Origin of the sequence: Herbaspirillum sp. DW155 (assembly GCF_037076565.1) — a bacterium.
In the GTDB taxonomy this organism is placed as follows: domain Bacteria; phylum Pseudomonadota; class Gammaproteobacteria; order Burkholderiales; family Burkholderiaceae_D; genus Herbaspirillum.
This window is the reverse complement of sequence record NZ_AP029028.1, coordinates 3,095,350-3,152,498: the sequence shown is the minus strand read 5'-3', so window position 1 is coordinate 3,152,498 and position 57,149 is coordinate 3,095,350. Positions and strand designations below refer to the sequence as shown.

The following is a 57,149-nucleotide window of genomic DNA, read 5'->3' as shown; positions in this document are numbered from 1 at the left end:
TCATGGCGATGATGGCCATCAAGGGCATCTATGCCGAATATGGCGTGCAGCGCTTGAATCACGGCATCGGTTTCGATACGGCCGCCATCGAGCTGATCCTGCCGACCTACGCCGAATCGCTGGGCCTGCGCGGCAAGATCTGCAAGCACTGGGCGCTCAATCCGCATCCGGCCTTGATTCCCGCCATCGAGGCCGGGTTTGTGGAGTCCGTGCACTCCTTCGGCTCCGAGCTGGGCATGGAAGATTACATCCGCGCGCGTCCCGATGTCTTCTTCGTCGGTCCCGATGGTTCCATGCGCAGCAACCGCGCCTTCTCGCAGACGGCCGGGCACTATGGCTGCGATATGTTCATCGGCTCGACTCTGCAGATCGACTTGCAGGGCAATTCCTCCACGGCCACCCTGGGCCGCATCGCCGGATTTGGCGGTGCCCCCAACATGGGCGCGGATGCACGCGGCCGCCGCCATGCCAGCGAGGCCTGGCTCAAGGCGGGCCAGCAGGCGCGCGCCGGCCGCAATACCATTCCGCGTGGACAGAAGCTGGTGGTGCAGACGGTGGAAACCTTCCGCGAGCACATGCAACCGGCCTTCGTCGAAAAGCTGGACGCATGGCAGCTGGGCGAGCAGGCCAAGATGCCGATTCCTCCGGTGATGATCTACGGCGATGACGTCACCCACATCCTCACCGAAGAAGGCATCGCCAACCTGCTGCTGTGCCGTACCGAGGAAGAGCGCGAGCAGGCCATCCGCGGCGTGGCCGGTTACACCGCCGTGGGCATGGGCCGCGACAAGCGCATGGTGGAAAACCTGCGCGACCGCGGCATCATCCGCCGCGCCGAAGACCTCGGCATCGACAAGCGCATGGCCACCCGCGACCTGCTGGCGGCCAAGAACATGAAAGACCTGGTGCGGGCTTCCGGTGGGCTGTACAACCCGCCCAAGCGCTTCCGCAACTGGTAAGTCATCTGCAACGAAAGCGACACTATGGAAACTTTGACTTTTCGCTTCGAGCACGGCCAGCGCCGTCTCAAGGCTGCGCCTGAACTGGTCGGTGTGGTCAGCTCGGGCAATCTGGAAGTGCTGATCGAGAACGCGCCCCTCAACGGCGCCTGCGCCATCGAAGTCAAGACCGCCGCGCGCGGCTTCGGCACCATCTGGGAAGCGGTGATGACCGACTTCCAGCAGCGCTGGCAACTTGCCGATACCCGCATCTCCATCAACGACATGGGGGCCACGCCGGCCGTGGTCAGCCTGCGCCTGGACCAGGCCGTGGAAGCCATGGTGGAGGAGGGCGCATGAGTGCGAGCTATCTGGAAGCCACGGCGCGCGAGCGCATCCTGGCGGTTCTTGACGCCGGCAGCTTCAAGGAACTGCTGCCACCGGCCCAGCGCGTGGTGAGCCCGCACCTGGGCCAGTTGGACGCTCCGGTCTCCTTCGACGATGGCGTCATCATCGGTGAAGGCCTGCTGGGCGGGCGTGCCGTGATGGCCGCTGCGCAAGAGGGCGGTTTCATGGGCGGGGCCGTGGGCGAGGTGCACGGCGCCAAGCTGGTCGGCCTGCTCAAGCGCGCCATTGCACGGCAAGCGGCTGGCGTGATCCTGCTGCTGGAAACGGGCGGCGTGCGGCTGCATGAAGCCAACGCGGGTCTCATCGCCGTCTCCGAGGTGATGCGTGCGGTGCTGGAGGCGCGCGCCGCCGGTATCCCTGTGATCGTGCTGGTGGGCGGCGCCAATGGCTGCTTCGGCGGCATGGGCATCGTGGCGCGCTGCGCCAATACGGTCATCATGTCCGAGGAAGGGCGGCTGGCCATGTCCGGCCCCGAGGTGATCGAGACCGCCAACGGCGTGGAAGAATTCGATTCGCGCGACCGCGCCCTGGTGTGGCGCACCACGGGCGGCAAGCACCGCTACCTGATCGGCGATTGCCAGCAACTGGTCAGCGACGATACCGAGGCTTTCCGCGCCGCCGCCATCGCCGCGCTGGCCCAGGCCGGCGACGTGCCCTTGACCCTGGCCGCGCTGGAAGCCGAACAGGAAATGCTGCGCCGTCGCATCGCCACCTTCGGCCATGCCGAGGATCCGATGGATATCTGGGCCGAGCTGGGCGTCGCCCGGCCGGAAGCGGTGCCGATGCTGGAAGCCGGCGCCTTCACTGCCATGGCCGAGCGCCTGCGCATTGCGTCCAAGGCTTGAGAGGAATCCATGAGTCAAACTGTCACCCCCATCCAGGTCGACTGGCGCGCGCTCGCGCAAGACCTGTTCCCGCAAGGCCATGCCATCACCGAGCAGGAGCATTTCCTCTCCGGCACGGCCCAGGTCGACGGCAATACCGTCACCGTGGTCGGCACCACCGGTCACACGCCCATCGGCATCGAGATTGCCCTGGCACAGGCCAGCGTGATCCTGCAGACGGTACGTGAACATCCGGGCCGGCCCATCGTGATCCTGGTCGATACCCAGGGCCAGCGCCTGCGTCATCGCGATGAAATGCTGGGCATCAACAGCTACATGGCGCATCTGGGCAAGTGCGTGGAACTGGCGCGCCGCCAGGGCCATCGCGTGGTCGGCCTGGTCTATGACCAGGCGCTGTCGGGCGGCTTCATCACCAGTGGTCTGATCGCTGACGCCTGCTATGCCTTGCCTGCGGCCACCATCCGTGTGATGGGCCTGCCGGCGATGGCACGCATTACCAAAGTGCCGGAAGAACGGCTGACCGAGCTGGCCAAGAGCAACCCGGTCTTTGCGCCGGGACCGGAAAATTATCACCGCATGGGCGGCGTCGCCGAGATCTGGAATGGCGACCTGGCCCGGTCCCTGGCCGAGGCGCTGGCGCAGGACCGCAGCGCCGACACGCGCGCAGCCACCGGTCTGGCGCGTGGCGGCCGCAAATGGGCGCAACGTGTCATCGACGCAGTGGCCAACGATACGCCCTTGCAGGGATGAGCATGAAGTCCGCGCCGTCCCTTGCTGCTTCCCGCCATCATTTGCTCTGGCTGAAGGAGGGCGGCTGGGAACGCCTGCTGGCCGGCAGCGCCGATGATCGCCAGCAGGCCACGCTGCGGCAGTGGCAGCGCATGCGCTGGCCGCTGATCGTGCGCCGGCGCGACGTGGATGCCAGCGATGAGGACATCTGCGTCGGCATCGCCTTGCCGCCCGATGCGCAGGGCAACAAGCCTCGCATCGCCCTGCGGGTGCAGGCCCAGGAGGTGGCGGCCAGCCGTGCGCCGTTCCTGTTGCGCGATATTGCGGCGGCGCATCTGCCGGGTCTGCCCTCGGCATGGCAGACCGGGCTGGACGAATTGCAGCAGCACATGGACCGTGCCGGCATTGCGCTGGCCGTGTTCGGCTCGCTGGCCTGGCAGGCCGTGACGGCGCAAGCCTATCTGCGCAGCAGTTCCGACATCGACCTGCTCTTTGCGCCGCGCAGCCAGGCCGAACTGGAGGCCGGTGTACGGCTGCTGGCCTGGCAGGCCATGTTCCTGCCGCTGGATGGAGAAATCCTGTTCCCTGGCGGGGCTGCGGTGTCCTGGAAAGAGTGGCGGCAGGTGGCCGTGCTGGGCACGCATCCCGAGGGCCAGGTCCTGGTCAAGCGGCCCACCAGCGTGGCGCTGGAGCGGATCGGCGCCTTACGCGCCAGCCTGCCGCAGGAGCACGCATGCGCCGCCTGATGCAGCACCCGGATACGCTGACCCGGCCCATCCATCCCGCCCGACCCACCCAGCCCACCCGCAAGCGCCGGGCCGCCCGCGAAAACCTGGCGTTCTGCCGCCAACTGGCGCGCCTGGCGGTGCGCAGCCTCTATCAGGAGCTGGTGCTCTATCCCAAACCGGGCCTGGTGTCGCGCGTGGACAATGGCAGTCATCTGGACATGACGGCCCAGACCTTCCTGCGCAGCCTGTTCGCGTTACGTCATTATTTTTTCCGGGTCGCGGCAGCCGGACTGGACGCGGCTCCTTTCAACACCCTGAAGAAACTGGCCATCCAGGCCGAAGAGCGCATGTTGCGCGCCACCGGTGGCGTCAACACCCATCGTGGCGCCATCTTCGCGCTGGGCATGCTGTGCGCGGCCATGGCCCATGCGCGTGGCCGCCACCTGCCCTTGCAGCCAGCCACGATTCGCGCCACCTTGCTGATCCAGTGGGGTGATGCGCTGGCGCGCCATAGTGCCGCCGCAGCGGGCGGCGACGAGCACAGTCACGGCCAGCGCGTGGCGGCCGAGCATGCCGTGGGCGGGGCGCGGGAAGAGGGGGCCTTGGGCTTCCCGTCGGTATTCGATGTGGCCCTGCCGCAATTGCAGGCTACCCTCGCTGCCGGGCGCGATGATGATCACGCCCGGATTGACGCGCTCTTTGCGCTGATGGCGCAACTCAGCGATACCAACGTTTATCATCGCGGCGGCGCCGAGGGCGCGGCGCTGGTGCGCGAACGCAGCGCGGCCTTCCTGGCCGCGGGCGGCACCGCGCGCGCAGACTGGGAAGCCGACGCGCTGGCCTGCCATCGCGAGTTCGTGGCCCGACGCCTGTCTCCGGGCGGTGCGGCCGATCTGCTGGCAGCGGCTTGCCTGGTGCATCAGGCTGGCTTGCTGGAGGACGACAGGGGATGAGCATGCGACTGGCCATTCTTTGTCCGGGGCAGGGCGCGCAGCACGCGGGCATGTTCGACCTGCTGCGCGATGAACCGCAGGCAAGTGCCTTCCTGGCGCAATCTGATCTGCCGGCGCACTTGCAAGCTCCTCTGGAAACGGTACTGGCCGATTCCGCCCGGCTCTACGCCAACCACAACGCCCAGCCCCTGATCGTGGCCGCCCAGCTCGCCGCCTGGGAGGCGTTGCGCGAGCCCTTGACTGCCATCGCAGGTGCCCCCGTGCTGGTGGCGGGTTACAGCGTGGGCGAATTGTCCGCGTATGCGGTGGCCGGGGTCATCGAGGCGCGTGATACCGTGGCGCTGGCCGCGCAGCGCGCCGCAGCGATGACGCAGGCCGCCAGCGCGCAGCCCGCGCAAGGATTGATGGCCATCGGCGGCGTACCGGCAGATCGTGCCCGGGATTGCCTGGCCCGCCACGGCGGCCATGTGGCCATCATCACGGGCGAGGATACGCTCATCGCCGGCGGAGGCGAGGCCGCCCTGCAAGCGGCAGCGGCTGAACTGGCGATATCGGGAGCCCGTACCTCTGCCTTGCCTGTTGGGCTGGCCTCGCATACCCCCCTGATGCAAGCGGCCACGGCGCCGTTTGCTGCACAACTGGCGGCGCGTCCGCTGGAGTCGCCCGGCCTGACGCTGCTGGCCGGCGTCACCGGCCAGGCCATTACCGATGCGGTGCAGGCCAAGGCGCTGCTGGTGCGTCAGCTGGTCGAACCCATCCAGTGGGCCGCCTGCATGGACAACTGCGCCGAACGGGGCGTCACGGTGGCGCTGGAACTGGGCCCCGGCGCAGCGCTCTCGCGCATGCTGCGCGAGCGCCATCCGCAGATCGCCTGTCGTTCCCTGGCTGATTTCCGCAGCCTTCGCGGCGCCCTGGCCTGGCTGCAGCGGCAAGCGGACTGAGCGCTGCGCTGCACACATCATCGGGTGGCATCGCACCGATGGCGGTGCTATCTTGAAGCCATGCCTCCTCCCTCACCGCGCTGCTGTCGGATCAGGCTGACAGCGCAACCCGCTTTGTGCATCTCCCACGCTCCCCACGGCGAACCAATGGCGGGTCGTCCAGTCGCATCTTGAAGCAATGCCCATGTTCAACCCGACCAGGAGGCCCAAGATGAAAGTCGATGTGTACAAGCGCCCGGACGGCGACGGTCTGTTTTCCTACCTCGTCCTGCCCCATGAAAAGCCGCTGCCCGAAGAAGTGACCAATACCGATTGGCAGCTGCATGAACAGAACGTGGATTTCGAGCGCGACGGCAAGCGGCATTTCACGCTGGAGGCGGAAGACGCCTTCCTGCAGATCGGCGAAAAAGGCTATGCCATCACCCATCTGCAGGATCGCAGCAGCGACGGCGCCGCCTGAGGCAGCCGGCCCACAGCAGCACCAGAGGAGACCATCATGCCCACCGAACAAATAGGCGATTACGAAGTGGAATACGCCGGGGTACGTGTCATCGGCGGCGAGGAGTGGGTGGCTCAGGTGGCCATCTTCGGTCATTCGACCAATCCCATGCACCGCAACCCGGTATTCCCGGTGCAGCGTGTGCTGCCCGACCAGACCTTCGCCGATGAAAAGGCGGCCGAGCAGGGCGCGCGCCAGGCTGCGCATGAGCTGCTGGAGAAACAGCAGGCGCGGCATTGAGCGGCTGCACCGCTCCTGAGCCCTGGCTCGGGGCCACCTGAAGGCCCGGCGCGCTTGACGGCGCGCCGGGCTTTTTGATGGCACGGTCTGGCATGGAATTCGCATGCAGCATGGCTGACCGAGCTACGAACGGTTTTGCAGTTTCGCCATAGAATGGCGATCATTGCTTTTTCGTTCATCTCTTCCTTACCCACGTCTTGCCAGGTCCCCTCATGAAACCGCCCCTGCTCGTCCTGATTCATCTTTCCGAAGAAAGCACGGCCACCATCGCCGCCCATTACGACATCCTCTACGCGCCGGATCGCCAGCGCCGTGACGCGATGATCGCCGGCCCCGCTAAAAAGGTGGCCGTGGTGCTGACCAACGGCTCCACCGGTCTGACCGCCGACGAGATGCGCGCCCTGCCGCATCTGCAGCTGGTCTGCGCGCTGGGCGCCGGCTTTGAGAACATCGATGCTGCCCACGCCAAGGCCAACGGCATCGAAATCGCCACCGGCGCCGGCACCAACGAGGATTGCGTGGCCGACCATGCCCTGGGCCTGCTGCTGGCCATCCTGCGCAACATCCCGGTGCTGGACCGCTACACCCGCGAGGGCGGCTGGCGCGAGACCATCCCGCTGCAGCCGCAACTGGCCGGCAAGCGCGTGGGCATCGTCGGCATGGGCAATATCGGCAGGAAAATCGCCCGCCGCGCTGCTGCCTTCGATGCCGAGATCGCCTACTGCAACCGCAAGAAGCGCGATGACGTCGATTTCCACTATTTCCCGGACGTGGCCCAACTGGCCGGCTGGGCCGACTGCCTGATCGTGGCCGCCCCTGGTGGCGCCCAGACCCGGCACCTCATCAATGCGCGGGTGCTGGAAGAACTCGGCCCCCGGGGCTATCTGGTCAACATCGGTCGTGGCAGCACCGTCGATACCGCCGCCCTGGCCGACGCCCTGTCGTCGGGCCGTCTGGCCGGCGCCGCGCTGGACGTCTACGAGGGCGAACCCAAGCCGCCGGCCGCCCTGATCGGCCTGCCCAATGTGGTGTTGACGCCGCATATCGCCGGCTGGTCGCCGGAAGCCATCAGCGCCTCGGTGCAGCAGTTCCTGCGCAATTGCGAGGAGCATTTCGCCGCCGCCGAGCCGGTGCTACGCGCCTGAGCAGGCGCACGCCTGCCGCTGATGCGAGTTTTTTTGCCATAGCCGGGCTGGCTGGCCGATAATGTCGGCCGCGGCCGGGTCGCTTTCCTCCACGAGAGCCTCCCGGCCGGCCGCCTGCGCGCTCGGGGAAGCGGGCAGGATGCCGGCGCCGCGTCTCATGCATTCCAAGATCAACCCATCGCCATCACACTACAGAGAGAGCCAAGCACCATGGATCTGCCATCTCATCAACTCACCATGACGGTCCTGATGACCCCGGACATGGCCAACTTCGCCGGCAACGTGCACGGGGGCACCATCCTGAAGCTGCTGGACCAGGTGGCCTATGCCTGCGGCAGCCGCTATGCCGGCCAGTACGTGGTCACGCTGTCGGTGGACCAGGTGATGTTCCGCCAGCCCATCCACGTGGGCGAACTGGTGACCTTCCTGGCCAGCGTCAATCACACCGGCAAGTCCTCCATGGAAATCGGCATCAAGGTGGTCGCCGAGAACATCCGCACCCAGGAAACCCGCCACGTCAACAGCTGCTTCTTCACCATGGTGGCAGTCGATGACCAGCGCAAGCCGATCCCGGTGCCGCCGCTGCGCCCGTTCTCGCAGGAAGAAAAGCGCCGCTTCGATGCGGCCGTGATCCGCAAGTCGCTGCGCCAGGAACTGGCGCGCCGCTATGAGGAATTCAAGCCGGGGTCCGACAAGGCGCATTGATCCTGTCGTTGTACCGGAAAGCAAAAGGGATGAGCCGGCTCATCCCTTTTTACGTTCCTGCCCCGCCGGAGCCTGCTCCAGAGGCAGGCCAGCGCACCCGCTACGCCCGGCCCGGCGCGTTCAGGCGCTCAACGGGCCCAATGCACCCACCGCAATGGTCAGCAAGCCCAGGCACAGGTTGATGCCGACCAGCATGCGCACCTGCCGCAGCGCCCGCGAGGCGCGGTCCCAGTCCTGTTGGGCGGTGGCCGATTTGAGTCGGCGGAAGGGCGCGAAGAAGATGTGCGCAAAGATCAGCATCATCACCATGCCGATACCGCTCATGGCGTGGACGTAAGGGGGCAGTCTGGCGGCCCCGGCAGCCATGACCATCATCATGTGCAGGCCGCTTCCCAGCACCAGCGCAATGGCCACCCAGACCCAGATGAAGAAATTGGCCAGCACTGCCGCCATCAGGCTCAGTCGCTGCTCGGGGTGCAGCACGGTCAGCGCGGGACGCAGCGCCATGTGGGCGAAGAACATGCCGCCGACCCAAAGGGTCAGCCCCAGCAGATGGAAGAATTTGGCAAACAGCATGGCGCTCCCGGCAGAAAGGTTCATCAAACTTCCGGGATTGTCGCATGAGTGGGAACACCGCGTATCGCCCCCCGTTCGAAAGGTCCGGCTTGTGGTAATGTCCCGCCCACACCTCATCAGCCATGTTCTGCCGGCGCCTGGACGCGCCGCCATCCCAGGGACGGTATCACCATGTCGAGCACCCTCAGCGCCATCCACTTCTATCCCGTCAAGTCCTGCGGCGGACTCGCGCTCACGCGTGCCCAGATCGGTCCGCTGGGCCTGGCGCTGGACCGCCACTGGATGCTGGTGGACCGCCAAGGCCAGTTCCTGACCCAGCGCAGCTACCCGCAGATGGCCTGCATCACGCCGGCCTTCGAAGACGACGCGCTGGTGTTGCGCGCACCCGGCATGCGTCCCTTGCGACTGGCGGCAGCAGGTGAGGATGTCGCCACGCTCACCGTACAGGTCTGGAGCAGCCGGCTGGAAGCGCTGGACCAGGGCGAGCAGGCGCGGGCCTGGTGTTCGGACTATCTGGGGGAGGATACGCGGCTGGTGCGCTTCAATCCGGCCGTCGAACGCGCCTGCAGTACCCGCTGGACCGGTGAGCATCGCGCCGCTACGCAGTTTTCGGATGGCTATCCGCTGCTGGTGATCGGGCAGGCCTCGCTGGATGACCTCAATGCCCGGCTCACCGCCAAGGGCGCGCCGGCCTTGCCGATGGATCGCTTCCGCCCGAACCTGGTCATCAGCGGTTTGGAGCCCTATGAAGAAGATTTCATCGATACCCTGCGCCTGGGCAGTGGCGACCGCTGCGTGCAACTGAAGCTGGTGAAGCCTTGTGCAAGATGTCCCGTCCCCGGCATCGACCAGCGCAGCGGCTTGCGTGATCCGCAATGGCCCGATGAACCGCTGGCCACCCTGGCGACCTATCGTGCCAATGCACGCGTGGATGGCGGCCTCACCTTCGGCCAGAACGCCATCGTCATCGGCGGGGAGGGCGGCGTGATCGAGGTCGGCCAGCCCTGCGAATGGGAATTCAATTTCTGAACGCCTGCTGCGGGCGCCGTCCCGCCAGGCACTGAAGCCGTACCAAAAACAATGCCGCCCGGCGCGAACCGGGCGGCATGGTCTGCAAGTGCGTCAGCCATGCCGTGCATGGCCTGCTTCAGGCGTGCTTACTTCTTGGGACGGCCGACCTTCAGCGGGGTCAGGCTGCCCAGGATGTCCTTCAGTTCGGTGATCGTCAGGTTCTTGATCAGCGACACGCCGATGCGCAGCAGGTCGCTCTTCTTGATTTCCACGCCAGCCTTCAGGCAGGTCTTCTTGACCTGGGCCAGCACGGCGTATTCGTTCTCGGGCATGGTGAAGCTGTCGCGCACTTGCTTGACCTTCTTGGTCTTGGGCGCTTTTTCGGTCTTCTCGGCCTTGACCGGCTTGTCTGCCTTCTCTACCTTCTTTTCGGCCTTGGCTGCCGCCGGTGCGGCAGCGGGCTTGGCGGCTGCACGGGTGGCGGGCTTGACGGCAGGTTTCTTCACCGCGGCGGTCTTGGGGGCTGCCGCCTTGGCGACAGGTTTCTTCGTTTCGGTTGATGCTGCTGCGGCTTGAACTCTGGTGGCCATGAACGCTCCTGTTAAAATTGATATAAACAATATATATTTTTTGCGCCTTTGCCGCAACATTCCTGCCGTCTGGCAACGATTTCATCGTCGCTTTTCTGGTGTGCAAACGTTTTCAGACGTGTGCGGTGGCCACAGCATACGCTTGTTGGCCTGGATGTGCGGCGACTTGCCTTGTCCCGGGCGAAATGAACTTCTCCAGATTCATGGCCGCGATGCTAGCAAGTCCAGGTTAAAACTCTGTGACAAAGGTCAAAACAATTTATACGAAGCGCCGCCGCGCAAAAAAAAAGCAGCCCGGCCTTGCGGACGGACTGCAATCAACAACGTCTCCAACGGGGACTTACATGCTACGGGCGACAGCTGGCAGATCTTCGGTGGCGGCCGCGACATGGGCGGGCTTGAGCGGAGTCACGACGGCCGGTCCCTTGGGCTGGGCGGCCTGGGCCAGGTCGTGCTGGCTGGCGAATTCCTGCAGATACTGGGCAAAGCCGCTGCCCACTTCCTTGTGCTTGAAGCCCATGGCCACGGCAGCCTTCAGGTAGCCGAGCTTGGAGCCGCAATCAAAACGTTGGCCCTGGTAGCGATAAGCCAGGATCTGTTCATGCTCCAGCAGCGCCGAGATGGCGTCGGTCAGCTGAATCTCGCCACCGGCACCGGTACCGATATTTTCCAGGCGCTCGAAGATGGCAGGGGTCAGCACATAGCGACCGACAACGGCCAGCGTCGAGGGCGCCTCGTCGGGGGAGGGCTTTTCCACGATGCCGCTCAACAGTTCGGTGCGATCACCATAGGCGCTGCCGCTGACGATGCCGTACTGGCGGGTGTCCGGACGCGGCACGTCCTGCACGGCCAGCAGGCTCTTGCCTTCGCGTTCGTAGAGTTCGGTCATCTGCGCCATCACGTTCTTCCGGCCGGGCTCGGCATCCATGAAGTCGTCGGCCAGCAGCACCGCGAACGGTTCGTCGCCCACCAGCGGCTTGGCCAGCAGCACGGCGTGGCCCAGGCCCAGCGGCTCGGCCTGGCGCACGTAGACGCAGTTGATGTGCTTGGGAATGACATTGCGGATGGTTTCCAGCAGCTTCACCTTGCCGGCGGCTTCCAGTTCGCTTTCCAGCTCATAGGCCTTGTCGAAGTGGTCTTCGATGGCGCGCTTGTTGCGGCCGGTGATGAAGATCATCTCGGTGATGCCGGCTTCCACTGCTTCTTCCACGGCGTACTGGATCAGCGGCTTGTCGACGATGGGCAGCATCTCCTTGGGTTGCGCCTTGGTGGCAGGGAGGAAGCGGCTGCCGAGGCCAGCGACGGGGAAGACGGCTTTGGTAATTTTTTTCATGGTGAGTCCAGGTTGTGGTTGAGTGATGGGCGTGGCGCCCTCATGCACACAGTGCAGGCTTGCTGGCGGATGCGCCTCGTTATGCCTGTCGGTTGTTCTTGATCATCTTCAGTTGCAGCAATGCGCGGCAGCCGTGGAACAGTGACGCCACACCGGGAAACGCATGGCTCAGCGCAGTGGCTACCGTCTCCAGCAGACTTGCGCGCGGCTTGCGGCGCTGCTCCTGCAGCGGGGCTGCGGTCTCCTCAGCGGCCAGTTCGATGTGTTGCGGCAGGCTGCCTTCATTGAGCTGATCCAGCACCGAAGCCAGTTGCGGTGCCTTCATCGAAATCTGTTGCAGCAACTGTGCCGATTCCCGGGCGTAGCGGGCATAGTGCTCGGCAAACTCGGCAGCCTGTGCGGCTTTCGGTGCCGCGCCGAATGCGTTCATGGCAAAGGCGTTGGCAAAGACGGGCGAGGGGCGGGCGCTGGGTTCGGTGGCGGACATGATGGCGGCTCTCTTGCAAAGTCGGGCTGGCAGATACGGGTTCTTGTCGGCGCTGCGGCAAGCTGTGCCATGCGGTTCAATGCTGCACTGCGCCTATGGGAAGCAAGAGTAAAAAAACTCGCGCTTGCTCTCTATAGGAATGCCGCCTTTTGCGGTGTAGGAAAAGCGGAAGACGCGGCAGTGCCTGCATTTGCGCGGCCGGCAATGCCGCGAAGGGTCCGGCGGCCGCATATGGCGGGCTTGTCCTACAGGGGAATGGGCCGCTGTCCGATAGTTCTCCGGGGCGCGCCTTTCTATCATCACCTCATCTGTTTCGCCGAGCGCTTGCAGAGAAGAGGAGACCGGATGACGGTTTCCGACATCAACCCAAGAACGACCGAACGAGTGAAAGGGAACATCATGGAACACGGACTCATCGCATGGCTGATCATTGGTGCCGTTGCCGGCTGGCTGGCCGGCGTGCTGGTCAAGGGTGGTGGCTTCGGGCTGCTGGCTGACATCCTCATCGGCATCGTGGGCGCAGTCATCGGCGGCTGGCTGGCGGGCCTGCTGGGTATTGCCGTCGGCGGCGGTATTCTGGCCTCCATCGTCACGGCCACGCTGGGAGCGATCGTGCTGCTGGTGATCGTGCGCGCCTTCCGGCGCGCCTGACGTTGCGGGCAGGTGGCCGCTGCGGCCGCCGTGCTTGTCGTCACAGGATGCGTCCGGGCCCAGGCCCGGGCGCGTTTTGTTTTTGAGCACATCGCTTCATGCCGGCACGCCGCTTATTCGCGCACAAGCCCGTGAACAGTGCTCTGCGGCAAGACTTCTGCAAGAATCTTCATATCGATGCTGCAGCGCGCCATCCTGGCGTTACAATACCTGCGATGTTGAAAAAAGATTAAGTTGCGAAGGGGCGCAACGTGCCTGCCGGATGGGCAAGGACACTGCAGACGCTGTGCAAGCGGGCCGCCGCCTTCGTTTCCTCAGGTATCCATTCATCCAGAAAAAAACATCATGAGTCACGTCAATCCCCTCGCCGGCAAGCGTGCCGCGCCTTCGGCCCTGGTGAACCTGCCGGTGCTGCTGTCCAATTATTACAGCCTGCGTCCCGATGTGGCCGAGGCCAGCCACCGGGTGGCGTTTGGCACCTCCGGTCATCGTGGCAATGCCAATGCCCACAGCTTCAATGAATGGCACGTGCTGGCCATTACCCAGGCCATCTGCGACTACCGCAAGGAGCAGGGCTTCAAGGGCCCGCTGTTCCTGGGCATCGATACCCATGCCCTGTCGGAGCCGGCCTGGCATAGCGCGCTGGAAGTGCTGGCTGCCAACGAGGTGGTGACCATGCTGGCCGAGGGCAGTCCTTATGCGCCCACGCCGGCGGTCTCGCACGCCATCCTCACGCACAACCGCGTGCACCGGGACAAGCTGGCCGATGGCATCGTGGTCACGCCTTCGCACAATCCGCCCGACAATGGCGGCTTCAAATACAACATGCCCAATGGCGGCCCGTCGGACTCCAACGTCACCAGCTGGATCGAGCAGCGCGCCAACGGCTATCTGGAGCACAAGCTGGAAGGCGTGCGCCGGATCAGCTTCGAGAAGGCGCTCAAGGCCGAGACTACGCGCCGCTACGACTATCTGGACAACTATGTGGGCGACCTGCCCAACATCATCGACCTGGCCGCCATCGGTGCGGCCAACGTCAAGATCGGCGTGGACCCGCTGGGCGGCGCCGGGCTGCATTACTGGTCGGCCATCGCCGATCGCTACAAGCTCAATCTGGAAGTGGTCAACACCGACGTCGATGCCAGCTTCCGCTTCGTGCCGCTGGACTGGGATGCGCAGATCCGCATGGATCCGTCCTCGCCCTATGCCATGAGCGAGCTGATCGCCCTGAAGGACCGCTTCGACGTGGCCGTGGCCTGCGATACCGACCATGACCGCCACGGCATCGTCGCCAGGAGCACCGGCCTGCTGCCGGCCAATGACTATCTCTCGGTGGCGGTGTACTACCTCTTCGGCCATCGTCCGGCCTGGCGCGCCGATGCCGCCGTGGGCAAGACCCTGGTGTCGAGCCAGATGATCAATCGCGTGGCCGCGCATCTGGGCCGCAAGCTGCTGGAGATGCCGGTGGGCTTCAAGTGGTTCGTCGATGGCCTGTATGACGGTAGCCTGGCCTTCGGTTGCGAGGAAAGCGCCGGCGCCTCCTTCGTGCGCTTCGACGGCCAGCCGTGGAGCACCGACAAGGACGGCATCACCGCCGCCTTGCTGGCCGCCGAGATGACCGCCCGTACCGGCAACGACCCTGGACAGATCTACCAGGACCTGACCCGTCAGCTGGGCGCGCCGGTCAACGGCCGCAAGGAAGCCGCCGCCACGCCGGAGCAGAAGGCGCGCCTGTCCAGGCTGTCGCCGCAGGATGTCAGTTCCACCGAACTGGCCGGCGAGACCATCCGCGAAGTGATGACCACGGCGCCGGCCAACGGCAAGGCTTTTGGCGGGCTCAAGATCGTCACCGACAATGGCTGGTTCGCGGCCCGTCCGTCCGGTACCGAGAGCATCTACAAGATCTATGCCGAGAGCTTCCGCGACCAGGCCCACCTGGAGCGCATCTTTGCCGAGGCGCAAGAGATCGTCACCCGCGCGCTCAAGGCCGGCTGAGTCGCCCCGACGCTGCGCACAGGACGCCGCCGCCCCTCGGGCCGGCGGCGTTTTTCTTCCCTCCTTCCTACAGGCGAATGGGCCGATGTCTGGCTGAGGGCAGGGCAGGGGCTTCGTAAGATGGCGTGTGCCTTCCAACCACCCCAAGGAGGACCGCCATGGACCAGCCTCATCCGGATCCCGTCTTGCCGCGCCATACGGCATCCCCCCAGGCGCCGGCTGCCGCCTTGTTGCGTCCGCCCGGCCTGCCACCCGCGCCGCCGCGCGCGGCCGTACCGGACCACATCGAGACCGACCCGGCCCACGGGGTCGAGCCCGACGGCACCGAAGACCCGCTGGCCAACGCCGATGACGGCATCCTGCCGCATCCCGCGGGCAGCCCGTCCCTTCCACCCGCCCAGGAGAACACCATGCACAAGCCCCAGGACACCCCGCCCGTGGAAGTCCCGCCGCTGGACCCGACCCCGCCGCTGGACCCCATCCCGCATCAGAACCCCGTGGGCGGCCAGCGCTGAGTACGCGCTGCTACCCGTGGCCGGCATGACCGCACCCAAGGAGGCCTGTTTGAACCAGACCCTGCATACCCCCCAGGAAACCCCGCCCGTCAATGAACCCAACCTGCCCCCGCCACCGCTGCCGGACGATGAGCCGGTGCCGGTGGAAGATCCGCCGCTGAGTCCCCGGCCTGGCGACACGCCCTTGCGCATGTAGCGAGGTTCGCGGGATTCGCACTGTCCGGCCTGGCTGCGCGCCAGGCCGGCTGTTTTTTTGCCTTTCCGTTCATGTGCTGTGGACGCCGCCTGACATGCCACCCTTGCACACGGGCCTGGCGCTGCGCGCATGACCTATTTCTTCACATGGGCTGGAACCCGCCTGTCCTCGCCCTTCTCCCGGCACCATTCTCCCGCGCTGATTGAGACTTTTCTCATTCAAGCGGGTTTGCATCTGTGGAAACATGTCTTTTTTCGGCGACAGCAGATGAATCGAGCAGGGCTGCCGCCACGATCGTGTTTTCCGTGAGGAGTGGCGCCGTGTTCCCTTATCCCCCGCAGCCCCTTGGCTTTCCTGCCGGTCGCCGCTACACGGTCATGGCCGCGCTGCCGCTGTATGTGCTGGTGCGCCAGTACCCCGCTGGCGCCGGTCAGGTCCTGTGCGAACCGGTCATGTTCGGCCAGGCCAGCGGCAGCCAGGCGATGGTGACCTATCTGTCGCCCTTCGAGGCCAGTCTGGATGCGCTCTGGCTGGGCTTGACGCCGCAGGACTACCAGGTTCTGCCGGCAGCGGCGTTTTCTCCGGACGAGTTGATCGCGCGTCACCACGGCTACCTGCCGTACTGCCTGCACATGGCCTGGGGCGCGCATGACGGCTGCCTGGCGGTGCGCGCGCAGGGTGGGCCGGTACGGCTGTCCTCGACCAAGGTGGCCAGGGTGTCGGAGCGCATCGACACCATCACCCTGGACATCGGGCTGGCCGATCTGGAGTGTGCGGCCCGCTTGTGGGAGTGCGCCGGGCTGTTTGCCCGCTGCGAGACCGAGGCCCGTCTGCTCAGACTGAGCCCGTCCGAGCGCCACCGGCATGCCGCCCGCGCCATCGACCGGGTACCGGCCACAGCCGCGTCCGGTCAGGAAATCAACCAGCTCGCCCTGTATGACGCCGACGCGGCGCAGTGGCATTTCATCTCCCTCGATCTCTTTTTCAGCGTGGCTGCCCGGAGGCGCTGAAGAGGCGACAGCTTCCGGACTGCCGGTGACGCCCGTGCAGCCACGAATTCAAAAAGCCAGCAAGAAGCGACTTCCTGTCGTCATTGAGAGTTTTCTCATATTCATTGCATTGCTCTTCTGCAACTATGGGGCGAGGTCTGATCCTCGCCGCCCCCACCCCTGTTGCCTGAAGGAGCTGCCCTTGAACCGCGTCCTTGCCCCTGCGTGCCGTTCCCGGTCAGGCAGGCTGCGCTGTCTGTCATTGATCCTGCTCTTGCTCTGCTGGGTCGCACTGCCGGGGCCACCAGCGCCGCCCGAAGAAGTGCTGGACAGCTGCCTGACCGTGGACCAGATGCCCTTGAGCGCGGTCAGCATCGATCCTGTGGCGGGCCGGATGGAGGTCATGGAAGGCGGCCCGGCATCGTCCTACAGCCTCTACCTGCCCGATGGCGACAACCGCATGCTGCGCATCGGCTATGCCAGCGGCAAGCCGCCCGGGCGCGACTACCTCTTCGTCAATTCGCACCGGGGCTACCTCGACCGCGCCGTCGGCCTGAGCGCGGACGCCGCGCCCCGGCTGGAACGTCCGCAAAAGGCTTTGTTTGCCATGCTGGGCTATCTGGGCGAACGTTACCTGTGCCTGATGGAAATGCACGGGCAGGGCAGCGGCACGCGCCAGCGTTCGGCCTATGTGGCCCGCATTCCCAGCCGCATGGGCGTGGAAATGAGCCTGTATTACAAACTGGCCGAAGCGCCCGTGTCGTCTTCATCCGCATCCTCTCTTGCCTCGCCTGCGCGGTCTGACACGCCCCGCTGAAGCCGCCGCCAGCAGACGGCCGGGCTGGCCGCGCTGACGATCGCGGTTGCCCAAGGCGGTCCCCGCCTTTATACTTCGCCCCTTAGCATTGCTTCTGGTATCCCGCGCGCAGCCGCGTCCGGGATTGAAACGGGAAGCCGGTGCGGCCGGTGCCACAGCATCGCGCCAAGGCCGGCGCTGCCCCCGCAACGGTAAGCGAGGAAGGACACGCACTACGCCACTGTGCCGCGCGCATGGGAAGGCGCCTGTCCCGAAGCCCAGGCTTCCCCTCGCCAGCCCGGAGACCGGCCAGTGGCAACTTCTTCAATGCATCGCGGAGGGCGATCATGCGGAAAGCTTCCATCATTTCCCGCTGGTGTGAACCGGCGCCGTCCGATGACGGCGGGATCGTGCATGGGCGCTCGTCGCGTGGCTTCCTTCGTTTCATTCACCTGTCCAAGGAAAGCGCATGTCCACTCGCTCCGGTCTGAACGCCCGCCCAGTCGCCGACTCCATCCCCTCCGCCCACGCCGGCAGCCAGGTCTGGCGCGACCGCATCGCGCCTGCGCTGCTGGCCTTTGCGCTGGGGGTTGCGCTGATCTACGGCGCCGGTTTCGCTTCCCGGGTCGAGCTGCACAATGCCGCCCACGACGGCCGCCACTCGGCCGGTTTCCCCTGCCACTGAGGAGCGGACGATGAACTGGACGGTCCTGCGGCGCATGGCGTCGGCGGTGGTCATCGCAGGCGCCTTGTCGGGCGTGCTGCTGTCGGCGGTACAGCAATTTCAGGTCGAGAAGATCATCCTCAAGGCCGAGGAATATGAAAAGGCCGGCGAATCCGCTACCCACGCAGCCGATGCCCACGAGCATGCGCACGAGCATGAGCACACCCATGACGCCGATGCCTGGGAACCCGCCGACGGCGCCGAGCGCACCGGCTATACCGTGCTGGCCAACGTCAGCATGGCGGTCGGTTTTGCGCTGATGCTGGTGGCCGCCTTTACCCTCAGCGGCCGCAAGATCAGCTGGCGCAGCGGCCTGCTGTGGGGCCTGGCCGGTTACGGCGTGTTCTTCGTCGCGCCGTCGCTGGGCTTGCCGCCGGAAGTCCCCGGCACCCTGGCCGCGCCGCTGCATGCGCGCCAGCTCTGGTGGGTGATGACCGCAGCCATGACCGCCGCCAGCCTGGGCCTGTTCGTCTTTACCCGTGGCTGGCCGTGGAAGCTGGTCGGTGTGATGCTGCTGGTGGCGCCGCACTTCATCGGCGCACCCCAGCCCGAGGTTCACGGCAGCGTCGCGCCGGAAGAACTGGCGCAGGCCTTCATCCGTGCCACCGCCGCCGCCAATGCCATCTTCTGGCTGGCGCTGGGCGGGCTGACCGGTTTCTTCTATCGCCGCTTCGGCTGATTTGTCCTGAGGTGTCGGGCCCTGTCTGGCGTTGCGGCGCCAGGGAAAGTAAAGCTATCCAAGCCATGAGAACCCATCATCGTCACGTGCTCATGTGCGTGGGTCCGCGTTGTACCGAAAACGGCGTGCTGGCCGAAGCCATGTTCGGCGTACTGGGCGAGCAGATCGACGCCCGCCCCGAACTGCGCGTCAAGCGCACCCGTACCCACTGCATGGTGGCCTGCAAGGCGCAGGCCCCGGTGGTGGTGGTCTATCCCGAGGGCGTCTGGTATCGCTGCGAGGATGCCAGTGCCATCGAGCGCGTGGTGGTGGAACACCTGGAGGGCGGACGCGAAGTGAGCGACCTCATCTTCCATCGCCTGGGCAGCGGCGACGTGCTGCCGGAACCGGAGGCCAGCGATGTCTGAACCCTTGGCCCGCATCGTCCTGCTCACCCATGCCCCGACCGACCTGGCCCTGCTGGCCGCAGCGCGCAACCAGTTGCCGGCGGACTTTCCGCCGCTGGCCGGCTATGACCTGCAAGCCCTGCAATCCGCTACCGACGAGCAAGGCCAGCCGTTGCGAACGCTGGCGACCCTGCTGCGCGCCGAGCTGACCCATGCCCGCGTGATCGTGCTGCGCGTGCTGGGACGGCTGGGTGCGGTGGCCGGTTTTCCGGAACTGTTGCGGGCGGCGCGCGCCGAGGGTCGGCAGCTGATCGTGCTCTCCGGCACCGGCGAGCCCGATGCCGAACTGGCCGCCGCCTCCACCGCCGCACCGGACCTGCAGCAGCAGGCGCTGGCCTACTTCAACGGTGGCGGCAGCGTCAATCTGGCGCAACTGCTGCGCTGCCTGTCGGATCGCCTGCTCTTCTCCGGCTATGGTTACGAACCCGCACAAGCCTTGCCGGAACATGGCCTCTATCATCCCGACCTGGAACAGGATGCCAGCCTCGACGACTGGCTGGCCCTGCGCGCCAGCACACACGCAGGCAAGCCGGCCGTGGGCATCATCTTCTACCGCGCGCACTGGCTCTCGGGCAATACCGCCTTCATCGATGCACTGGTCGCCGCACTGGAGGCGCGCGGCATGGACGTGCTGCCGGTCTTCACGTCCTCGCTGCGGGTCTCGTCCGGCAGCGGCGCCGCGCTGCCGCCCGCGCTGGCTTATTTTGCCGGGGGACGGGTCGATCTCATCATCAATACCACCAGCTTTGCCATGGGCGAGATCACCGCCGGCGGCGTCACCCCGGCCGGATGGTCGGTGTCGGTGCTGGAGCAACTGGACCGCCCCGTGCTGCAGGCCATCACCAGCGGCATGACGCAAGACCAGTGGCAGCATTCCACACGCGGCATGAACCCGTTGGATGCCGCCATGAACGTGGTCCTGCCCGAATTCGACGGCCGCGTCATCGGCGTGCCGCTGTCCTTCAAGCACACTACCGAGAGTGGGGTGGTGCAGTACCAGGCCCTGCCGGACCGCGTGCGCCGCATCGCCGGACTGGCACAGCGCCTGGTGCGCCTGCGCACCACCCCCAATGCGCAAAAACGCATCGCCTTCATCTTCACCAATTCCAACAGCAAGGCCGCGCAGATCGGCAATGCCGTGGGGCTGGATGCGCCGGAGTCGCTCATGGCCGTGCTGCGCGCGCTGGCCGCTGACGGCTATGCCATCGGCGACCTGCCCGAGACCGGCACGGCCCTGATCCACGAGCTGGTGGACCGCTGCTCCTACGACGACATCCTCCTCACCGAAGACCAGCTGCGCCGCGCGGCTGCGCGCATCCCCGCAGCGCGTTATGCGCAGTGGTTCGCTGCCTTGCCCGCCGCCTTGCAGACCAGGATGCAGCGCCAGTGGGGCGCAGCGCCCGGCGAGGCCTACGTGCACGACCAGCATCTGGTCATTGCCGGCCTCGACCTGGGCAACGCCTTCGTGGCCCTGCAACCGCCGCGCGGCTACGGCATGGACCCCGATGCCATCTACCACCAGCCCGACCTGCCGCCCACGCATCACTACTACGCGCTGTACCGCTGGCTGGATGAAGAATGGGGCGCGGATGCCATCGTCCACGTCGGCAAGCACGGCACGCTGGAGTGGTTGCCGGGCAAAGGCGTGGGATTGTCTGAAGAATGTTTCCCGGATGCCTTGCTGGGCGATGTGCCGCTGTTCTATCCCTTCATCATCAACGATCCGGGCGAAGGCTCGCAGGCCAAGCGCCGCGCCCATGCCGTGGTGGTGGACCACCTGACCCCGCCGATGACCACCGCCGACAGCTACGGCGCGCTGGCCCAGCTGACGCAACTGGTGGACGAGTATTACCAGGTCGAGGTGCTGGACCCGTCCAAGCTGCCGCTGTTGCAGCAGCAGATCTGGGAGCTGGTGCGGCAGACCAATCTGGATACCGACCTGCAATACAAGCTGCTGCATCATGACCACGATCATGACCATGAGCACGGCCACGACCACGGTCATCACCATCATCACGGACATCATCATCATCACGATGACCATGACCACGTGCACGACGACGGCGCACTGCCGCATGCCTTGAGTGAACTGGACGGCGCCGGTGTGGCCCACCTGATCGAGGATCTCGATGGCTACCTCTGCGAACTCGGCGCGGCCCAGATCCGCGACGGCCTGCACATCCTCGGCCGCATGCCCGATGCGCAGCAACTGCCGGACATGCTGGTGGCGCTCACGCGCCTGCCCAACCAGGACCTGCCCGGCCTGCAGGAAGAACTGGCGCGCCTCTTCGGCCTCTCGCTGGACATGCTGCTGGAACACAAGGGCCGGCGCCTGAACATCGACGATGCGCTGTCCCGCACGGCCGGGCGCGCCATCGTCACCCGTGCCGATGCGCTCGACGCCATCGATGCGCTGTGCCTGTCGCTGATGCAGTCCTTGCAGCAGCATGGCTTTGCCGTGCAGGCCATCGACAGCGTGATCCGCTCGCTGCTGGCGCCCTTGTTCACCGCGCCGGTCGAAGAGAAACCGCGCCTGCAACCGACCCTGCAAAAGAGCAGCGGCAGTGTATTGGGCGGCATGCGCGCCATGGCCCGTCCCGCGCCGCTGGCCAGGCGTGCGGTGACAGCCCTCGCCATCAAGACAACCGATACCAAGGCCCTGCACCGCATCCTCGCCTTCGCCTGCGAGCAACTGGTGCCACGCCTGCAACGCACACATGAGGAAATCGGCAACCTCCTCAACGGCCTGCGCGGTGGCTACATTCCGGCCGGCCCCAGCGGATCGCCCACGCGCGGCATGGCGCACATCCTGCCGACCGGCCGCAATTTCTATTCGGTCGATCCGCGCAGCGTGCCCTCGCAATCGGCCTGGCGCGTGGGCCAGCAACTGGCGCGCGAGGTGCTGCAGCGCCATCACCGCGAGAGCGGCGACTATCCCGAGAGCGTGGCCATCAGCATCTGGGGCACCAGCGCCATGCGCACCCATGGCGACGACGTGGCGCAGATCCTCTCGCTGATGGGCGCGCGCCCGGTCTGGCGCGAGGGCAACCGGCAGGTGGCCGGGGTCGAGCTGATCCCGCTGGATCAATTGCAGCGTCCGCGCATCGACGTGACCACGCGCATCAGCGGCTTCTTCCGCGATGCCTTCCCGCAGCTCATCGAACTGATCGACGATGCCGTGCAACTGGCCATCGCCGCCGATGAACCGGAAGAGATGAACTTCGTGCGCAAGCATTACCTGCGCGACCTGCAGCAGGCCATGCAAAGCGGACTGGGCCAGGCCGAGGCGGCCGCGCAGGCTTCCTATCGCGTCTTCGGCGCCAAGCCGGGCAGCTACGGCGCCGGCATCCTGCCCCTGATCCAGGAAAAGAACTGGCAGGACCAGGCCGACTTCGCCGAGGCCTACATCAACTGGGGCGGCTATGCCTACGGCCGCAAGGTGCAGGGCGCCGACCAGCGCGCGGCCTTCCGCCAGCGCCTCTCCGGCGTGCAGGTGGCCTTGCACAACCAGGACAACCGCGAACACGACATCTTCGACAGCGACGACTACCTGCAATATCACGGCGGCATGATCGCCACCATCCGCGCCTTGTCCGGCCAGCAGCCGCGCCATTACTTCGGCGACAGCCACGACCCGCAGCGCGCCGCCGTGCGTGACCTCAAGGAAGAAACCCTGCGCGTCTTCCGCGCCCGCGTGGTCAATCCCAAATGGCTGGCCAGCATCCGCCGCCACGGCTACAAGGGGGGACTGGAACTGACGGCCACCGTCGATTACCTGTTCGGTTACGATGCCACCGCGCAAGTGATGGAAGACTGGATGTACCAGCAACTGGCCGAGACCTATGGCTTCGATCCGGCCATGCGCGCGTTTCTGGAACAGGCCAATCCCTGGGCCCAGAACGCCATCGCCGAGCGCCTGCTGGAAGCGGCCAGCCGGGGCATGTGGCAAACACCACCGGTACAGACCATCGAACAGTTGCGCACACTTTACCTGCACAGTGAATCCCTGCTGGAAGCGCGCGGCGAAACCGTGCGCGGCAGCGAACACACCAAGGACATGCAATGACGGCCGCACATGCCTATCCCTTCCCGGCCATCGTCGGCCAGCCCCTGCTGAAACAGGCGCTGCTGCTGTGCGCGGTCGATCCCGGCATCGGCGGCGTACTGGTGCGTGGCGACAAAGGCACGGCCAAGAGTACGGCCGCACGCGGCCTCACCCAGGTGCTGCCGTCGATCGCGTTGAACCAGGGCTGCGCCTTCCATTGCGCGCCGGGACAGCCGGCCGCTGCCTGTACAGTCTGCAATGCTGAGCAGACTGTACCGGTACAGTACCAGGCCACCGTACCCTTCGTTAACCTGCCGCTGGGGGCCACCGAAGACCGCGTGCTCGGTTCGCTCGACCTGCAACAGGCCCTGCAAGGCGGCCAGCGTGCGTTCCAGCCGGGCCTGCTGGCGGCGGCCCATCGCGGCATCCTCTACATCGATGAAGTCAATCTGCTGGCCGATCATCTGGTGGACGTGCTGCTGGATGTGGCCGCGATGGGGGTGAATTCGGTGCAGCGCGAGGGTCTGTCCCTCAGCCATCCCGCGCGCTTCACGCTGATCGGCACCATGAATCTGGAAGAGGGCGACCTGCGCCCGCAGCTGCTGGACCGCTTTGGCCTCATGGTGGAAGTGACCGCCCCCACCGACAAGACCGTGCGCGCCGAAGTGGTGCGCCGGCGCATCGCCTTCGAGGCCGATCCCGTCGCCTTCGCTGGTCAGTGGCAAGCGCAGCAGGACGCCTTGCGCGCCCAGGTGGCCGAGGCCCGGCGCCTGTTGCCCGAGGTCGTGCTGGACGATGCCATGCTGGAACTGATCAGCCATCTCTGTTGCGAGTTCGAGGTGGCCAGCCTGCGTGCGGACATCGTGATGCACAAGACCGCACGTGTCATCGCGGCCTTGCAGGCGCGTGTGCGCGTGAGGCCCGATGATGTCCGCGAGGCCGCCTTGCTGGTGCTGCCGCATCGCCGCCGCCGCAAGCCCTTCGAGCAGGCCGGCATGGACGAGGACAAGCTCGATGAGCTGGTCGATCAGGCGCGTCAGCCTGAACCGCCACAACAGCAGGGTTCCGGCGACGCGGCGCCGGATCATGAATCGGCCGGGCCGCCATCCTCTGAAGACCCTTCGCCAGAACAGCAAGGTGAGGGCGGTCAGCAGACCTTCGCCATCGCTGCGAGCGGAACGGCCCGCAAGATCAGCGTCGCCACTGCGCCTCAGGCATCGGCCAACGTGGCCAGCGGCCGCCGCAGTGCCGTGGCCGATGCCAGGAGGGGCAGTGCCGTGCGCGCTGTGGCCGATGCAAATCCCGACCGACTGGCGATTAGTGCCACCCTGCGCAGTGCCGCCGTGCGCGGCGCGCTGGCTGGCGAGACTGACGGGCCACTGACGGTCACGCGCGATGACCTGCACCGCCAGGTCCGCAGCGGACGCGGCGCCAACCTGATCGTCTTCATCGTCGATGCGTCCGGCTCCATGGCCGCGCAACGTCGCATGGAAGCGGTCAAGGGCGCGGTGCTTGCGCTGCTGACCGATGCCTACCAGCGCCGCGATCAGCTGGCCGTGATCGCCTTCCGTGGCGAGCAGGCGCAAGTGCTGCTGGCCCCGACCCGCAGCGCCGACCTGGCCGAGCAAGGCCTGCGCGAACTGCCCACCGGTGGCCGCACACCGCTGCCGCATGCGCTGCAACTGGCGGCGCAGATGCTGCAACAACAGTCGCAAGAGGCGCCGCCGCTGCTGGTGATCCTCTCCGATGGCAAGGCCAATGTCAGCCTGCCCGGCAGCAGCGGCGACCCCTGGACCGAAACCCTGCAGGCCGCACAGACCCTGGCTGCGCAGGGCGTGCCTGCGCTGGTACTGGATACCGAATCCGGCTACCTGCGCCTGGGCCGCGCGGCGCAACTGGCCGAGGCGCTGGGTGCGCCTTGCCTGACTCTCGAACAACTCACCGGCGACGCTCTGGCGTTGACCGTGCGTGCGCAACTGGGCGCGCGCTGAAAGGAAAGCAAATGATCATCTGTATCGGTGCCGGCCCCGGCGACCACTCCTACCTGACCGTGCGCGGCGCGGAGCTGATCCGCAATGCTGACGTGGTGGCCGGCTTCAATGCCGTGGTCGATGTGGTCAAGGACCTCATCCCATCCAGCGCGCAGGTGGTGCTGATGGGCTACCGCGACCAGGTGGCCAGACTGGACGAAGTGGCCGCATTGCATCATGCCGGCAAGCGCTGCGTGGTGGTCTTCATGGGCGATATCCACTTCAGCGGCTTCCAGTACCTGGAGCGGGTGGAGCGCGCCTGCGGCCATCGCGTGGAAACCTTGCCGGGCATTTCCTCGGCGCAGATTCTCGCCTCGAAGGCGCGGGTGTGCTTTGATGAAACCACCTTCATCACCTTCCACCGGCGCGGCGATCTGGAGCCATTCAAGCGCCATCTGGTGAACGTCTTGAACGATGGACGCAATGCCATCGTCATCCCTTGTCCGTGGGATGCGGCGCGCTCCTTCATGCCGCGCCACATCGCCACCTATCTGCTGCAGCAAGGCGTCAATCCGGATCATCCCACCGAAGTCTGGGAAAACCTCACCCGTGGCGACGCCGAATGGCATGGCAATCTGGCCGATTGTGCCGACAAGGAGTTCAGCGATATGAGCATCATGCTCATCCGCACGCTCACCCCCATGGCGAGCCAGATCGAACCACCGCCGCAGGTGGCCGGCGGAGCCACGGCATGAATGACCTGCGCAAGTCAGCCGTGGTGATCGCCGGCCACGGCAGCCGCGATCCCGATGCCCTGCGCGAATTCGAGGCGCTGGTCGCGCTGGTGCGTGAGCGCGCTGACGGCCGCGTCGTGCGCCACGGTTATCTGGAATTTGCCGCGCCCACCATCTCCGAAGCCGCTGCTGCCTGTGTGGCCGAGGGCGCCACCGAAGTGGCCGTGGTGCCCGGCGTGCTGCTGGGTGCGCGCCATGCCAAGAACGACATGCCGGCCGAACTGCTGGCACTGGCCCGCGATTATCCGCAGGTCGATTTCCATTTCGGCGCGCCGATGGATCTGCATCCGCTGTTGCTGCAACTGGTGCAGCAGCGCGTGGTGGAGGCCGAGGCCAGTTCGCATGAACTTATCCATCGCCAGGATGCCTGCCTGGTGCTGGTCGGACGCGGCACCACCGACCCCGATGCCAATGGCGAGATCGCCAAGCTGGCGCGCATGGTGCAGGAGGGCATGGGCTTTGGCGGCGTCAAGGTCTGCTTCTCGGGCACGGCTGCGCCGCTGGTGCGGGATGGACTGGCGCAGGCCGTCGCAGAAGGCTGGCAGCGGCTGGTGGTGTTGCCGTTCTTCCTCTTCGATGGCGTGCTGGTCAAGCGCATCTATGCCGCCGCCGACGAACTGGCGCAGCGCGAGCCGGGCGTAGAGGTACTCAAGGCCGCTTACCTGGGCGTGCATGCACACGTGGCCGATGTGATGCTGGAGCGCGCGCGCGATGCCGCCGAAGGCCGTGCCGCCATGAACTGCACACTCTGCAAATACCGGGTGCAGATCGTCGGTTTCGAGCAGCAGGTCGGCGAGCCGCAGCGGGCGCATCACTTGCAGGTGCGCGATCTTTCCGCGCGCGAGCAGCTGGCTGCGCCTGTCACGGGAACGGCCCCTTACGTGCCGCATCCCATCGAAGCCGAGAGCATGGAAATCATCCAGGCCGGGCGCGACTGGAGCGGCTTCCCGCCTGAGCAACTGACCGTCCTGCAGCGCCTGGTACATACCAGTGGCGACTTCGCCGTGGCCGATGAAATCTATTTTTCCGCTGGTGCGGTCCAGTCCGGGATGAAAGCACTGCTGCGCACCAAGCGGGTCGTCACCGATGTGACCATGGTACAGACCGGCCTCAAGCGCGCCGTGCTGGAGCAGCTTGGCGTGCAGACCTGGTGTGGCGTACATGATCCCGAATCGCACCTGATGGCGCAGAACCTGGGCATGACCCGCTCGGCCGCCGGCATCCGCCGCGCCTGGCAGAAGTTCGGCAATGACCTGGTGCTGGCCATCGGCGATGCACCCACCGCCATCACCGAGGCGGTGCGCCTGATCCGCGAACATGGCTGGCGGCCGCAACTGGTGATCGGCCTGCCGGTCGGCTTCGTCGGTACGCGCGAGAGCAAGGACGAACTGCGCCGCTGCCTGCAGGTGCCGCGCATCACCAACAGCGGCACGCGCGGCGGCTCGCCCTGGGCGGCCAGCGTGGTCAACGCCCTGATGATCGATGCCATCGCCTGGCTGGTCGCGCAGGAAGCGCAGAGCGAGGGCGTGCAGTGATGAAGGCCGGCAGCGAGCTGCAACGGGCCGAGTATGACCTCGCCGTGCTCGCCCCCAATGGCCTGCGCCGTGGACGCAGCACCGGCAGTTGCGCCACGGCGGCGGTGCGTGCGGCACTCTATCGCCTGCTGGGCGGCATGACGGTGCAGTACACCGAAGTCAGCCTGCCCGATGGCCTGCATTACCTGAGTGTGCCCATCGAGAGAGTCAGCCTGATCGATGCCGATACAGCGCAGGCCGAAGTGCTCAAGGATGGCGGCGACGATCCCGACAATACACACGGCGCCACCATCGTTGCCCGGGTGCGGCGCAATGCGGTCGGGGAGATCCGATTCTTTGCCGGCGAGGGCGTGGGCACGGCGACCATGCCGGGCCTGCGCGTGGCAGTGGGCGAGCCGGCCATCAATCCGGTCCCGCGCGCCATGATGCGTGCTGCGGTGGCGGAGGTGCTGGCCGAGTTGCAGCCTGATGAGCCGGCCTGCGGTTTCGATCTGACCATCGGCTGCCGCGAGGGCCTGGCCATCGCGCCCAAGACCTTCAATCCCAAGCTGGGCATCGTCGGCGGCATTTCCATCCTGGGCACGTCGGGCATCGTGGAGCCGATGTCGATGGCCTCCTGGATCGCTTCCATCGAGGTCTACATCCGCGTGGCGCTGGCCGCCTGCGCGCCGGGCGATGGGGTGGCCTACCTGCCGGGCAAGATCGGCCGCGTCTTCGTGGCGCAGACCCTTGGCCTGCCGGACAAGCGCAGCGTGCAGATCGCCAATTTCCTGGGCGATGCGCTGGACTTCACCCAGAAGGCGCTGGCCGAGGAGGGACGTACACTGCCGCTGCTGTGGCTGGCCGGGCATCCGGGCAAGCTGGCCAAGGTGCTGGATGGGGTGTGGGATACGCACTCCAGCAAGAGCAACATGGCCATGCAGGGCGTGGCCCGCGTGGCTGAAGAAATGAACGCGGCAGGGCAGGGCGCGCTGTTTGACGCCACCCTGCTGCAGCAGATGAGGCAAGCCAATACCGTGGAAGCAATCATAGAACTGGTGCGCCAGCAGGATGCCGCGTTGTCGCGCCGTCTCTGGTGCGAGATCGAGGCCCGCATCGGCGCGCTCGCCCATGCGCGCGTGCCCGCGGTCGAACGCGTCGCAGTGCGCTTGTTCGATCTGGACGGACAGCCGTTGGGAGAAGGCGCATGAGCGGGCGTCTCACGGGGATCGGTGTCGGCCCCGGCCCGGCCGGTTATCTGCCGCTGGCGGCGCTGACGGCGCTGCGGTCGGCCGATGTGATCTACATTCCGCGTGCGCGCGGGGCCGACCTGTCGGTAGCCCTGCAATGCCTGGAGGGCGTGGAGTTCGACCGCAGCCGCTTGTGCGAGATCGAGTTCAACATGGACCCGGACCGCCAGGTCCTGCAGGAACATTATGCGCACCTGGGCCAGCAACTGGCGGCGCAATTGCGTGAGGGCCTGCAGGTGGTGTATCTCACCATCGGTGATGCACTGACCTATTCGACCTACGGTTATGTACTGGCGGCCGTGCGTGATCTGTATCCCGAGTGCGACTGCGTGACGCTGCCCGGCATCACCAGCTACGCCGCCGCCGCCGCTGCGCTGGAATGGCCGCTGGGCGTGGGCAAGGAGCGCACGCTGATCCTGCCCTGCCCGGAAGATGCGGCGACCCTGCGGGCCGAGATCGAGAGCCACGACATCGTGGTACTGATGAAGGTCGGCGCGCGCCTGCCGTGGGTGCTGGCGCTGCTGCGCGAGATGGACATCGCGCAGCATTGCGGCTTTGCCCGCCGCATCGGCCTGGATGGCGAAGTGCTGGCCAGCGACCTCAGCACGCTGGATGCGGCACAAGCCAGCGGTTACCTGGCCGTGCTGCTGATCCGCAAGACTGCGCAGGAGCAGCGCCATCGCGCGCCACAGGAGAAATCGAAAGGAAACGCATGAAAGTCTATTTCGTCGGCGCCGGCCCCGGTGCGGCCGACCTCATCACCCTGCGCGGTGCGCGCCTGCTGGGCCAGGTGCGCATGGTGCTGTACGCCGGTTCGCTGGTGCCCACTGCCTTGCTGGAACATTGCCACCCCGAGGCCGAGATCATCGATACCGCCGCGCTCGATCTGGAGCAGCAGCAAGCCTGCTACGTGCGTGCGCAAGAGCAGGGCATCGACGTGGTACGCCTGCATTCCGGCGACCCCGCCATCTATGGCGCGACTGCCGAGCAGATGCGCCGGCTCGATGCGCTTGGTATCGCCTATGAGGTGGTGCCGGGCGTGTCGTCCTTCACCGCTGCCGCAGCGGCGGTGTCGGCCGAACTGACCAAGCCGGAAGTGTCGCAGAGCGTGATCCTCACGCGCGTCTCGGGCCGCGCCTCGGCGGTGCCCGAGTCGGAATCGATTGCCTCGCTGGCCGCACATCGCGCGACCATGTGCATCTTCCTGTCCGGGCCGCACCTGAAGAAGATCGTCACCGACCTGCTGCTGCACTATCCGCCCGAGACGCCCGTCACGCTGGTCTATCGTGCCACCTGGCCGGAGCAGCGCGTCTATCAGGGACAGCTCGACAAGGTGCTGGAAGAGAACAAGCGCGGCGAGTGGAATCTCACCACGATGATGCTGGTCGGTGCCGCGCTGAACAAGGAACAGGTGGCCGAATCCAGCCTCTACTCCAAGGACTTCACGCACCTCTTCCGCGTGGTCAAGAAGAACAAGGACGCCGCATGAACCCGTCCGTCGCCCCGGCAGACCTGGGCCTGTGGCCCGTGCGCGCCGAGGCGGCGGCGCTGGCCATGCACTTGCAGGACCGTCTGGGCGGCGAACTCTACCAGCCCTGGCTCCATGCAGAAGGCGGCCTGTCGCAGCGCCAGCAGTTTGCGCTGGCCTATCGCCGCCATCGTCAATGGATCATGATCGGTGCCACCGGCATCGCCGTGCGCTTCCTCGACGGCCTGCCGCAGGACAAGCACAGTGATCCCGCCGTGGTGGTGCTGGATGAAGCAGGACGCTTCGCCATTGCCTTGCTGGCCGGGCACGAAGGCGGGGCCAACGGTCTGGCCTATCGCGTGGCGCAATTGACGGGCGCACAGCCGGTGGTGACGACCGCCACTGAAGCGGTCAAGCCGCTGGTGCTGGGCATCGGTTGTCGCAAGCTGGCCTCGGCGCAGCAGATTTCCAATGCGGTGTCGCAGGCGCTGGACTTGTGCCCCGGCACGTCGCTAGCCCAGGTGCGCGAAGTGGCCACCATCGATATCAAGGCCGAAGAACCGGGTCTGCTGGCCTTTTGCGCCACCCATGATCTGCCGCTGCGCGTGATTGCCCGCGAGCAGATCGCCCAGCGTGCCTGGGTCGGCAAGCCATCGGAGTGGGTGCGCCAGAACGTCGGCGTGGACGGCGTATGCGAACCGGCGGCCTTGATCGCCAGCCCGCGTGGCCGGCTGTTGCTGGGCAAGACCGCGCTGGACGGGGTGACCGTGGCCATCGTGCAGGATGCCGAGGGTTGGCACAGCTTTGCAGAAAACCCGGGATCACCGGGATACTGATGACCTGACCACCGTTCGTCCTGAGTAGGCCCTTTCAGGGCCGTATCGAAGGCACGCCGTCTTTCGCGTCCCCTTCGACCAGATCCGGACAGGCTTCGATACGCGGCTTTGCCGCTACTCAGCCCGAACGGTAGTCAGATGATGTTGGAAGAACCTTATTCAATGGCAGGAAACCCGATGGAAGCAGTCAAGAAAAAAGGCGTATTGAACCTGGTCTCGGTCGGCCCCGGTTTCGAAGAAATGATCATCCCGCGCGCCATCGAGGCCTTGCGCGATAGTGAGGTCATCGTCGCCTACGAGTTGTACCTGCGCTGGATCGCATCGCACATCGCGGGCAAGGAAATCCACACCCCGCCGCTGACGCAAGAGCGCGAGCGTGCCCTGCTGGCCATCGAACAGGCCCGCGCCGGGCGCCGCGTGGCGCTGATCTCCAGCGGCGATATCGGCATCTATGCCATGGCCGCACTGGCCTTCGACGACATGCGCGAGGACGATAGCTTTGATGTCAACGTCATCCCCGGCGTGACCTCGGCCAATGCCTGCGCTTCGCTCTTGGGTTCGCCGCTGTCGCACGATTTCGCCACGCTGTCGCTGTCCAATCTGCTGTGTCCGTGGTCCTGGATCGAGCAGCGCGCCAGCCACATCGCCCAGGCCGATCTGGCCTGCGTGCTCTACAACGTGCAGAGCGCGGGCCGGCAGGAGGGGGTCTACCGCATCCTGCAACTGATGCTGGAACACAAGGCCCCGCATACCCTGTGCGGCGTGGTGCGCAATGCCTATCGGCCGGGGCAGCAGGTCTCCATCCATCGCCTGGATGAATTGCCCGGCCTGCAGTTCGACATGCTGACCTCGATCGTGATCGGCAATCGTTTTACGCAGCGCAAGCGCGGCTGGATCTTCACTCCGCGCGGCTACAACGACTGGAGCGAAGAAACCCAGGCGCAGGAAGTGGCGCAACTGCCGCAGCAGGCCGTCTGGGTGTTCTCCGGCACCAGCGACGGCAACCTGCTGGCGCGCGAACTGGCGGGGCAGGGTGAGCGCGTGGTGATCTCCACCGCCACCGCCTATGGTGGCGAGCTGGCCAGCCAGGATTGTCCGGGTGCCCACGTCTGGGCCGGCCGCCAGGGCGTGGAAGCGCGCCGTCAGGCGCTGCGCGACAGCCAGGCGCGGGTGCTGGTGGATGCCACTCATCCGTTTGCGGTGCAGATGTCGCAGCAGTTGATGACGCTGGCGCAGGAGCTGGGCCTGCCTTATCTGCGCTATGAACGTCCCAGCGACATGGCCGCCGATGATCCGCATGGCTGCGCCGACATGGCAGAAGCCGCCGAGCGCGCTATTGCCATGGGCCGCCGCATCTTCCTGGCCACCGGTTCCAAGGACCTGGGGAGTTTCCTCAAAGCGCCCGGCGCGGCCGACCGCCAATGGTTCGCCCGCGTCACGGCCGATCCTGATTTCATTCAGCGCGCACTGGAACTGGGCCTGCCGCGCGCCCACCTGTGCGCCATGCAGGGACCGTTCTCGCAGGCCTTCAACGAAGCCTTGTGGCGCGACTGGGGCATCGACTGCGTGGTCACCAAGGATTCCGGCGAGGCCGGCGGCTATCGGGCCAAGGCCGAGGCCGCGCATGCCCTGGGCATTCCACTGCTGACGGTACGCCGGCCGCAGCTGGCCTATCCGCAGGTGGCGCATGACTTGGCAAGCCTGCAGGCGCAACTGGCGGCGCTGGCCGGAGCCTGAGCATGGCCAGCCTTCAGCCCGCCTTGCCACCGATCCCGGTCACGGTGGTCACCGGCTTTCTCGGGGCCGGCAAGACCACCTTGCTGCGCGGCCTGGTGCAGCGCCGCCAGTCGCGCCGGCTGGCGCTGCTCATCAACGAGTTCGGCGAAGTCGCCATCGATGGCGACCTGTTGCGTGCCGAGGGCGATGCGCAGGGTCACGTGCAGATCCAGGATTTCGCCCACGGTCTCATTGCCTACGGCGACGATGAACATTTCGTCCCCGCCATGCTGGCCCTGGCCGCGCGCCGGGCGCAGATCGACCATGTACTGATCGAGACTTCCGGTCTGGCCCTGCCCAGCGCGGTGATGGAGGTGCTGCAATCGCCAGAACTGGCACCGCATTTCGTGCTGGACGCGACATTGGCCGTGGTCGATACCCCGCTGCTGCTGGAAGACGCCTTTGCCAGCGGCGATGCCGTACGCGATGCCACGGCGCAGCTGTTCCGCCAGCAACTGGAATGCGCCGACGTGGTGGTCCTGAACAAGATCGACGGCATGGAAGAAGCGCCCCTGCTGCACGCCGAAGAGCGCGTGCGTGCGCTGGCGCCCAACGTGCGCTTTCTCGAACTGGCCTATGGCGCCCGGCTGGACATCCGCCTGGCGCTGGGCTTGCGACTGCATCAGGCGGGCACGGCCGTGCATCATCACTACACCCAGGTGAGCATGCCGGGCGAACGCGCCACGGTGGCGGCCGACCAGTGGCGCTTCAATGGTCATGCGCATTCCGGCCTGGGGGCGCACAGTCACGGCTTGTCCACCCACAAGCATTTCCACGAACAGGACCCGGGCTGGCAATCCTTCACCCTGCGCAGCAACGCGGCCCAGGAGGCCGAGACCTTGCGCCGCGCCGTGGTGGCCGTGGCGCTGGACCAGCCCATCCTGCGCACCAAGGGTTTCATCGCCACCGGCGAGGGACGCACGCAGTTGCTGCAAGCGGTGCGGGCCCGCGCCGTTGTCGCCGCCGTCCAGGGTGAGAAGGGGGCGGGGCGGTCGGAACTGGTCTTCATCGGCTACCATCCCAGCCGCGCACGCGTGGCGCAATTGCTGTCATCACTGACGGCGACCGAATGGCATTGATTTCGTAGCAGTATCCAGAAAGAAGCACATCATGAAAACCGATCCCGAATCGCACAAGCGCATGACCCAGCGCCACAAGGAGGGCTTCGAAAAGAAGAAGGCCGCCGCCCAGAAAGAAAAGGGTCTCCTGATCGTCAACACCGGCACCGGCAAGGGCAAGTCCAGCGCCGCTTTCGGCATGGGCATGCGCATCCTCGGCCACGGCATGAAGCTGGGCGTGGTGCAGTTCATCAAGGGCGCGCTCTACAGCGCCGAACGCGACTTCCTGGGCGGCCACGCCCGCTGCGACTTCCACGTGGTCGGCGAGGGCTACACCTGGGACACCCAGGACCGCGAGGCCGACATGCGCACCGCCGCACGCGGCTGGGCCGAGGCCGTGCGCATGATCCAGGACCCCAGCTATGACATGGTGATCCTGGACGAACTCAACATCGTCCTCAAATATCACTACCTCGATCTGGAAGGAGTCTTGCGCGTCTTCGCCGCACGCCGCGAGATGCTGCACATCGTCGTCACCGGCCGTCATGCGCCGGAGGCGCTGATCGAACAGGCCGATCTGGTCAGCGAGATGCGCCCGCTCAAGCATCCCTACAAGGAGCAGGGCGTGAAGGCGCAGAAAGGCGTGGAATTCTGATGACGCATCCAGATCACCGTTGCCCGGCGCTGTTCATCTCAGCCCCCGCTTCCGGCCACGGCAAGACCACCATCACTGCCGCCCTGGCCCGCCTGTACCGGCGCCAGGGCAAGCGCGTGCGGGTGTTCAAGACCGGCCCCGATTTCCTCGACCCGATGGTGTTGGAGCAGGCCAGCGGCCAGCCGGTGGTCAACCTCGACCTCTGGTTGGGTGGTGAAGATCATTGCCGCCGCCAGGTGGCGCTGGCTGCGGCCGAATCGGACGTGTTGCTGGTGGAGGGCGTCATGGGCCTCTTCGATGGCGAGCCCAGCAGCGCCGATCTGGCGCAGTTGCTGGGCATTCCCATCGTGGCCGTCATCAATGCGCGCGGCATGGGGCAGACCATCGGCGCGCTGGCCCAGGGCCTGCTGGCCTATCGTCCCGAACTGCAGTTCGCCGGCGTGCTGGCCAATGGCGTGGCCAGTCCGCGCCATGCGCAGATGCTGCGCCAGGGCTTGCAGAATGCGCGCCCTTCGGTGCCGCTGTTGACCGGCCTACAGCGCGACATGCAATTCGCCTTGCCCGAACGTCACCTGGGCCTGGTGGCTGCACCCGAGGTCAGCGATCTGGATGCGCGGCTGGATGCCGTTGCTGAAAGAATGTCAGCGACTTCACTGGCCAATCTGCCGGCCCCGGTGGATTTCGGTACGCCCCCGCCGGAACGCGCTTTCCCGCGCCTTCTGGAGGGCAAGACCATCGCCGTGGCGCGTGATCTGGCCTTTTCCTTCATCTACACCGCCAACCTCGATCTGCTGGCGCAGATGGGGGCCACGCTGGCCTTCTTCTCGCCGCTGGCCGATGAGCCCTTGCCCGCCTGTGATGCGGTCTGGCTGCCGGGCGGCTATCCCGAACTGCATCTGCCCGTGCTGCAGGCCGCGCAGCGCACCCAGTCCAGCCTGCGCGCCCATGCCGAGGCCGGCAAGGCGCTCTATGCCGAATGCGGCGGCATGCTCTTCCTGCTGGAAACCGTCATCGCCGGCGATGGCAGCAGCGGCCAGCTATGCGGCATCCTGCCGGGCCAGGCCACGGTGCAGCCGCGCCTGCAAGGGCTGGGCTACCAGACCCTGCAACTGAACCTGCCGGGGGCGATTGGCGAGCATCTGCGCTGCCATACCTTCCACTATTCGCGTGCGGTGGTGGGCGCGCAATTCATGGCGCGCGGCGAGCGCCTGTTCGATTCCTCGGAAGGGGAGGTGGTCTACCGCCGTGGCCAGGTCACGGCCACCTACCTGCACGGCTATTTCCGCTCGGCGCCGCGCACGGTGGCGGCGCTCTTCGGGGCAGGCGCATGAGCGATCCCGTGGCCCATCGCTATCCGCAGGAGCAGGTCGATGCGGTGTACCGCGCCATCCGCGAGCGGCGTGACATGCGTCATTTCCTGCCTGATCCGGTCGCGCCGGAACTGCTGGAACGCCTCCTGCAGGCCGCGCATCATGGCCCCAGCGTGGGCTTCATGCAGCCCTGGCGTTTCCTGCGCATCCGCAGTCCCGGCTTGCGTGCGCAGATCCACGCGCTGGTCGAACAGGAACGCATCGCCACCGCCCGCGCGCTGGAGCAGCGCGAGGACGAATTCATGCGCCTGAAGGTGGAAGGCATCCGCGAGTGCGGCGAGCTGCTGGTGGCTGCGCTCATGGATCAGCGCGAGCGCCACATCTTCGGTCGCCGCACCCTGCCGCAGATGGACCTGGCCTCGCTGTCCTGCGCGCTGCAGAACCTCTGGCTGGCCGCGCGCGCCGAAGGGTTGGGGATGGGCTGGGTCTCGCTCTTTGATCCGGCCGCGCTGGCGCAATTGCTGCATCTGCCGCAGGGCGCCGAACCGGTGGCCGTCCTGTGCCTGGGCCACGTGCCCGCTTTCTACGACAAGCCCATGCTGGAACAGCAGCAATGGGCACAACGCCAGCGCTTGCAGGATCTGGTCTTCGAGGACCGCTGGCCGGCGCAAGGAGAACCGCAAGCATGACCACGCCATCCCCCACGCCACGCCGCAGCCTGATCTTTGGCGCTGCCCGCAGCGGCAAGAGCGCCCATGCCGAGCGTCTGGCCCTGGCCGCGCTGGAGGCCGGTGCGCGCGAGATCGTCTACCTGGCCACCGCCAATCGCGCCGCCAGCCGGGACGACGCCGAGATGCAGGCGCGTATCGCTCATCACCAGCAGCGCCGCATCGCCCTCGGTGGTCACTGGCGCACCGTGGAAGAACCGCTGGCCCTGGGCGCGGCACTGCGCGCGCACAGCCGCGCCGATACCGTGGTGCTGGTCGATTGCCTCACCGTGTGGCTGGCCAACCTGCTCTTTGCCGAGGGGCTGGATTATCCCGAACTGGGGCCGATCACGCCGCCGCCCGCCTTTGCGCAGCAGCGCGCGGACTTCCTGCTGGCCTTGCAGGAGCTGCCCGGACCGGTGCTGCTGGTGTCCAATGAAGTGGGCATGGGCATCGTGCCGCAGGGCGCCATTTCGCGCTGGTTCGTCGATGAGGCAGGGCGCTTGAACCAGGCCGTTGCCGCCTTGTGCGAACGGGTGCAATGGGTCGCGGTGGGCCTGCCGCTGACCTTCAAGGACATCTCATGCTGAGCGGCCTGTCCTGGCCGTCGCTGGCCGTGCTGATGGCGCTGGGCATTGCGCTGGACCTGCTGCTGGGCGAGGCGCGGCGCTGGCATCCGCTGGTCGGCTTCGGCAACCTGGCCAAGCGCATCGAGGGCGCACTCAATCACGCTCCCGCACTGCGCCTGCGTGGTGTGCTGGCGTGGTGCCTGGTGGTGTTGCCGCCGGTGCTGGCCTGCGCCTGGCTGCTGGCCGCGCTGCCCGGCTGGCTGGCGGCGCTGCTGCATGCGGGGTTGCTGTATTTCTGTATCGGCCTGCGCAGCCTGCGCGAACACACGCTGCCGATTGCCCAGGCACTGGCGCAGGGCGAGCTGGCCCAGGCGCGCCGCCTGACCTCCTTCATCGTCAGCCGCGACACGCGCGAGGCCAGCGAAGAAGACCTCGCCAAGGCCGGCGTCGAATCCCTGCTGGAAAACGGCAACGATGCCGTCTTCGGTACGCTGTTCTGGTTCCTGGTGGCCGGTGGTCCCGGCGCCTTGCTGTTCCGGCTGGCCAATACGCTGGACGCCATGTGGGGCTATCGCAATGCGCGTTTCCTGTATTTCGGCTGGTCTGCCGCCCGCATCGATGATGCCCTCAACTGGCTGCCCGCGCGCCTGACGGCGTTTTCCTATGCGTGGCTGGGGCAACGTCGTCAGGCCCTGGATTGCTGGAAGGCACAGGCGCCCGCGTGGAGCAGCCCCAATGCCGGCCCCGTGATGGCTGCCGGTGCCGGTGCGCTCGGCCTGGCCCTGGGTGGGCCTGCGGTGTATGACGGCGAACTGGAGCAGCGCCCGCCGTTGGGCCGGGGCCTGCCGCCGCAAGGGGCCGACATCGTGCGCGCCTGGCGCCTGGTAGCGATGAGCACCGCGCTGTGGCTGGCCGTGGTGTGGGCGCTGGCACTACTGTGGCTGGCAGCGGGAGCGGGCCATGCTTGAACACGGCGGCAATCTCAACGACGCGGCCCGTCATTACGGCCGCCCTCGCACTGACTGGCTGGATCTCTCCACGGGCATCAATCCTCGTCCTTACCCGGCGCCGGCACCTTCTGCGGATGCCTGGCATCGCTTGCCCGAAACTTCGCACGCACTGGAACAGGCCGCCTGCGACTACTACCGCGCCCCCCGCCTGCTGGCGGTGGCCGGCACCCAGGCGGCGATCCAGGCGCTGCCGCAATTGCGCCTGCAGCAGGATGGCCGCCCGGCCGAGGTGATCGTGGCCGCGCCCATCTACGCCGAACATGCGCACTGCTGGCGGCGCGCCGGGCATGCCGTGCGCGAGGTGCCGTATGACGGGCTCGATACAGCCCTGCGCGAAGGCCGCTGCCAGGTGCTGGTGCTGTGCAATCCCAATAATCCGACCGGTGCCACGGTCGCCCCCGAAACGCTGCTGCGCTGGACCGCGATCCTGGCCGCCCGGGGGGGCTGGCTGGTGGTGGACGAAGCCTTTGGTGACACCTCGCATGGCGACAGCGTGGCGGCGCTGAGCGACCAGCCGGGCCTGATCGTGTTGCGCTCGGTCGGTAAATTCTTCGGCCTGGCGGGCTTGCGCCTGGGCTTCGTAGGCGCTGCACCGGCGCTGCTGGAGACCCTGGCCGACTGGCTGGGCCCGTGGTCCATCAGCGGCCCGGCCCAGCAGATCGGCACTGCAGCCCTGCGCGACCGCCACTGGCAGGCCGCCACGCTGCAGACCTTGCTGAGCGAAGGCCAACGCCTGCATGTGCTGCTGGCGCGACACGGCATCCAGGCCAGCGGCACGCCGCTGTTCCAGTGGTGGCCGGAGCGCGAGGCTGCGGCGTTTCATGCAGCAATGGCGTGCGAAGGTGTCTGGGTACGCCTCTTCACGCGCGGTGCCGGTGGCATCCGCCTTGGCCTGCCGCCGGATGAAGCGGGCTGGTCGCGCCTGCAACACGCCCTGAACACATGGAGCCAACGTGGCTGAGTTTCCCTTCCATACATTGATGATCCAGGGCACCACGTCCGACGCCGGCAAGAGCACCCTGGCCGCTGCGTTGTGCCGCCTGCTGAAGAAGGATGGCATCAGCGTCGCCCCCTTCAAGCCGCAGAACATGGCCTTGAACAGCGCCGTCACCAGTGACGGCGGCGAGATCGGCCGGGCCCAGGCGCTGCAGGCGCAGGCCGCCGGCATCGCGCCCCACACCGATATGAACCCGGTGTTGCTGAAACCCTCCAGCGATACCGGCGCACAGGTCATCGTGCATGGCAAGGTGCGCGCCGACATGAACGCCCGCGACTATCACCGCTACAAGACCGAAGCCATGCAGGCCGTGCTGCAATCCTACGAGCGCCTGCGCGCGCAGTATGCCTGCGTGATCGTGGAGGGGGCGGGCAGTCCGGCCGAGATCAATCTGCGTGCGCGCGACATTGCCAACATGGGTTTTGCAGAAGCGGTCGATTGCCCGGTCATCATCGTGGCCGACATCGATCGGGGCGGTGTGTTTGCGCACCTGACCGGCACTCTCGATTGTCTTTCCGAGAGCGAACGGGAGCGCGTGATCGGCTTCGTCATCAATCGTTTTCGGGGCGACATCAGTCTCTTGCAGGGCGGCCTGGACTGGCTCGAAGCCCGTACCGGCAAGCCCGTGCTGGCGGTGCTGCCGTATCTGCATGGCCTGCATCTGGATGCCGAAGATGCCGTGGTGGCCACCCAGGAGAGCAGGGGGGATTTTCGTATCGTGGTGCCGGTCTTTCCGCGCATCAGCAACCATACCGACTTCGATGCGCTGCGTGCGCATCCCGGAGTGGACTTGCGTTTCGTCGGACCAGGGCAACCGGTACCGCCGGCCGATCTCATCATCCTGCCCGGCAGCAAGAACACGCGCGGCGACCTGCGCTGGCTGCGCGAACACGGCTGGGAAGAGGCCATTGCGCGCCATCTGCGTTATGGCGGCAAGCTGATCGGCATCTGCGGCGGCTTTCAGATGCTGGGGGAGAGCGTCGATGATCCGCATGGCGTGGAAGGCGCGCCCGGCAGCAGTGTCGGCCTGGGTCTGCTGCCGATGCGGACCGAACTGACACGTGAGAAGAAATTGCTGCAGGTCAGCGGTCAATGCGCCTTCAGTGAGACGGCCGCCACGGTCAGCGGCTACGAGATCCATATGGGCGTCTCCTGCGGACCGGCGCTGGAGCGTCCTGCATTCGTCATCGATGGGCGCGGCGAGGGTGCGCAATCTGCGGATGGGCAGATCCTGGGCAGCTACCTGCACGGCATGTTCGATACGCCGCAAGCCTTTGGCGCGCTGTTGGCCTGGGCCGGATTGGCGGGAACCGAGCCGGTGGATCTGGACGCGCTGCGCGAGGCCAGCCTGGAGCGTCTGGCCGAATCCTGCCGGCCCTTGTATGCGGCCTTGCAGCGGGTGCCGACGCGGTTTGCGCGGAAATGATACGGCGCGACGCCAAAGAAAATCCCGGCCTTGCGAGCCGGGATGCGGGATGAGGGAGGGGCTGATGAAGATCAGGCCAAGGCTTCCCTGGCAGCTTCCTCCGGCGTCAGGCCGTCGTAGAAGAGGTCGGTAAACCATTCAACCTGTTCCTCGATATGCTCCTGCGCCTGATCCAGCGTGGCGCCGCCCTTGACCAGGAATTGCTCGACTTCGGTACACCACTGGATCAGGGCTTCGGTTTCCGGATCCAGTTTCTCTTTCTTGGCCATGATGCCTCCTTGCTTCGGTGATGATGGGCGTGAGTGCCCTGTGCAAGGATAGGGGAAGCCGGCGTTCAGGGGGGAATTTTCTTTGCCGCGCGCGTCGTCCTTCTCAGCAGGAGCGCCATTAAGCCCAGCAAATAGTGAGGGAATAATGAGGAAAATGTTGAATTGATGTAAGCGCAGTGCGACGAATCGTAAAAGAGTTATCCCGGCCTGTGCCTAAGCCCCACACTAGCGACCGTTCACATTCTCCCGGGATGACGCCTTGGGGAGCGGCCAGCAGACCTGGCCTGCCATGCTCGGAGATCCTCGCCGCCACACCGCACCGGCGCGGCGTTGCGAGGGGGCAGGCCAAGGGGGATGGTCACTCGTAATCCCGGATTGCATGTGAAACGGCCGCAGGCCAGGGAAGACATCCTTCCTTTCATATCGTCCGTTCAGCCATGCCGCGCGTACGTGGCCAGCCAGTCAGGGGCGGACGAGTTCGACTGACCAGAACCCATCCAATAACTCCAGGCCGCCTACACATGACTGCCCAATCTTCTGCCCCACCGGTCCGCCGCCCTCTGCGCTGGCTTGTCGCCCTCGTTGTCCTGCTGCTGATCATCGCTGCGGGCTGGTTCCTGTCGCACAAGACAGGTGGACGTCGACCCTTCCCCAACATGGACATGCCGACCCCGGTGCAGGTCGGTGCCGCCACGACCGGGGATGTCCCGGTCACCCTGACCGCCCTGGGGACGGTCACCGCCAACGCCAGCGTGACCGTGACCAGCCGTATCGACGGACATCTGCAGGCGGTCTACTTTACCGAGGGGCAATACGTGCAGAAGGGGCAGCTGCTGGCGCAGCTCGATACCCGTGCCTACCAGGCAGAAGTGGTCCAGTACCAGGGCACGCTGGCGCAGAGCCAGGCCCAGCTGGTCAGCGCCAGGCAGACCCTGGATCGTTACGAGCGCCTGTTTGCCAAGGACTCGCTGGCGCGCCAGGACCTGGATACCCAGCGTTCCACCGTGCAGCAGTACGAAGGCGCGGTCCAGGCCGCTCAGGGCCAGATCCAGGCCGCCCAGCTCAATATCCAGTACGGCCGCATCACCGCGCCGGTGAGCGGTTATGCCGGCCTGCGCCTGGTCGATCCGGGCAACGTGGTCCACGCCAGCGATACGACCGGTATCGTCACGATCACCCAGACCCATCCCATCGCGGTGAAATTCAGCATCCCCCAGGCCAACCTCAAGTCGATCCTGGGGCCCTTGCGCCAGGGCAAGACCTTGCCGGTGCAGGCGCTGGAGCAGCAGGGTACGCAGACCATCGCCAGCGGCAAGCTGATGTTCATCAGCAACGAGGTCGATTCGACCACCGGCAGCGTGCAGCTCAAGGCTCTGTTCGACAACAACGATGATGCGCTCTATCCGAACCAGTTCGTCAATGTGCGCCTGCAGGTGGATACGCTCAGGCAGGCCGTGCTGGTGCCCGCGTCCTCGGTGCAGCAGAGCGATTCCGGCAAGTACGTGTTCGTGGTCAATGCCGACAATACCGTGCGGCGCCAGGTGGTGAGCACGGGACCGGTCACCGATGACGGCCGCATCGTCATCAGCACCGGTGTCAACGCAGGCGACCAGGTGGTCACGCAGGGCATCGATTCGCTCACCAACGGCAGCAAGGTCAAGCTGGTCAAGGCGCAGCAGGTCGATGCCAGCGAGCTGGAGAACGCGCCTCAACACCGCATGCACATGGGTCCGCCGGGACGTTGAAGCGATGAATCCATCCAGTCTCTTTATCCGGCGGCCGGTTGCCACGCTGCTGTTGATGATCGCGGTGGTGCTGTCGGGGCTGTTCGCTTACCGTACGCTGTCGATTTCGGCGCTGCCGCAGGTGGACTATCCCACCATCCAGGTCACCACGCTCTATCCGGGGGCCGGCCCGGAAGTGATGACCACCGCCGTGACCGCACCGCTGGAGCGCCAGCTCGGCCAGATGGCCGGGCTGGCCCAGATGTATTCCACCAGTGCCGGCGGTGCCTCGGTCATCACGCTCAAGTTCAATCTCGCGCTGTCGCTGGACGTGGCCGAGCAGGAAGTGCAGGCGGCCATCAATGCGGCCAATGCGCTGCTGCCCTCGGGCCTGCCCAACCCGCCCACCTACAAGAAGGTCAACCCGGCCGATACCGCCGTGCTGACGCTGGCGGCCACCTCCGAATCGCTGCCGCTGACCCAGGTGCAGGATCTGGTCAATACCCGCATCGCCCTGAAGCTGTCGCAGGTCTCCGGTGTGGGGCTGGTGACGCTGGCGGGCGGCCAGCAACTGGCCATCCGCGTGCGGGCCAATCCGACCGCGCTGGCCGCGCATGGCCTGACACTGGAAAATCTCTACAACGTCATCAACAACGGCAACGTCAACGGTTCCAAGGGCGGCTTCGATGGTCCGGCCCATTCGGTGACCATCGATGCCAATGACCAGCTGCGCAGCGCCGAGGAGTACGGCAATCTGGTGGTGGCCTACCAGAACGGGCAGGCCCTGTTCCTGCGCGATGTCGCCAGCATCGAGCAGGCGCCGGAAAACGTCTACCAGGCGGCCTGGGCCGGCACCAAGCCGGCCATCGTCATCAATATCCAGCGCCAGCCGGGCGCCAACGTGGTCCAGGTGGTGGACAGCATCAAGGCCTTGCTCCCCTCGTTGCAGCAGAGCCTGCCCGGCGCGGTGAAGCTGGAGATCCTGAGCGACCGCACGCAGACCATCCGCGCTTCCATTTCCGACGTGCAGTTCGAGCTGATGCTCTCCATTGCGCTGGTGGTGATGGTGTCCTTCCTGTTCCTGCGCACGGTGTCGGCCACGCTCATTCCCAGCGTGGCGGTACCGCTGTCGCTGGTGGGAACTTTCGGCGTGATGTATCTGGCCGGTTTTTCCCTGAACAACCTGACCCTGATGGCGCTGACCATTGCCACCGGCTTCGTCATCGACGATGCCATCGTGGTAGTGGAGAACATCCAGCGCCACCTGGAAAATGGCGACAGCCCCATGGAGGCCGCCTTCAAGGGATCGCGCGAGATCGGCTTTACCATCATCTCGCTGACGTTCTCGCTCATTGCGGTGCTCATTCCGCTGCTGTTCATGGGGGACGTGGTGGGGCGGCTGTTCCGCGAATTCTCCATTACGCTGGCCGTCTCCATTCTGGTGTCGATGCTGGTCTCGCTCACGCTCACGCCGATGTTGTGTGCCTATCTGCTGCGCCATATTCCGTCCGAGCAGGAAGGACGTTTCGCCCGCTGGAGCGCCGGCCGTTTCGATCGCCTGTTGCAGGCCTATGAGCGCAGCCTGGGCTGGGTGCTGCGACATCAGCGCCTCACGCTGGTGGTGGCTGCCGCCAGTCTGGTGTTGACGGCGCTGCTGTACATGGCCGTACCGAAGGGCTTCTTCCCGATCCAGGATACCGGGCAACTGCTGGGGGTGACCACGGCACCGCAGAATGTCTCGTTCGCGGAAATGTCGCGCCGTCAGCAGGCGCTGGCTGCGGTCATTCAGCAGGACCCTGCGGTTAAGTCGATCTCCTCGGTGGTGGGGGTGGATGGTGCCAACAATACCTCGCTCTCCAATGGCCGTCTGCAGATCGAACTGAAGTCCTTCGATGAGCGCAGCGACCGCGCACCGGCCGTCATCGAGCGCCTGCGCGCGGCAGCGGCGCAAGTGCCGGGCATCAGGCTCTATCTGACCGCCAGCCAGGACCTGAGCGTGGATGATCAGGTCACGCCGAGCCAATATCAGCTCACCCTGTCCACGCCGACCCAATCCGATCTGGAAACCTGGGCGCCGCGCCTGCAGGCGGCACTGGCCAGGCATCCCGAATTGCGCGACATCACCAGCAATCTGCAGAACAGCAGTCCGGTGGCCTACGTCGACATGAACCGCATGGCGCTGGCGCGCTACGGCCTCACCGCCACCGACGTCGATACCGCCTTGTACAACGCCTATGGACAGCGCCTGGTCTCGACCATCTTCACCCAGGCCAACCAGTACCGCGTGGTGCTGGAAGTGGCGCCGCAGTTCCGCCAGGATGTGTCGGCCTTCGATCAGCTGTACCTGGCCAATGCCAACAGCACATCGGGCAGTTCCGGCAGTACCTCAGGCAGCTCCAGTTCAAGCAGCAGCTCCGGCAGTTCCGGTAGTTCGGGCAGCACCGCCAGCAGCTCCAGCAGTTCCTCGACTGCTGGCAGTACCACGCTCACGCCCATGGTGCCGCTGCGCAATGTGGCGCGCATTCAGGAGCGGGTGGGCTACCAGAGCCGTTCGCGTCTGAACCAGACGCCGGCCGTGACTCTTTCCTTCAATCTGGGCCAGGGCTATTCGCTGGAGCAGGCACGCGCGGCCGTGAGCGAGGCGGTGCAGGAGATCGGTCTGCCCGACACCATCAGCCTGCGCTACCAGGGGGCGGCACAGGCGTTTGCGTCGGCCACCTCCAATACCTTGTGGCTGATCCTGGCGGCGGTGATCACGATGTACATCGTGCTGGGCGTGCTCTATGAGAGTTTCATCCATCCGGTGACGGTGCTGTCGACCCTGCCGTCGGCAGCCATCGGTGCCTTGCTGGCCCTGTTGCTGAGCGGATCGGACTTCAGCCTCATCGCCCTGATCGGGGTGATCCTGTTGATCGGCATCGTCAAGAAGAACGCCATCATGATGATCGACTTCGCCCTGCAGGCGCAGAAAGAAGGCAAGAGCGCCTTCGATGCGATCCGGCAGGCCTGCGTCATGCGTTTCCGTCCCATCATGATGACCACCATGGCCGCGCTCCTGGGCGCCGTGCCGCTGATGCTGGCGACCGGCTCCGGTGCCGAACTGCGGCGTCCGCTGGGGCTGGTGATCGTGGGCGGGCTCTTGTTGAGCCAGTTGCTCACGCTCTTCACCACGCCGGTGATCTATCTGTTCTTTGAGCGGGCAAGCGTCGTCGTCAGGCGCCGCTGGGCCGCCCGTGCATCCAGCCTGGGTGAGTCCGCATGAATTTGTCGCGTCCTTTCATCCTGCGCCCGGTTGCCACGCTGCTGCTGAGTCTGGCGCTGACCCTGCTGGGCGCGCTGGCGTACCGGATGCTGCCGGTGGCACCGTTGCCGCAGGTGGATTTCCCGACCATCATGGTCACCGCCAGCCTGGCCGGTGCCAGCCCGGAAACCATGGCCGCGACCATTGCCGCGCCGCTGGAACGGGCCATGGGGCAGATCGCCGGCATTACCGAAATGACCTCCAGCAGTTCGCAGGGCTCCACCAACGTGATCGTCCAGTTCGACCTGGAGCGCGATATCGATGGTGCCGCCCGTGACGTGCAGGCGGCCATCAATGCGGCGCGCAGCCTGCTGCCCAGCAGCTTGAAGAGCTTGCCCACCTACCGCAAGGCCAATCCGGCCGATGCGCCCATCCTGCTGCTGGCCCTGACTTCCAAGACGGTGGACAAGGGCAAACTCTACGACCTGGCCTCCAGCAAACTGCAGCAGACCATTGCGCAGGTGCAGGGGGTAGGGCAGGTCTCGCTCATGGGCAGCGCCTTGCCTGCGGTGCGCATTGAATTGCAGCCGCAGCAGTTGAGCCACTACGGGATTTCGCTGGATACGGTGCGCCAGGCCGTGGCCAATGCGACCACCAACCTGCCCAAGGGCGAACTGCAAGGCGAGGGCATGCACTGGTGGGTGGATGCCAACGGCCAGCTGACCAAGGCCAGCGACTACACCAACCTGGTGGTGAGCTACCAGAACGGCGCTGCAGTCAAGCTCTCCGACGTGGCCCGGGTCTATGACTCGGTGCAGGACCAGTACGTGGCAGGCTACTTCAACGATTCGCCTTCGGTGATGATGGGTATCACGCGCTCCTCCGGCGCCAACATGCTGGCCACCATCGACGCCATCAAGGCGCAGCTGCCGATCCTGCAGCAGATGCTGCCCAAGGAAGTGCAACTCAGCCTGGCGATGGACCGCTCGCCCTCGATTCGCGGATCCCTGCACGAAACCGAGCTGACCTTGCTGATCTCGACGCTGCTGGTCATTGCCGTGGTCTTCCTGTTCCTGCGCAATGCACGGGCGGTGCTCATTCCGGCGGTGGCCTTGCCTATCTCCCTCATCGGCACCTGCGCGGCCATGTATCTGCTTGGATACAGTCTCGATACCCTGTCCTTGATGGCACTGATCATCGCCACCGGCTTCGTGGTGGACGATGCCATCGTGGTGCTGGAAAACATCAGCCGCCATCTGGAGGAGGGCGCGCCGCCCCTAAAGGCGGCGCTGGACGGCAGCAGGGAAGTCGGCTTTACGGTGCTGTCGATGACGGCTTCGCTCATTGCCGTGTTCCTGCCCATCCTGCTCATGGGCAGCATCGTGGGCCGCCTGTTCCGCGAGTTCGCCGTCACCCTGTCGGTGTCGCTGGTGCTGTCGATGATCGTTTCGCTGACCTTGACGCCGATGCTGTGCTCGCGCCTGCTGCGCGCCCACAAGCGCGATGCATCGGGTGCGGCGGTGCGGCCCAATGTGTTTTATCGCGCCATCGAGCGTGTCCTCGATGGCGTATCAAACGGCTATGCCCGCAGCCTGGAATGGGTCATGCGCCACAAGCGCCTGACCTTGCTGAGCCTGGTGCTGACGGTGGCATTGAATCTGTTTCTCTTCACCGCCGTACAAAAGGGCTTCTTCCCCGATCAGGACACCGGCATGCTGATGGGCCAGATGCGGGCTGATCAGGCCGCGTCCTTCCAGTCCGTGCATCCGCAGTTGCTGGCCTTCAGCCGCTTGATCCAGAGCGACCCGGACGTGGCCTCGGTCATGGCCTCCACCGGAGGCGGGGCGTTCGGTTCGCGCAATACGGCCAATTTCTTCGTCAGCCTGAAGGACGCCAGCCAGCGCAAATCCACCGCCACCGAAATCGCCAACCGGCTCACGCGCAAGGCCAGCGGCGTGCCGGGCGCGTCGCTGTTCCTGATGGCCGGGCAGGACCTGCGCATGGGCGGACGCAGCGCCAATGCCACCTACCAGTACAGCCTGCAATCGGATTCGCTGGAGACGCTGCGGGAGTGGTCGCCGAAAGTCTATGCCGTGCTGCGCAAGCTGCCGGAACTGACCAGCGTGGACACCGATGCACAAAGCGGCGGCCAGGCCGTCAAGCTGGTGATCGACCGCATCGCGGCGCGCCGGCTGGGACTGGAAATGACGAACATCGATGACTTCCTCAACAATGCCTTCAGTCAGCGCCAGGTCGCCACGCAGTATCAGGCGCTGAACCAGTACTACACCATTCTTGGCCTGGCACCCCAGTACACCCAGGATCCCGAGGTACTCAAGCAGTTGTTCGTGCTCAACAGCGCCGGCAATGCCGTGCCGCTGTCGGCCTTCGCACGCCTGCAAAGCGCCAGTGCGCCGCTGGCGGTGGCGCACCAGAACCAGAGTGCCACCACCACCATCGCCTTCAACCTGGCCGATGGCGTTTCGCTGCAACAGGCCAAGGCGGCCATCGATGCGGCCGTCATCAGCCTGGGCCTGCCCGGCAGCATCCATGGCGGCATGCAAGGCACGGCGCAAGCCTTCGTGGCCATGGCCAGCGCCATGCCCTGGCTGATCCTGGCGGCGCTGCTGGCGGTCTATATCGTGCTGGGGATGCTCTACGAGAGCTGGATCCATCCCATCACGATCCTCTCCACCTTGCCCTCGGCCGGCGTGGGGGCCTTGCTGCTGCTGTTGGCGACCAACACGCAATTTACGGTGATCGCATTGATCGGCGTGCTGCTGTTGATCGGCATCGTCAAGAAGAACGCCATCCTGATGGTGGACTTCGCTCTGCACGTCGAGCGACAGCACGACTGGACACCGGAGCGCGCGATCTTGGAAGCCTGCCGCATGCGCCTGCGTCCTATCCTGATGACCACCCTGGCAGCCCTCTTCGGGGCCTTGCCGATGGTGCTGCAAACCGGCGGTGACGCCGCGCTGCGCCGTCCGCTGGGTCTGACCATCTGCGGAGGCCTGGCCCTGAGCCAGCTTCTGACCCTCTATACCACGCCCGTGGTCTATGTCTACATGGACCGCCTGGGCAGCGCGGTCAAGCGCTTCTGGCGCCGTCGCCGGCCGCGTCCGTCCGTTCCTGCTAGCGAGAATTGATCACTATGCCTTCTTTGACTCCATCACTGCGCCCGCGTCCCCTGGCCCTGGCTTGCCTGCTCACGCTGCTGGCCGGTTGCGCCGTGGGTCCGGACTATCATCGTCCCGGCGTGGATATGCCCATCGCCTACAAGGAGGCAGCCGGCTGGAAACAGGCGGCACCGTCCGACGACCAGCCGCGCAGCGCCTGGTGGCAAGCCTTCGGGGATGAACAGCTCGATGCCCTGATGCGCCAGGTCGAGATTTCCAACCAGAACGTGGCGCAATACGCGGCCCAGTATGCGCAGGCTCAGGCGGTGGTGCGCCAGGCCGATGCCAGCTTCTATCCCACCGTCACGGCCACGGCCAGCGGCACGCGCAGCGGCAATGCTTCCGGCACCACGGGCAGCAAGACCAGCACCAGCAGCACCACCCGCAGCGGCGTGAGCAATGAGGTCTCGGCCTCGGGCAGCCTCAGCTGGGAGCTGGACCTGTGGGGCAAGCTGCGCCGCACGCGCGAAGAAGACGTGGCCAGCGCCCAGGCCAGCCGGGCCGATCTGGCCAATGCATTGCTGAGCGCGCAGTCCAGCCTGGCGCAGGATTATTTCGCGCTGCGCATTCTGGATGAGCGCATCGCCCTGTATGAAAAAACGGTGGCGGCCTACACCCGCTATGCCAGCATCGTCGAGAACCAGTATGCCGAGGCCCAGTCGTCCCGCGCGGACGTGGCGCAGGCGCGCAACCAGCTGGAGTCGGCCAAGGCCTCCATGCATGACCTGGCCTGGCAGCGTGCGCAGTACGAGCACGCCATCGCGATCCTGCTGGGCAAGGCGCCGGCGGCGTTTTCGCTGCCTGCCGTCATCGGCGGCCAGATGCAGGTGCCGGTCACGCCGGTGGGGCTGGCCTCCACGCTGCTGGAGCGACGCCCGGACATCGCGTCCTCCGAACGCAGCATGGCCAAGGCCAATGCGGCCATCGGGGTGGCCATCGCGGCCTATTATCCGGACCTGACGCTCTCGGCCAGTGCCGGCTTCCAGAACAGCAGCGCCAGCAAGCTCTTTACGGCGCCGTATCGCTTCTGGTCGCTCGGTCCCTCGTTCAGCCAGACGCTCTTTGATGGCGGCTCCATCAAAGCCCAGGTCGAACAGGCCCGCGCCAGCTACGATGCGGCGGTGGCCAGTTATCGCCAGACGGTGCTGACAGCCCTGGGGCAGGTGGAAGACTATCTGGCCAAGATGCGCATCATGGAATCCGAAATGCAGGCCCAGCAGGCCGCCACGGATGCCGCCATCGTCTCGGCCCGGGTCACGCGCGATCAATACGAGGCGGGCAAGATCAATTATCTGGACGTGGCCACCACCGAGGCCACCAGCCTCTCCGCCCAGCAAAGCCTGTGGGAACTCAAGGGTACGCAGCTGACTACCAGCGTGCAGCTGATCGTCGCCCTGGGCGGCGGGTGGCATGCCGATGAAGCTGAGGCATCGCCCGCAGTCCATCAGACCGACAAGAAACCGGCCAAGAAACCGGCCAATTGATGGCAGGGCGGCCAGGGTGCCACCCTGTACCTGCACCCGCCGCAGAGCTGCGTTATTGCAGCAACTGGCTGCCGCTGGCCGGTGCGTTCGCCATTGCGCTGGCCAGCACCGCTGCCGCCGAGCGCGTCTCCACGCCCAGCTTCACGAAGATGTGTTCCAGATGCTTGTTGACCGTGCGCGGGCTCATGCCGAGGATCTCGGCGATGTCGCGGTTGGTCTTGCCCTTGCCCAGCCACAGCAGCACGTCGCTTTCGCGCGGGGTCAGGCGGCAGCTTTCCAGCGTGGGCGGCAGGCTCATGCCTTCGTCGCTACGCAGGGCGGCGCTCGCGGTCTTTTCTTCCAGCACCAGGCTCACGCCATGGCCCTGGCCGGGGCCGGACAGGGTGATGTGCAGGGCATCCTGCTGGTGCCGCACGATCAGCGGCGGCACATGGTCCAGGCTCTCGCCCTGACGCTGGCGTACCAGCTGTTCGTTGAGCCAGACCTGCAAGGGCGCGGGCAGCTTGTGGCTGGTGGGTGCGGCCGGGCCGTAATATTTTTCCAGCCATTGCGAGGCCTTGCTGGTCTGCCACATCGGCAGGCCATTGCCGCCCAGCACGATCACCGCATGGGCGGCATGTTCCAGCACGCCGCGTGTTTGCGTCATCATGCGCGCGGTGCGAATGTGAGCACCGATGCGCGCCACCACCTCCTGCGGACGGATCGGTTTGGTCACGTAGTCGATGCCGCCGACCTCGAAGCCGCGGACCACGTGCTCGGTCTCCGACAAGCCCGTCATGAACACCACCGGCACATGCGTCACGCGCTTGACCTGCTTGATGCGGCGACAGGTCTCGAAGCCGTCGATGCCGGGCATCATGGCGTCCAGCAGGATCAGGTCGGGCGTGATGTGGTCCAGCCGCTCCAGCGCCGCCAGTCCATCGGTGGCAACCAGCACGATATGGCCGCTCTCATCGAGCGCGTCGGACAACATGGCCAGGTTGTCGGGCATGTCATCGACGATCAGCACCACGTGTCTATCGAACGTCGTTGAGATCATGTCGGATCAGCTCCTTGATGCGGGTGACGTATTCATTCAATCGGAATTGCTTGACCAGTTGCCGCAGCTCGGTGGTGAAGGGCAGGTAAGCGGGGTGCTGGCGCTCCATGGCGTCGAGCTGGCGCAGGATTTCCTTGGCATAGCCGATGCTGCCCAGTTCCAGCAGGGTGGCCAGCTTGTCTTGCGCGGGCACCAGCATCAGAGGTTGTGCTGCTGGAGTGGAGGGCGTCTGTACCATGGCCGCTTGTGCAGCGGGTTCGGCCGTCGCCACCCAATCCAGTTGCAGATGCTGCCTGATCTTGAGCAGCAATTCGTTGTACGACACCGGCTTGACCACGAAGTCGTTCACCAGCGGCGGTTCGTTGCGCTCATGCAGATTCTCGAAGGCATTGGCCGAGACCAGCAGGATGGGCAGTTGCGTGAGCCCGCGCGCACGGATGGCGCGCGCCACGCTCCAGCCATCCATCTGCGGCATGGCGATGTCCAGCAAGAGCAGATCCGGTACCTGCTGTCCCAGCCGCTCCATGCAGGCCAGGCCGCTGTCGGCTTCGCTCACCGCAAATCCCAGGGGAATGAGCATGTCCTTGAGCAGGCGCCGTTGCGAAGCCTGGTCATCCACGATCAGGATGTGGCGCGAGGGACCGGTGTAACCGGACATCTGGTCTTCGAGCTTGAGCCGTGGACGCGGTACGTGGACCTCGGGCAGGTAGATCTTCAAATGGAAGCTGCTGCCCTGGCCGACCCGGCTCTGCACGCTCAGTTCGCCGCCCATGATGTGCACCAGCATGCGGCTGATGGCCAGGCCCAGCCCGGTGCCGATATCTTCGCGCAGATTGGCCGCACTGCTGCGCTCGAAGGGCAGGAAGATGCGTTCCAGGTCCTCGTCGGCAATGCCGATGCCGGTGTCGATCACATCGAAATACGCGATCTCGCGCGCATAGCGCAGCTTGAGCGTGACGCCGCCGTGGTCGGTGAATTTCACCGCATTGCCCAGCAGGTTGATGAGGATCTGGCGCAGCCGCTTCTGGTCGGCGTGCACGATCTGTGGCAGGCGGCCGCTCTTCTCGAAACGGAACTGCAATCCCTTCTGTTCGGCCTGCGGCGCGAACATGCCGACGATCTGTTCCAGGAAGGCTTCCAGCGCCAGTTCGTCGGAGGCCAGGCGCATCTTGCCGGCTTCGATCTTGGCGATGTCGAGCAGGCCGTCGATCAGGCTCAGCAGGTGTTCGCCGCTGCGACGGATGATGGCGATGGCTTCCTTGCGGGCCGGTGGAATGGTGGCGTCTACGTGCAGGATCTGCGCGTAGCCGAGGATGCTGTTCAAGGGCGTGCGCAATTCATGGCTCATGCCGGCCACGAAACGGCTCTTGGCCAGGTTGGCGGATTCGGCCGCTTCCTTGGCGCGCTGCAGTTCGGCGTCGGTCTGCTTGTGGGCTTCGATTTCCTGTAGCAACAGATTGGTCTGGCGTTCCGATTCCTCCTGGGCCACGGCGCGGCTTTCGTTGGTCAGCACCAGCCACCAGGCACCGACGCCCACCACCACCAGCAAAAGACAGAACAGCTTGATGAAGACGCCCCGCAGCGAGTCGGGGGCCGAGAGCGTCAGTCCGGAGAGATCGGCCATCTGCTGGAAATACAGCATCCACAACACAATCGCCAGGCCACCCGCCAGCAGGCCGAACACGCTCAGGTAATGCCCGAGGCGGGTATTGAGCTTGACCGCAAAGCGCGCCGGGATCAGCTGGCGCAGGGTGTGCAGGATCTGATTGGGCAGCCTTGCGCGCGGTGTCTTGCAACGGTCCTTGCAGCGCGCATCCAGCGAACAGCACAGCGAACAGATGGCACCCTGGTAGGCCGGACAGTGCGCCATGTCCGGCGTTTCAAAGGCATTGCCGCAGATCACGCAGTCCAGTACCGGATGCGCCTGGCCGGGGGTGACAGGCCGATAGTTCTGTTCGGACAGCGTATCGCGGCGGGCGATGTAGTAGCGGCTGCCGGTGGCCAGCGCGATCAGGGGCGCCGTCACCAGCGCCGTGCCCAATGCGATGAAGGGGGCCATCGCTGCGATCGTCTTGCCCATCACGCCTGACATGGCCAGCGTGGAGAGCAGGGTGGCGATGGCCATCGAGCCCACTCCGACCGGGTTCACGTCATACAGGTGGGCGCGCTTGAATTCGATGTGCGCCGGGCTCAGGCGCAGCGGCTTGTTGATGACCAGATCGGCCACCACCGCGCCGATCCATGAAATGGCCACCAGACTGTAGAGCGCCAGCACGTGTTCCAGCGCATTGAAGACGCCCAGTTCCATCAGCAGCACGGCAATCAGCACATTGAAGACCAGCCACACTACCCGGCCCGGATGGCTGTGCGTGAGGCGCGCAAAGAAATTGGACCAGGCCAGCGAACCGGCATAGGCATTGGTGACGTTGATCTTGATCTGCGAGACCACCACGAACAGCACCACCGCCCCCAGTGCGAAGGCCGGATTGCCGAACACGTACTGGTAGCCGATCAGGTACATCTGCGTCGGCTCCACGGCGCGCGCCATCGGCACCTCATGCTGGATGGCGAGAAAGGCCAGCAGCGTGCCGCCCAGCATCTTGGCGCCGCCCAGCAGGATCCAGCCGGGGCCGGCCAGCAACAGTGCGCTCCACCAGCGGCCGCGATTGGCGGCGGTCTTCTGCGGCAAAAAGCGCAGGAAGTCGACCTGTTCGCCCACTTGTGCGATCAGCGAGAAGGCCACAGTGGCCGCCGCGCCGAAGAGCGTGAGATTGAAGGAGCTGCCTTCCTCGGCCCGGCCGGCAAAGCTCACCAGGTTGGACAGCGCTTCCGGTTCCTTGTACAGCACGCAGGCATAGGGCAGCACCAGCAGCACCAGCCACAGTGGCTGGGTCCACATCTGCAGTCGGTTGATGAGGGTGATGCCGTAAGCCACCATGGGAATGATGATGAGCGAACAGAGCACGTAGCCATACACCAGCGGCAGGCCGAAATAGATCTCGATGGCTTGCGCCATGATGGCCGCTTCCAGCGCGAAGAAGATGAAGGTGAAGCTGGCATAGATCAGCGAGGTAATGGTCGAGCCGATGTAGCCGAAGCCGGCGCCGCGCGTGAGCAGGTCCATGTCCACGCCGTAGCGGGCGGCGTAGTAGCTGATGGGCAGGCCGGTGGCGAAGAACAAGACCATCACGCACACGATGGCCCAGAAGGCATTGGTGAAGCCGTAGCTCAGAGTGATGGCACCGCTGATGGCTTCCAGCGCCAGGAAGGAGGTCGCGCCCAGGGCCGTGTTGGCCAGGCGGAATTCGGACCAGCGGCGGAAGGACAGCGGCGTATAGCGCAGCGCGTAGTCTTCCAGGGTCTCGTTGGCGACCCAGGTGTTGTAGTCGCGCCGGACCTTGACGATGCGTTGTGTGGCGGGAAGGGTCACGTTGGCTCTTGGTGAGGTCAGGGATCCGAAGGGTCGTTGTCGTCAGTGCCTTGTCAGGCTCGTTGCGGCGCACACGCTCTGCGCTGCTCGTGTTTATGGTCAAGCAATTTTCAAACCATTCGCAGCGGGAGGGCATACGTCAAATGACGTAGATGCCGCATGGCATCGCATGAGAATTCACCAAAACGTAGCGGCCTTTGCAAGCGCCGTCGCTGCATCCCGACGCCGTGCGCCGGCAGTGCGCACCAACAGCAGGCAGGCCGTGGGCGAAAGCTGTGCAGGCCGGTATCCCGCACCAGCAGAGGGCTTACGTCAAACAACGTATTGTTGCGCTGCACCGGCGAACCTATTCTGCGTCCCAGAACGAAGGGCAGACGGCAGGTGCGGTGCGCATCTCTCTCACCTTGCGGGTAGTACCTCGCCGCGGCCTTCGTTTCATCGCTTGCATGACGCCACGATGGCCCAGACCGAATCCAACAACAACGCCCGAAAGGAGTACCGCATGTCGCATTCCTCGTCTTCCAATCCTCCCTCGTTCCCGCGCCGCAAGATCCTGATGGGCCTGGCTGCCGGTGCGGCAGCAGCGGCCCTGCCGGGCATGGCCTCGGCCCAGCAGTATCCGACCGCCAAGGTCAATACCACCAAGCTGGCCATCACCGATACCGAAGTCACGGTGGGCCAGCTGCACTCGGCCACGGGCACGATGGCCATCAGCGAGACCGGTTCGATCCAGGCTGAACGCCTGGCCATCGACCAGATCAATGCGATGGGCGGCATCCTCGGCCGCAAGATCAAGATCATTCAGGAAGACGGTGCCAGCGACTGGCCGACCTTCGCCGAGAAGGCCAAGAAGCTGTTGGAGAACGACCGCGTGGCAGCCGTCTTCGGCTGCTGGACCTCGGCTTCGCGCAAGGCGGTGCTGCCGGTGTTCGAGAAGGACAACGGCCTGCTGTACTACCCGACCTTCTACGAAGGTCTGGAGCAATCCAAGAACGTGTTCTATACCGGGCAGGAGGCGACGCAACAGGTGCTGGCGGGCCTGAACTGGGTGGCCAAGGAAAAGAAGGCCAAGACCTTCTTCCTGGTCGGCTCGGACTACATCTGGCCGCGCACCTCCAACAAGATCGCCCGCAAGCACATCGAAAACGTGCTCAAGGGTTCGGTGGTGGGCGAGGAGTACTACCCGCTGGGCAATACCCAGTTCGGTTCGCTCATCAACAAGATCAAGCTCAAGAAGCCGGACGTGATCTTTGCCGACGTGGTGGGCGGCTCCAACGTGGCCTTCTACAAGCAGTTGAAGGCCGCCGGCGTGACCGCCAAGACCCAGAACCTGCTGACCATCTCGGTGACCGAGGATGAAATGCTGGGCATCGGCGGCGAGAACGTGGAAGGGTTCTTCGCCTCAATGAAGTATTTCCAGAGCCTGGACAACCCCAACAACAAGAGATTCGTGGCCGAGTTCAAGGCCAAGTTCGGTGCCAATTCGGTCATCGGTGACGTCACCCAGGCAGCCTACCTCGGCCCCTGGCTGTGGAAGGCTGCGGTGGAAAAGGCCGGCAGCTTCGACGTCGACAAGGTGGTGGCCGCTTCGCCCGGCATCGAACTCAAGACCGCACCGGAAGGCTACGTCAAGGTCCACGAAAACCATCACCTGTGGAGCAAGACCCGCATCGGTGAAGCCCAGAAGGATGGCCAGTTCAAGGTGGTCTACGAGTCCGAGCTGATCGAGCCGAATCCCTTCCCCAAGGGCTACCAGTAAGGCGGTCCGGCAACTGGGCGGAATCGTCGCATCCCGGTCGTCCTGAGCAGGTCCGCAGGGCCGTATCGAAGGCGTTCCTGAGCTTGATGAAGGAGCAGGTCATTCTCTCGTCTTCGATACGCGGCTGGTGCCGCTACTCAGTCCGAACGGCAGGCGTGTGATTTCGCGATGTCAGTCCAAGCGGTCGTGGCTTGCATGATTCTTCGTGCAGCAAAGCGGTGGCGTCTGTTGTGACATGCGGGCGCTGCCGCTCCTTCTTCTCTCCAACTCTGCCCCGTCGGGAGTCAACATGTTTTCTCTATCCGAATTCGGCGCCATCTTCGCCATGCAGGGCTTCAATGGCCTCTCGGTGTTTTGCGTGCTGCTGCTCATGGCGCTGGGCCTGGCTATCATCTTCGGGCAGATGGGGGTGATCAACATGGCCCACGGTGAATTCCTCACCATCGGTGCCTACATCACCTACCTGCTGTCGCACCTGACCACCACCTATGCACCGGCCCTGCAGCCGTTCTATTTCTTC

Annotated in this window: 51 protein-coding genes and 1 riboswitch (2 of these 52 only partly in view); of the genes, 44 read left to right on the top strand and 7 right to left on the bottom strand. The window is 65.6% G+C overall.

What is annotated here, in order from left to right:
- The 11 genes from mdcA to AACH55_RS14365 form a co-directional block, all read left to right on the top strand.
- A protein-coding gene (gene mdcA, locus AACH55_RS14415; RefSeq protein WP_338715267.1) for a malonate decarboxylase subunit alpha crosses the window boundary here: on the top strand, positions 1-959 show its 3' portion. The gene continues 709 nt to the left of window position 1, outside the view; 959 of the gene's 1,668 nt are visible here — the last part of the coding sequence; its start codon lies off the left edge, out of view; the stop codon is at positions 957-959.
- A 24-nt stretch (positions 960-983) separates the two neighbouring features.
- Positions 984-1,298: a malonate decarboxylase acyl carrier protein gene (gene mdcC, locus AACH55_RS14410; RefSeq protein WP_008329571.1), complete on the top strand. Its 315-nt coding sequence runs from the start codon at positions 984-986 to the stop codon at positions 1,296-1,298.
- Positions 1,295-2,191: a biotin-independent malonate decarboxylase subunit beta gene (locus AACH55_RS14405; protein WP_338715265.1), complete on the top strand. Its 897-nt coding sequence runs from the start codon at positions 1,295-1,297 to the stop codon at positions 2,189-2,191. The genes mdcC and AACH55_RS14405 overlap by 4 nt, the downstream gene beginning before the upstream one ends.
- 9 nt (positions 2,192-2,200) lie before the next feature.
- Positions 2,201-2,941 carry a biotin-independent malonate decarboxylase subunit gamma gene (gene mdcE, locus AACH55_RS14400; protein ID WP_338715264.1) on the top strand — a complete coding sequence of 247 codons (741 nt, stop codon included), beginning with the start codon at positions 2,201-2,203 and terminating at the stop codon, positions 2,939-2,941.
- Between the two features lie 2 nt (positions 2,942-2,943).
- Positions 2,944-3,666: a malonate decarboxylase holo-[acyl-carrier-protein] synthase gene (gene mdcG, locus AACH55_RS14395; protein WP_338715263.1), complete on the top strand. Its 723-nt coding sequence runs from the start codon at positions 2,944-2,946 to the stop codon at positions 3,664-3,666.
- Positions 3,654-4,601 (top strand): triphosphoribosyl-dephospho-CoA synthase MdcB, encoded by a 948-nt coding sequence (gene mdcB / locus AACH55_RS14390; RefSeq protein ID WP_338715262.1) that lies wholly within the window; start codon positions 3,654-3,656, stop codon positions 4,599-4,601. Before mdcG ends, mdcB begins: the two co-directional genes overlap by 13 nt.
- Positions 4,598-5,542, top strand: coding sequence for an acyltransferase domain-containing protein (locus AACH55_RS14385; RefSeq protein ID WP_338715261.1), 945 nt, complete (start codon positions 4,598-4,600; stop codon positions 5,540-5,542). Before mdcB ends, AACH55_RS14385 begins: the two co-directional genes overlap by 4 nt.
- 211 nt (positions 5,543-5,753) lie before the next feature.
- Positions 5,754-6,002: a DUF6139 family protein gene (locus tag AACH55_RS14380; RefSeq protein WP_338715260.1), complete on the top strand. Its 249-nt coding sequence runs from the start codon at positions 5,754-5,756 to the stop codon at positions 6,000-6,002.
- 36 nt (positions 6,003-6,038) lie between these two features.
- On the top strand, positions 6,039-6,281 hold the full coding sequence (locus tag AACH55_RS14375; RefSeq protein WP_338715258.1) for a hypothetical protein: 243 nt from the start codon (positions 6,039-6,041) through the stop codon (positions 6,279-6,281).
- 212 nt (positions 6,282-6,493) lie between these two features.
- The gene (locus tag AACH55_RS14370; RefSeq protein WP_338715257.1) at positions 6,494-7,426 is read left to right on the top strand and encodes a 2-hydroxyacid dehydrogenase; all 933 of its coding nucleotides are present in this window, start codon (positions 6,494-6,496) and stop codon (positions 7,424-7,426) included.
- 210 nt (positions 7,427-7,636) lie between these two features.
- Positions 7,637-8,131: an acyl-CoA thioesterase gene (locus AACH55_RS14365; protein ID WP_338715255.1), complete on the top strand. Its 495-nt coding sequence runs from the start codon at positions 7,637-7,639 to the stop codon at positions 8,129-8,131.
- A gap of 120 nt (positions 8,132-8,251) precedes the next feature.
- Here AACH55_RS14365 and AACH55_RS14360 read toward each other — a convergent pair whose 3' ends face one another.
- A complete protein-coding gene (locus AACH55_RS14360; protein ID WP_338720304.1) occupies positions 8,252-8,707 on the bottom strand; it encodes a CopD family protein in 456 nt (151 codons plus the stop codon).
- Positions 8,708-8,878: 171 nt separating this feature from the next.
- Between AACH55_RS14360 and AACH55_RS14355 the strand changes: the two genes are divergently transcribed.
- The gene (locus tag AACH55_RS14355) at positions 8,879-9,736 is read left to right on the top strand and encodes an MOSC N-terminal beta barrel domain-containing protein (protein WP_338715254.1); all 858 of its coding nucleotides are present in this window, start codon (positions 8,879-8,881) and stop codon (positions 9,734-9,736) included.
- A 128-nt stretch (positions 9,737-9,864) separates the two neighbouring features.
- On the opposite strand, the gene AACH55_RS14350 is transcribed toward AACH55_RS14355, so the two are convergent.
- The 3 genes from AACH55_RS14350 to AACH55_RS14340 all read right to left on the bottom strand — a co-directional run bounded on the left by AACH55_RS14350 (position 9,865) and on the right by AACH55_RS14340 (position 12,128).
- On the bottom strand, positions 9,865-10,308 hold the full coding sequence (locus AACH55_RS14350; RefSeq protein ID WP_338715253.1) for a hypothetical protein: 444 nt from the start codon (positions 10,306-10,308) through the stop codon (positions 9,865-9,867).
- A gap of 340 nt (positions 10,309-10,648) precedes the next feature.
- Entirely contained in the window at positions 10,649-11,641 is a 993-nt protein-coding gene (galU, locus tag AACH55_RS14345; RefSeq protein WP_338715252.1) for a UTP--glucose-1-phosphate uridylyltransferase GalU, read from the bottom strand.
- Positions 11,642-11,720: 79 nt separating this feature from the next.
- Positions 11,721-12,128 carry a hypothetical protein gene (locus AACH55_RS14340; RefSeq protein WP_338715250.1) on the bottom strand — a complete coding sequence of 136 codons (408 nt, stop codon included), beginning with the start codon at positions 12,126-12,128 and terminating at the stop codon, positions 11,721-11,723.
- Positions 12,129-12,527: 399 nt separating this feature from the next.
- On the opposite strand from AACH55_RS14340, the gene AACH55_RS14335 reads away from it, so the two are divergent.
- The 26 genes from AACH55_RS14335 (at position 12,528) to AACH55_RS14210 (ending at position 40,504) form a co-directional block, all read left to right on the top strand.
- Positions 12,528-12,779 (top strand): GlsB/YeaQ/YmgE family stress response membrane protein, encoded by a 252-nt coding sequence (locus AACH55_RS14335; protein WP_017450312.1) that lies wholly within the window; start codon positions 12,528-12,530, stop codon positions 12,777-12,779.
- A 345-nt stretch (positions 12,780-13,124) separates the two neighbouring features.
- Complete coding sequence (gene pgm / locus AACH55_RS14330) at positions 13,125-14,774, top strand: phosphoglucomutase (alpha-D-glucose-1,6-bisphosphate-dependent) (RefSeq protein WP_338715247.1); 1,650 nt, start codon at positions 13,125-13,127, stop codon at positions 14,772-14,774.
- A 158-nt stretch (positions 14,775-14,932) separates the two neighbouring features.
- Positions 14,933-15,289, top strand: a complete 357-nt coding sequence (locus AACH55_RS14325; protein WP_338715246.1) for a hypothetical protein — start codon at positions 14,933-14,935, stop codon at positions 15,287-15,289.
- 49 nt (positions 15,290-15,338) lie between these two features.
- On the top strand, positions 15,339-15,485 hold the full coding sequence (locus tag AACH55_RS14320) for a hypothetical protein (RefSeq protein WP_338715244.1): 147 nt from the start codon (positions 15,339-15,341) through the stop codon (positions 15,483-15,485).
- 320 nt (positions 15,486-15,805) lie between these two features.
- Positions 15,806-16,495, top strand: coding sequence for a hypothetical protein (locus AACH55_RS14315; RefSeq protein WP_338715243.1), 690 nt, complete (start codon positions 15,806-15,808; stop codon positions 16,493-16,495).
- A 253-nt stretch (positions 16,496-16,748) separates the two neighbouring features.
- On the top strand, positions 16,749-17,291 hold the full coding sequence (locus tag AACH55_RS14310; protein ID WP_338715241.1) for a hypothetical protein: 543 nt from the start codon (positions 16,749-16,751) through the stop codon (positions 17,289-17,291).
- A 78-nt stretch (positions 17,292-17,369) separates the two neighbouring features.
- Positions 17,370-17,599, top strand: a riboswitch (cobalamin riboswitch).
- A 140-nt stretch (positions 17,600-17,739) separates the two neighbouring features.
- Entirely contained in the window at positions 17,740-17,955 is a 216-nt protein-coding gene (locus AACH55_RS14305; RefSeq protein WP_338715239.1) for a CbtB domain-containing protein, read from the top strand.
- Positions 17,956-17,965: 10 nt separating this feature from the next.
- On the top strand, positions 17,966-18,673 hold the full coding sequence (locus AACH55_RS14300; RefSeq protein WP_338715238.1) for a CbtA family protein: 708 nt from the start codon (positions 17,966-17,968) through the stop codon (positions 18,671-18,673).
- Between the two features lie 65 nt (positions 18,674-18,738).
- Positions 18,739-19,080, top strand: a complete 342-nt coding sequence (locus AACH55_RS14295; protein ID WP_338715237.1) for a ferredoxin — start codon at positions 18,739-18,741, stop codon at positions 19,078-19,080.
- Entirely contained in the window at positions 19,073-23,185 is a 4,113-nt protein-coding gene (locus tag AACH55_RS14290; RefSeq protein WP_338715236.1) for a cobaltochelatase subunit CobN, read from the top strand. The genes AACH55_RS14295 and AACH55_RS14290 overlap by 8 nt, the downstream gene beginning before the upstream one ends.
- Positions 23,182-25,155, top strand: coding sequence for a putative cobaltochelatase (locus AACH55_RS14285; RefSeq protein WP_338715234.1), 1,974 nt, complete (start codon positions 23,182-23,184; stop codon positions 25,153-25,155). Before AACH55_RS14290 ends, AACH55_RS14285 begins: the two co-directional genes overlap by 4 nt.
- An 11-nt stretch (positions 25,156-25,166) precedes the next feature.
- Positions 25,167-25,889, top strand: a complete 723-nt coding sequence (locus AACH55_RS14280; protein ID WP_338715233.1) for a cobalt-precorrin-7 (C(5))-methyltransferase — start codon at positions 25,167-25,169, stop codon at positions 25,887-25,889.
- Positions 25,886-27,463, top strand: coding sequence for a precorrin-8X methylmutase (locus tag AACH55_RS14275; RefSeq protein WP_338715232.1), 1,578 nt, complete (start codon positions 25,886-25,888; stop codon positions 27,461-27,463). Before AACH55_RS14280 ends, AACH55_RS14275 begins: the two co-directional genes overlap by 4 nt.
- Positions 27,463-28,653, top strand: a complete 1,191-nt coding sequence (gene cbiD, locus AACH55_RS14270) for a cobalt-precorrin-5B (C(1))-methyltransferase CbiD (protein ID WP_338715231.1) — start codon at positions 27,463-27,465, stop codon at positions 28,651-28,653. The genes AACH55_RS14275 and cbiD overlap by 1 nt, the downstream gene beginning before the upstream one ends.
- Positions 28,650-29,408, top strand: a complete 759-nt coding sequence (cobI, locus tag AACH55_RS14265) for a precorrin-2 C(20)-methyltransferase (RefSeq protein ID WP_338715230.1) — start codon at positions 28,650-28,652, stop codon at positions 29,406-29,408. The genes cbiD and cobI overlap by 4 nt, the downstream gene beginning before the upstream one ends.
- Entirely contained in the window at positions 29,405-30,181 is a 777-nt protein-coding gene (gene cobM, locus AACH55_RS14260) for a precorrin-4 C(11)-methyltransferase (protein ID WP_338715229.1), read from the top strand. Before cobI ends, cobM begins: the two co-directional genes overlap by 4 nt.
- A complete protein-coding gene (locus tag AACH55_RS14255) occupies positions 30,178-30,996 on the top strand; it encodes a cobalamin biosynthesis protein (protein WP_338715228.1) in 819 nt (272 codons plus the stop codon). The genes cobM and AACH55_RS14255 overlap by 4 nt, the downstream gene beginning before the upstream one ends.
- A 177-nt stretch (positions 30,997-31,173) precedes the next feature.
- Positions 31,174-32,733, top strand: coding sequence for a precorrin-3B C(17)-methyltransferase (gene cobJ / locus AACH55_RS14250; protein WP_338715227.1), 1,560 nt, complete (start codon positions 31,174-31,176; stop codon positions 32,731-32,733).
- Between the two features lie 2 nt (positions 32,734-32,735).
- On the top strand, positions 32,736-33,851 hold the full coding sequence (locus tag AACH55_RS14245; protein WP_338715226.1) for a GTP-binding protein: 1,116 nt from the start codon (positions 32,736-32,738) through the stop codon (positions 33,849-33,851).
- A 31-nt stretch (positions 33,852-33,882) separates the two neighbouring features.
- On the top strand, positions 33,883-34,485 hold the full coding sequence (cobO, locus tag AACH55_RS14240; protein WP_338715225.1) for a cob(I)yrinic acid a,c-diamide adenosyltransferase: 603 nt from the start codon (positions 33,883-33,885) through the stop codon (positions 34,483-34,485).
- On the top strand, positions 34,485-35,816 hold the full coding sequence (locus AACH55_RS14235; protein WP_338715223.1) for a cobyrinate a,c-diamide synthase: 1,332 nt from the start codon (positions 34,485-34,487) through the stop codon (positions 35,814-35,816). Before cobO ends, AACH55_RS14235 begins: the two co-directional genes overlap by 1 nt.
- Positions 35,813-36,484 carry a 5,6-dimethylbenzimidazole synthase gene (gene bluB, locus AACH55_RS14230; RefSeq protein ID WP_338715222.1) on the top strand — a complete coding sequence of 224 codons (672 nt, stop codon included), beginning with the start codon at positions 35,813-35,815 and terminating at the stop codon, positions 36,482-36,484. The genes AACH55_RS14235 and bluB overlap by 4 nt, the downstream gene beginning before the upstream one ends.
- Positions 36,481-37,092 (top strand): bifunctional adenosylcobinamide kinase/adenosylcobinamide-phosphate guanylyltransferase, encoded by a 612-nt coding sequence (cobU, locus tag AACH55_RS14225; RefSeq protein WP_338715220.1) that lies wholly within the window; start codon positions 36,481-36,483, stop codon positions 37,090-37,092. Before bluB ends, cobU begins: the two co-directional genes overlap by 4 nt.
- Positions 37,086-38,039, top strand: a complete 954-nt coding sequence (gene cbiB, locus AACH55_RS14220) for an adenosylcobinamide-phosphate synthase CbiB (protein WP_338715219.1) — start codon at positions 37,086-37,088, stop codon at positions 38,037-38,039. The genes cobU and cbiB overlap by 7 nt, the downstream gene beginning before the upstream one ends.
- Positions 38,032-39,042, top strand: a complete 1,011-nt coding sequence (gene cobD, locus AACH55_RS14215) for a threonine-phosphate decarboxylase CobD (RefSeq protein ID WP_338715218.1) — start codon at positions 38,032-38,034, stop codon at positions 39,040-39,042. The genes cbiB and cobD overlap by 8 nt, the downstream gene beginning before the upstream one ends.
- Positions 39,035-40,504, top strand: a complete 1,470-nt coding sequence (locus tag AACH55_RS14210; protein ID WP_338715217.1) for a cobyric acid synthase — start codon at positions 39,035-39,037, stop codon at positions 40,502-40,504. Before cobD ends, AACH55_RS14210 begins: the two co-directional genes overlap by 8 nt.
- A gap of 71 nt (positions 40,505-40,575) precedes the next feature.
- On the opposite strand, the gene AACH55_RS14205 is transcribed toward AACH55_RS14210, so the two are convergent.
- The gene (locus AACH55_RS14205; protein WP_338715216.1) at positions 40,576-40,773 is read right to left on the bottom strand and encodes a hypothetical protein; all 198 of its coding nucleotides are present in this window, start codon (positions 40,771-40,773) and stop codon (positions 40,576-40,578) included.
- A 521-nt stretch (positions 40,774-41,294) separates the two neighbouring features.
- On the opposite strand from AACH55_RS14205, the gene AACH55_RS14200 reads away from it, so the two are divergent.
- Genes AACH55_RS14200 through AACH55_RS14185 form a run of 4 tightly spaced genes read left to right on the top strand, consistent with a single transcriptional unit; the run spans position 41,295 to position 50,401 of the window.
- A complete protein-coding gene (locus AACH55_RS14200) occupies positions 41,295-42,518 on the top strand; it encodes an MdtA/MuxA family multidrug efflux RND transporter periplasmic adaptor subunit (RefSeq protein ID WP_338715215.1) in 1,224 nt (407 codons plus the stop codon).
- A 4-nt stretch (positions 42,519-42,522) separates the two neighbouring features.
- On the top strand, positions 42,523-45,759 hold the full coding sequence (locus AACH55_RS14195) for an efflux RND transporter permease subunit (protein WP_338715214.1): 3,237 nt from the start codon (positions 42,523-42,525) through the stop codon (positions 45,757-45,759).
- On the top strand, positions 45,756-48,887 hold the full coding sequence (locus AACH55_RS14190; protein ID WP_338715213.1) for an efflux RND transporter permease subunit: 3,132 nt from the start codon (positions 45,756-45,758) through the stop codon (positions 48,885-48,887). Before AACH55_RS14195 ends, AACH55_RS14190 begins: the two co-directional genes overlap by 4 nt.
- A 5-nt stretch (positions 48,888-48,892) precedes the next feature.
- Positions 48,893-50,401: an efflux transporter outer membrane subunit gene (locus AACH55_RS14185; RefSeq protein ID WP_338715212.1), complete on the top strand. Its 1,509-nt coding sequence runs from the start codon at positions 48,893-48,895 to the stop codon at positions 50,399-50,401.
- Between the two features lie 52 nt (positions 50,402-50,453).
- Here AACH55_RS14185 and AACH55_RS14180 read toward each other — a convergent pair whose 3' ends face one another.
- Complete coding sequence (locus AACH55_RS14180; protein ID WP_338715210.1) at positions 50,454-51,440, bottom strand: response regulator transcription factor; 987 nt, start codon at positions 51,438-51,440, stop codon at positions 50,454-50,456.
- Positions 51,418-54,870, bottom strand: coding sequence for an ATP-binding protein (locus tag AACH55_RS14175; RefSeq protein WP_338715208.1), 3,453 nt, complete (start codon positions 54,868-54,870; stop codon positions 51,418-51,420). Before AACH55_RS14175 ends, AACH55_RS14180 begins: the two co-directional genes overlap by 23 nt.
- A gap of 502 nt (positions 54,871-55,372) precedes the next feature.
- Here AACH55_RS14175 and urtA point away from each other — a divergent pair.
- Together urtA and urtB are read left to right on the top strand one after the other, a co-directional pair.
- Positions 55,373-56,629, top strand: a complete 1,257-nt coding sequence (urtA, locus tag AACH55_RS14170; protein WP_338720302.1) for an urea ABC transporter substrate-binding protein — start codon at positions 55,373-55,375, stop codon at positions 56,627-56,629.
- A 289-nt stretch (positions 56,630-56,918) separates the two neighbouring features.
- On the top strand, positions 56,919-57,149 hold the 5' portion of the coding sequence (gene urtB / locus AACH55_RS14165; RefSeq protein WP_338715207.1) for an urea ABC transporter permease subunit UrtB. The gene runs 687 nt beyond the window's last position; only the first 231 of its 918 coding nucleotides appear in the window; its start codon is at positions 56,919-56,921; its stop codon lies off the right edge, out of view.

Coding starts and splice junctions, on each gene's coding strand:
- mdcC (WP_008329571.1), top strand. CDS start 984: ATGGAAACTTTGACTTTTCGCTTCGAGCACGGCCAGCGCCGTCTCAAG.
- AACH55_RS14405 (WP_338715265.1), top strand. CDS start 1,295: ATGAGTGCGAGCTATCTGGAAGCCACGGCGCGCGAGCGCATCCTGGCG.
- mdcE (WP_338715264.1), top strand. CDS start 2,201: ATGAGTCAAACTGTCACCCCCATCCAGGTCGACTGGCGCGCGCTCGCG.
- mdcG (WP_338715263.1), top strand. CDS start 2,944: ATGAAGTCCGCGCCGTCCCTTGCTGCTTCCCGCCATCATTTGCTCTGG.
- mdcB (WP_338715262.1), top strand. CDS start 3,654: ATGCGCCGCCTGATGCAGCACCCGGATACGCTGACCCGGCCCATCCAT.
- AACH55_RS14385 (WP_338715261.1), top strand. CDS start 4,598: ATGAGCATGCGACTGGCCATTCTTTGTCCGGGGCAGGGCGCGCAGCAC.
- AACH55_RS14380 (WP_338715260.1), top strand. CDS start 5,754: ATGAAAGTCGATGTGTACAAGCGCCCGGACGGCGACGGTCTGTTTTCC.
- AACH55_RS14375 (WP_338715258.1), top strand. CDS start 6,039: ATGCCCACCGAACAAATAGGCGATTACGAAGTGGAATACGCCGGGGTA.
- AACH55_RS14370 (WP_338715257.1), top strand. CDS start 6,494: ATGAAACCGCCCCTGCTCGTCCTGATTCATCTTTCCGAAGAAAGCACG.
- AACH55_RS14365 (WP_338715255.1), top strand. CDS start 7,637: ATGGATCTGCCATCTCATCAACTCACCATGACGGTCCTGATGACCCCG.
- AACH55_RS14360 (WP_338720304.1), bottom strand. CDS start 8,707: ATGCTGTTTGCCAAATTCTTCCATCTGCTGGGGCTGACCCTTTGGGTC.
- AACH55_RS14355 (WP_338715254.1), top strand. CDS start 8,879: ATGTCGAGCACCCTCAGCGCCATCCACTTCTATCCCGTCAAGTCCTGC.
- AACH55_RS14350 (WP_338715253.1), bottom strand. CDS start 10,308: ATGGCCACCAGAGTTCAAGCCGCAGCAGCATCAACCGAAACGAAGAAA.
- galU (WP_338715252.1), bottom strand. CDS start 11,641: ATGAAAAAAATTACCAAAGCCGTCTTCCCCGTCGCTGGCCTCGGCAGC.
- AACH55_RS14340 (WP_338715250.1), bottom strand. CDS start 12,128: ATGTCCGCCACCGAACCCAGCGCCCGCCCCTCGCCCGTCTTTGCCAAC.
- AACH55_RS14335 (WP_017450312.1), top strand. CDS start 12,528: ATGGAACACGGACTCATCGCATGGCTGATCATTGGTGCCGTTGCCGGC.
- pgm (WP_338715247.1), top strand. CDS start 13,125: ATGAGTCACGTCAATCCCCTCGCCGGCAAGCGTGCCGCGCCTTCGGCC.
- AACH55_RS14325 (WP_338715246.1), top strand. CDS start 14,933: ATGGACCAGCCTCATCCGGATCCCGTCTTGCCGCGCCATACGGCATCC.
- AACH55_RS14305 (WP_338715239.1), top strand. CDS start 17,740: ATGTCCACTCGCTCCGGTCTGAACGCCCGCCCAGTCGCCGACTCCATC.
- AACH55_RS14300 (WP_338715238.1), top strand. CDS start 17,966: ATGAACTGGACGGTCCTGCGGCGCATGGCGTCGGCGGTGGTCATCGCA.
- AACH55_RS14295 (WP_338715237.1), top strand. CDS start 18,739: ATGAGAACCCATCATCGTCACGTGCTCATGTGCGTGGGTCCGCGTTGT.
- AACH55_RS14290 (WP_338715236.1), top strand. CDS start 19,073: ATGTCTGAACCCTTGGCCCGCATCGTCCTGCTCACCCATGCCCCGACC.
- AACH55_RS14285 (WP_338715234.1), top strand. CDS start 23,182: ATGACGGCCGCACATGCCTATCCCTTCCCGGCCATCGTCGGCCAGCCC.
- AACH55_RS14280 (WP_338715233.1), top strand. CDS start 25,167: ATGATCATCTGTATCGGTGCCGGCCCCGGCGACCACTCCTACCTGACC.
- AACH55_RS14275 (WP_338715232.1), top strand. CDS start 25,886: ATGAATGACCTGCGCAAGTCAGCCGTGGTGATCGCCGGCCACGGCAGC.
- cbiD (WP_338715231.1), top strand. CDS start 27,463: ATGAAGGCCGGCAGCGAGCTGCAACGGGCCGAGTATGACCTCGCCGTG.
- cobI (WP_338715230.1), top strand. CDS start 28,650: ATGAGCGGGCGTCTCACGGGGATCGGTGTCGGCCCCGGCCCGGCCGGT.
- cobM (WP_338715229.1), top strand. CDS start 29,405: ATGAAAGTCTATTTCGTCGGCGCCGGCCCCGGTGCGGCCGACCTCATC.
- AACH55_RS14255 (WP_338715228.1), top strand. CDS start 30,178: ATGAACCCGTCCGTCGCCCCGGCAGACCTGGGCCTGTGGCCCGTGCGC.
- cobJ (WP_338715227.1), top strand. CDS start 31,174: ATGGAAGCAGTCAAGAAAAAAGGCGTATTGAACCTGGTCTCGGTCGGC.
- AACH55_RS14245 (WP_338715226.1), top strand. CDS start 32,736: ATGGCCAGCCTTCAGCCCGCCTTGCCACCGATCCCGGTCACGGTGGTC.
- cobO (WP_338715225.1), top strand. CDS start 33,883: ATGAAAACCGATCCCGAATCGCACAAGCGCATGACCCAGCGCCACAAG.
- AACH55_RS14235 (WP_338715223.1), top strand. CDS start 34,485: ATGACGCATCCAGATCACCGTTGCCCGGCGCTGTTCATCTCAGCCCCC.
- bluB (WP_338715222.1), top strand. CDS start 35,813: ATGAGCGATCCCGTGGCCCATCGCTATCCGCAGGAGCAGGTCGATGCG.
- cobU (WP_338715220.1), top strand. CDS start 36,481: ATGACCACGCCATCCCCCACGCCACGCCGCAGCCTGATCTTTGGCGCT.
- cbiB (WP_338715219.1), top strand. CDS start 37,086: ATGCTGAGCGGCCTGTCCTGGCCGTCGCTGGCCGTGCTGATGGCGCTG.
- cobD (WP_338715218.1), top strand. CDS start 38,032: ATGCTTGAACACGGCGGCAATCTCAACGACGCGGCCCGTCATTACGGC.
- AACH55_RS14205 (WP_338715216.1), bottom strand. CDS start 40,773: ATGGCCAAGAAAGAGAAACTGGATCCGGAAACCGAAGCCCTGATCCAG.
- AACH55_RS14200 (WP_338715215.1), top strand. CDS start 41,295: ATGACTGCCCAATCTTCTGCCCCACCGGTCCGCCGCCCTCTGCGCTGG.
- AACH55_RS14195 (WP_338715214.1), top strand. CDS start 42,523: ATGAATCCATCCAGTCTCTTTATCCGGCGGCCGGTTGCCACGCTGCTG.
- AACH55_RS14190 (WP_338715213.1), top strand. CDS start 45,756: ATGAATTTGTCGCGTCCTTTCATCCTGCGCCCGGTTGCCACGCTGCTG.
- AACH55_RS14185 (WP_338715212.1), top strand. CDS start 48,893: ATGCCTTCTTTGACTCCATCACTGCGCCCGCGTCCCCTGGCCCTGGCT.
- AACH55_RS14180 (WP_338715210.1), bottom strand. CDS start 51,440: ATGATCTCAACGACGTTCGATAGACACGTGGTGCTGATCGTCGATGAC.
- urtA (WP_338720302.1), top strand. CDS start 55,373: ATGTCGCATTCCTCGTCTTCCAATCCTCCCTCGTTCCCGCGCCGCAAG.